Raw genomic sequence first — 50,362 nt, 5'->3', positions numbered from 1 at the left:
GGGTTCGGATCGGGGTCGGGGTTCGCGAGGTGCGGGCCGAGTGCTTCGGCGAGGCTCGCGGCCGTCCAGGTGCCCTCCGTACGCACGGTGTGCGCGACCACCGGCGCGGCCATCACCGCCACCATGCCGCCGTGGACGATGATGACCTGGCCGGTGACGTGCTCGGCCGCCGGCGAGGCGAGGTAGACGACCAGCGGCGCCACGTGGTCGGGCGACAGCGGGTCGGCGCCGTCGGCGGGGGCCGGCCCGAACACCTCGGCGGTCATGCCGGTACGGGCGCGCGGGCAGATCGCGTTGACCCGGACGCCGTAGCGGCCGCAGGCATGCGAGATGGAAAGGGTCAGGGCGGCGATGCCGCCCTTGGCCGCGGCGTAGTTGGGCTGGCCCGCGGCGCCGAGCAGGAACGCCTCGGAGGAGGTGTTGACGACCCGGGCGTAGACCGGGCCGCCGGTGTCCTTGGCCTTCTGCCGCCAGTAGGCCGTGGCGTGCCGTGAGGTGACGAAGTGCCCCCGCAGGTGAACGCGGATGACGTCGTCCCATTCCCGCTCGGACATGTTGAAGATCATCCGGTCTCGAGTGAAGCCCGCGTTGTTCACCAGGATGTCGAGGGAGCCGTAGGCGCTCAGCGCGGTCTTCACGACCCCCTCGGCGGTGGCCCCATCGGCGATGTCGCCCTCGTGCACGGTGGCCGTGCCGCCCCTCGCCCGGATCTCCTCGGCGACGGCGTGCACGGCGTCTCCCGGCAGGTCGTTCAGCGTCAGGCGCGCACCCGCGGCCGCCAGGGCGAGGGCCTCGGAGCGGCCGAGCCCGCCGCCCGCTCCGGTGACGACGGCGACCCTGCCCTGGAGATCTGTCGACTGGTCCTGCTGATCGCTCACGAACCGACCACTCCTCCCCGTGGGACCCGTGGGTCCATGGGGTCTGCGGGACACGTGGAACTGTGGGGACCCGAGGGCTGACTGAGCGCTTGCTTGGCCCTCCAGCTAGAACACGTTCTAACATGAGACCCCGGCCGCATCAAGGCAGTCGACCGCCATGTGACGCTCCCCACCCGCCGCCCGCCGCGGGACGTGCGCCCCCCTCAGCGCAGCACGAAGCGGATGGGCTCGTCGCCGTCGTAGCGCCGTGCGACGCCGCGCCGCTCGAGGGTGCGCAGGTGGGCGGCGGCCTCGCCGGCGGCCATCTGACGCGATATCGGTGACATCGCCTCCCACGCCGATCGCCACCCCATCGCCGCCGTGAGCTCCCACAGCGTCGAGGGCCGGTCGGTGAGCAGGCCCGTGACCTCGACCAGCCGCTCCTCGTGGTGTTCGGCGATCTCGCGCGCCCGTCCGGCCAGGCCGGTGAAGCGGTACTGGTGCGCGGGCAGCACCTCGCCGGCCTCGATCTCCTCGACCCGTTCGAGCGAGTCCAGGAAGTCGCCCAGCGGGTCCACATCCGGTAGGTCGTACGGGTAGAGGCCGATGTGCGGGGTGATCCTGGGCAGCACGTGGTCACCGGTGAAGATCCGGTCGCCGTCCTCCAGATGCAGGCAGATGTGCCCCGGGGAGTGTCCGGGCGTCCAGACCACGCGCAGCTTGCGCCCGGGCAGGTCGACCAGGTCGCCGTCGTCGAGCTCGCGGTCCGGTACGGCCGGCGGGTCGGTGGGCGGGCCCATCGCCTCGCGGTCGCCGATGTCGGCTCCCGCCTTGCGGGCGGACGCCAGCCGCAGCTCACGGGCCCTGCCGTCGCGGACCATGTCGTGGAACAGCCGGACGAGGGCGGCGTCGGCGTGGTGCATCGCGATCCACGCGCCCGAGGCCTCGCGGACCCGGCCGGCGAGACCGGAGTGGTCGGGGTGATGGTGGGTGACCACCACCCCGCTGATCTCGGTGACGTCGAGTCCCAGGGTGGCGAGCCCGTCCCGCAGCGCCGCCCAGGCGTCGGGATGCTCCCATCCCGCGTCGATCAGCACCGGTCCTCGCGCGCTCTCGAGCGCGTACACCAGGGTATGGCCCAGGGGGCTGCCCGGGATGGGCACGGGAACGCTCCACACCCCGTCGCCGAGGTTCTCCGGAGTGGGGGACGGTCGCACGCGGTCTCGCTTTCGATGGGTTCGCGGGGTGTCGGTGGCCAGGTCGGGTCGGGTCGGTTCGGTCAGACGCGCTGGAGGACGGTCGCGGTGGACAGGGCGCCCCCGGCGCACATCGTGACCAGGGCGGTCTCGGCGTCGCGGCGCTCCAGTTCGTGCAGCGCGCCGGTGATCAGCCGGGCCCCGGTGGCGCCGACCGGGTGGCCGAGGGCGATCGCGCCGCCGTTCACGTTGACCTTGTCCAGGTCCGGTTCGTGGACCGACGCCCACGACAGGACCACGGACGCGAACGCCTCGTTGACCTCGAACAGATCGATGTCCTCCAGGGTCATGCCGGCCGCTTCGAGAACCTTCGCCGTCGCCCGCACCGGCCCGTCGAGGTGATAGTACGGCTCCGCGCCGACCAGCGCCTGAGCCCGGATGCGGGCTCGCGGCGTCAGCCCGCGCGCCCTCGCGGCGTCCTCGGAGGTCACCAGTACGGCCGCCGCCCCGTCGGAGATCTGCGACGACGTTCCCGCGGTGTGCAGCGCCTTTTCGCCCATGACCGGCCGGAGCCGCGCAAGCCCCTCGGGCGTGGTCTCGCGCAACCCCTGGTCCCGGCGCACGCTGCGGGTCTCGCCCGTCGGTTCACCCGCGTCGTCGAGCACCGGCGCCTCGATCGGGCTGATCTCCCGGTCGAAGCGTCCGTTGGCCCAGGCCTTGGCGGCCAGGCGCTGGGATCGGACCCCGAAGGCGTCCAGGTCGTCGCGGGTGATGCCGCGCCGCGCGGCGATCCGTTCCGCTGCCTCGAACTGGTTCGGCAGGTCGATGGACCAGTCGTCCGGCCTCGGCCGGGCGGGCAGCACGTTGCTGCCGAGCGGCGCCCGGCTCATCACCTCGACGCCGCAGCCGATCGCGGCGTCCACGACGTCGCACTGCACGAGCGCCGCGGCCAGGTGCACGGCCTGCTGGCTCGACCCGCACTGCGCGTCGAGCGTGGTGACCCCGGCCTCGTACGGCAGCCCGGCGTACAACCAGGCGTGCCGCCCCACGTGGCCGCCCTGCTCACCCGCCTGCGTGACGCACCCGGCGAAGACCTGGCCGATCTCACGAGCGTCGATCGCCGACCGCTCCACCACCGAGCGCATCGCGTGGGCGAGCATCGCCTGGGGCTTCAGACCGGCCAGCCACCCGCCCCGCCTGCCGATGGGCGTCCGGACGGCCTCGACGATCACTGGGGTCCCCATGCGGCCTCCTCTGGAACAACTTCTAGAACGCCATTCCGGTTGTAACTGTAATCTGTTCTAGTTTCGGCGGGGAAGGCGGGTGCTCGCCGTGCCGGTCGGCCCGAGCGGCCGCGTGGTCGTCCGGGACGCGGCGGGCCGGGCGGGCCGAGGATGGGCTAAGTGCCTCAAACGCGGTTGAGTATGTTCACTCTGTGTCGGGCGGGCACATTCGGTGAGGCTTTCGGCATCGCTTCATCACGACGAGCACAGGAGAGGCGCCTGCGATGAGAGCCCGCATCAGAGGGGTCGCGGCCCATCTGCCCGCACGGATGGTCACCAGCGCCGAGGTGGAGCGGCGGGTGGCCGACGAGAGTGACGGGTTCGTCCCCTACGGAGGCATCGTCGAGCGGATGACCGGGATCCGGGTGCGCCACGTCGCCCGCGACGATGAGCAGGCGTCCGACCTGGCCGTCGCCGCGGCCGGCAAGTTGCTCGCCAACGAGGGCGTCGCCGCCGAGCAGCTCGACCTGCTCGTCTTCGGCTCGGCGTCACAGGACCTCGTCGAGCCGGCGACCGCGCATATCGTCGCGGCCAAGCTGGGCGCGCGCTGCCCGGTCTTCGACGTCAAGAACGCGTGCAACAGCTTCCTCAACGCGCTTCAGACGGCCGACGCGCTGATCCGCACCGGGCAGTACGGGAGGGTGCTGGTGTGCACCGGTGAGGTGCCGTCGCGCGCGATCCGCTGGCGGGTGCGCGACCGGGCGCAGTTCGTCGACGCGTTCGCCGGTTACACGCTGTCGGACGCGGGCGCCGCGATGCTGCTCGAGCGCGGCCACGCCGGGGGAGTGTTCTACCGCGACTTCGCCGCCGAGTCGCGGGCGTGGGACATCGGCACCCTGCCGGGCGGCGGCACGATGCACCCCCGCGACCCCGACTACGGCTACTTCGCCGGGGACGGGCGCAGGCTCAAGGACGCGTTCCTGCTGAAGGGCCCGGGCGTCTTCCTCGACGCGCTCACCGCGACCGGCCTGACGTGGGACGACTTCGCGATGGTGGGCGTCCACCAGGTGACTGTGCCGTACCTGCGGATGCTCCGCTCGGCGCTCGGCATCCCGGCGGACAGGCTGGTCGTCACCCTGCCCGATCACGGGAACATGGCCGCCGCCACCCTGCCCGTGCAGCTCGCGGCGGCCATCGAGGAGGGCCGCTGCGGCCCCGGTGACCGGATCGCACTGCTCGGCCTGGCCGGCGGTGTCAGCCTCGGCGTCGTCTTCGCGGAGCTCTGAGCCGATGACGGGGAGCGCTGAGCCGATGACGGGGAACGCTGAGCCGATGGCACGGAACGCCGAGCCGATGACATGGAGTCCCGATCCGATGACACCCTCCTCTGGTCTGTGGGTCGTCATCCCGGCGTTCAACGAGGAGCGCTCGCTGGGCGCGACGCTGAGGCGGATGGCCGAGCAGACCGACGCCGACTTCGCGCTGGTGGTGGTGGACAACGCCAGCACCGATGACACGGCCGGGGTCGTGCGGCGGTTCGCCGCCGAGCATCCCGGCGTGAACCTGCGGCTGGTGACCGAGCCGGAGAAGGGCACCGGGACGGCGGCCGACACCGGGATCCGGCACGCGATCGCCTACGGCGCCACCTACATCGCGCGCACCGACGCCGACTGCCTGCCATCGCCGGGCTGGGTGGCCGCGGTGAAGCGGGCGTTCGGCGAGGGGCTCGAGATGGTCAGCGGACCGTTGCGCCCGCGCACGGACGAGTTCCGGCTCAAGTGGTGGGAGCGGCGGCTGCTCCCGGCGGTGGTGTCCGTGGCGGCGCTGTTCGGCCGGCTGCGTCCGGGCAACCGCGACCCCGCCCACCTCGGCCCGTACGTCATGATGCCCGGCTGCAACGTCGCGATCACCGCCGCGTTGTACGACCGGGCGGGGGGCTTCCCCCGTACCAGGATCGAGGACGTGCACGAGGACCGCGCGCTGGTGAACCGGGTGCGCACCCTGACGCGGGCGTACGGCCTGCGCAATGACGTGGTCGTCTTCGGTTCCGTGCGCAGGCTGCGGGCCTACGGGCTGGTGGGCACGCTCGGCTGGTACGCCGACCATCGCTACAAGCCCGACGTCGTGGACATCCGGTGACCCGCCGGGCCCCGTCTCCTCCCGTGATCATGCAGTTGTTCGCGCGGAAGGGGCGCGAACAACTGCATGATCACGGCGGTGGGAAGCGGAAGGGGCGCGATCACGGTGGTGGGAAGTGGGAGAGGCGGGTTCAGCTGGCCGCTCATCCGGTGGCGTATCCGCTGCTGAGGGCGGTCGCCCGGTGCGGAGCGGTCGTACGGGTGCCGGGGGTCGGGGTCGTGGTCAACGACGCGGCGGCGGCGCGTGAGGTGCTGCTCGACGGTGACTCCTTCCGCAAGGACGGGCCCGGCTCGCCGGGTGAGCTGTGGACGCCGGTCCTCGGCCCGTCGGTGCTGCTCAACATGGAGGGCGAGGGGCATCGGGAACTGCGGCGCAAGCTGGCCGGGCTCTTCACCCCCGGCTACGCGGAGCGGCTGTGCGACGACGTCCTCGCCGGGCCCCTCGACCGGCTGGCCGGCCGGCTGCGCCGAGGGGCCGCCGTGGACGTGGCCGACGAGATGCGGGTCATGGCCGGCGCGGTGATCTGCGAGGTGATCGGGCTGGAGGCCACCGGCGAAACGGCCTACCGGCAGATGTTCGCCCAAGGCGAGGAGATCGTCTCGATGGTGTCGCTGCGCAAGCGCCGGCTGTCGGCGGCACAGGCCGCGCGGGCCCGGCGGGTGCTGGACCCGATCGGCGCCATCGCCGCGAGGGCGTACGCCTCCGGCGACGAGCGCACGGTGATGGGCCGCATGCGCGCGCTCGGCCTGTCGGAGGCCGAGGCGCGCGGCGCGGCCGGTGCCTTCTTCCTCACCGGCACCGAGACCGTCGCGACGCTGGTGCCGAGGCTGATCGCGCTGCTGCACGATTCCGGCCGGCTGGAGCAGGTCGCCGCCGACCCCGGCCGGCTGCTCGACCCGAGCATCGACGAGGCGATGCGGGTGACCACGCCCACCCCGGTGATGCTGCGCAGCGTGCACCGGAGCTCCCGGGTCGGCGGGGTCGCCGTCGAGCCGGGTGACCGGGTGCTGATCGCGACGTACAACTGCTGTCGCGCCTTCGGCCCGTTCGACCCGGAGCGGCCGCCGCTCGATCCGCGCCGGCTCTGGTTCGGGGCGGGGCCGCACTTCTGCCTCGGCTACCCGCTGGCGATGGCCGAGATCCGGGCCGTGGCCCGGACCCTGCTCGCCGCCACGCCACTGGAGATCGTGCGCAGGCGGCCGGCGCGCGGCGTGCTGATCCCCGCGTACCGCTCCGTTGAGTTGCGGCGTGTCGGTGGTGCAGAGCCCCCTGTGACCCCCGACACGCCGCGAGTCAACAAGGGGGGAGGGTGGGTGTGACGCTTGTCCGGCTGGTTCTCCGACAGGCGGCTCGTACGCCTGACTCCGTGGCGCTCGTCGGGGGCGACGGCGCCGAGCTGACGTACGGGGAGCTGCGCCGTCAGGTGCTCGCCGTACGACATGGGCTGGTCGAGGCGGGGCTGGAGCCGGGCGAGGGTGTCCTGTTCTCGGTGCGCCCCTCGCCGCGGGCCCTCGCGCTCGCCCTCGGCGTGGTCGCCGCCGGGGGAGTCGTCGTCTTCGCCGACCCGGGCGCGGGCCCGGAGATGTTCGCGGCCCGGCTTGACCTGGCCCGGCCTGCGTGGTCGGCCGCCGAGGCGGTGCTCTACGCGGGCAGCCGGCTCGCGCCCGTGCGGTCGTACGCGCGCCGCCGGGGCCTGCTGCTGCCCGACCTCGGCCGGCTGACGGTTCCGGGCGGCCGGGCGATGCGGCACGTCTACACCGGCCGGTGGCTGCCGGGGGTGCCCCCGGGGGCGCTGTCACTGGCCCGGCTGACGCGTGGCGCGGCTCCGGAGCCCGGCACCGACGATGACGCCCGGCCGGACGCGCCCGCGGCCGTGATCTTCACCTCGGGCACCACGGCGAGCCCTCGCGCGGTCGTGCACACCCAGGCGTCGCTGGCCGCGGCCCTGGAGCTCTTCCGGGCCCGGCTGCCGCTGGGCCCGGGCGACGTCGTGCACACCGACCAGCTCATGCTCGGGCTGCCGACGCTGATCTCCGGTGCGCGCTGGTCGATGCCGCCGCTCGGCTGCTCCCCTGCCGGTTTCGCCCGCGGGCTGCGCGACCGCGGGGCCACGCACACGTTCTGCGTCCCGGTACAGCTCGACGAGGTGCTCGACGCGCTGCGCGCGGAGGGCACGGCGTTGCCGGAACACCTGCGCCACGTGCTGCTCGGAGCCGCGCCCGCGCCCGCCGGGGTGCTGCGGCGCGCGGTGCGCGCCGCCCCGCACGCCGAGGTGCTGTCGGTCTACGCCATGACCGAGATCCTGCCGGTCGCGATCGCCTCGGCCGGCGAGAAGCTCGCCCACACCGAGTCGGGCGGCGAGGGGGACCTGCTCGGCGCGCCACTGCCGGGCATCGGGGCCAGGCCCGCCGAGGACGGGGAGCTGCTGCTCTCGGGCCCCAACCTGTGCCGTGGCCACCTCGGCCACCCGCCCCTCACCGAGCTTCCCACGGGGGATCTCGTCCGGCTCGACGGGGCCGGTCGCCTGGTGCTGACCGGGCGCAAGAAGGACATGCTGATCCGGGGGAAGTTCAACCTCTACCCGGGGTTGTACGAACCCGCGATCACGGCCCTCGACGGGGTCGCCGAGGCCGCCATCGTCGGGCTGCCCGATCCGCGCACGGGTGACGAGGAGGTCGTCCTCGTGGTCGTCGGCACACGGCACGGCGCGGACGCCGACGACCGGCTGGCCGGCCGGCTCCGGCGCGAGCTCCCCGATGTGATCGACTCCGCCGCGCTGCCGGACCGGATCGCGGTGCTCCCCGAACTACCGCGCTCGGGTCGCGGACGCAAGGTCGACCGGGACCGGCTGCGCGAGCTCGTGCACCCCGGAGCGGCACCGTGCTGACCGTCGCGGTGACGGGCGCGTCCGGGTTCGTCGGCGGCGCGGTGTGCCGGGAGCTCGCCCGGCGTGGTTGCGCCGTCCACGCGTACGGGCGCCGTGCCCAGATCGCGCCGCCGCACGTCGGCGGTGCGGCCTACCGGTCGTGGGATCTCACCCGGGCCCCCCTCACGGAGGCGCCGCGCGTGGATGCGGTCGTGCACTGCGCAGGCACCGTCAGCGACTGGGGCCCGGCGGCGGAGTTCTTCGTCACAAACCTGGGCGGCACCAGGAACGCGCTCGCCACCTTCCCGGGTGCCCGGTTCGTGCACGTCAGCACGGCCAGCGTGTACGACCCGTACCGCCCGACGGTGATGGCCACCGAGGACGAGGCGCCGGTCCGGCGCTACGCCAACGCCTACGGCGCCTCGAAGGCCGCAGCCGAGCGCGCCGTCCTCGCCGTCGCGGACCGCCCGGTCGTCATCCTGCGGCCGCACGCGGTGTACGGGCCGGGCGACACGACGCTGCTCCCACGGCTGCTGTCGGCGGTGCGCGGCCGGCGGCTGATCCTGGCCGGCGACGGCCGGCAGCGGGTCAGCCTGACCTCGATCGGCAACCTGGTGCGGGCCTGCGTGCGCGCCACGGACGCCCGGGCGGATGAGGGCGTGTTCAACGTGACCGACGCGGAGCCGGTCGCGCTCGACGACGCCCTGCGCGCGATCCTCGCCGAACGCCGGGTCGACGCGCGCCCGGCGTACGTCCCGGCGCGCGCGGCCTGGCCGCTGGCCTCGGCCGTGGAGGGCGTGCACCTCCTCGCGAGGCGCACGGAGCCGCCGAGGCTCACCCGCTACGCCGTCGGTCACCTGGCGGTGGAGCGTACGCTCGACATCACGGCCGCCCGGTCACGACTCGGGTACACGCCGGTGTCGACCTCCTTCCGGGGGGCCGCCACATGGTGAGCGCCTGATACCGTCCGAAACCAGGTACGAACGCAGTGCGTCCGATAAGTCATACGAAGCTCTCGTACATCGGCGGTAGGCGAGCCATCGGCGCACGCGGTAGAAGTGCAGGGGACGACGCCGGGGAGCGCACGACATCGTGGAGGGCGGATGGCCGAGGCCCAGCCTCTGTTGCCCGGAGATCCAGCGCGGCTGGGCGACTATGAGCTGATCGGACGGCTCGGTGAGGGCGGTCAGGGCGTCGTCTTCCTCGGGCGCGGCCCGGACGGCCAGGAGGTCGCCGTCAAGCTGCTCCTGGCCCAGCTCACCGGCGACGCCGGGGCGCGGTCCAGGTTCGTGCGGGAACTCGCGGTGGCCGAACGCGTCGCGGGATTCTGCACCGCCCAGGTGCTCGACGCCGACGTGGCCGGCGACCAGCCGTACATCGTTAGTGAGTACGTGCCGGGCGCGTCGCTGAAGGACGTTGTGCAGCGGGACGGGCCGCGTACGGGCTCGGCCCTCGTCCGGCTGGCGATCGGCACCGCCACCGCGCTCGCGGCGATCCACCAGGCCGGCATCGTGCACCGGGACTTCAAGCCGCCGAACGTGCTCATGGGCCCGGACGGGCCGCGAGTGATCGACTTCGGGGTCGCGCGGGCGCTCGACACCTCCGCCGTAACGATGACCAGCCAGGTCGTGGGCACCCCCGCGTACATGGCACCCGAGCAGCTCGCCGGCGGCCCGGTGGCGGCCGCCACGGACATGTTCGCGTGGGCCTCGACAATGGTGTTCGCAGCGACCGGCGACGCTCCGTTCGGGTCCGACACGATTCCGGCCGTGATGCACCGGATCATCAATCTGAACCCGGATCTGAGCGTTCTACCCGAGCCGCTGAGGGAACTCGTCGCGGCCTGCCTGAACAAGGACCCGGCCCGGCGGCCCACCGCCCACGCCGTACTGCTCCGCCTGCTGGGCGGCGTCGATCAGCCGAGCCCCGCCGCCGCGAGCGGCATCGAGCCGGCCCTCAGCCGCGGCGCCAACGTCGCCACCACTACGACGGATCCGCGGATGGGACCGCCACCCGTCCCGCCGCCGTACCGGCCGCAGTCGGGCACGACGGTGCCCACCCGCCCGGGGGGAGACTTGCCCGCGGGCCTTCCCCGCCCGCCCCGCCCGTCCTCCTCGTCCCGGCGTTCGGTCCTGCTGAAGGTCGGGGCACCGGTCGCCGCCGTGGTCACCATCGTCGCCGCGGTCGCCGGTTACGCGGTGCTGCGCGATGACGAGAGCCCGGCGGCGGCCGGTGCCGCGCAGGTGCGGATCGGCTTCGCCGGCGCGCTGACCGGGGAATACGCCGACACCGTGCGACCCATGCTGAACGGCGCGCAGCTCGCGGTGAACGAGTACAACCAGACCGGGCCGAAGGTGACCGCCGTACTGGTCACGGCCGACACGGGCGGAACGGCGGAGCGCACGCCCGAAGCCGCGCGCAAGCTCGTCGCCGACGGGGTCGTCGGGGTGGTCGGCCCGCCGTTCAGCGGTGAGGCCGAGGTGGCCGCGCCCGTCTTCGAACAGTCGAAGGTGCCCAGCATCTCGACCGCGGCGACCGGCCGGGCCCTGTCCACCAAGGGGCTGAGCTTCTGGCACCGCCTCGTGCCCAGTGAAGAGCAGGTGGCGCGGTCGGCCGCGGAGTTCGTGCACCGCACCGCGAAGCCGAAGCGGGTGTTCGTGGCCGACGACGAGCAGAGGTACACCCAGGACATCGCGGACGACGTCGCGGGCTCGCTGCGCGAACGCGGCGTCAGGGTCACCCAGGGGCGGCTGCCGGAGCGGGACACCGACCTCTCCGCTCTGGTCGGCAGGATCCGTGCGTCCGACGCGGACGTGGTCTTCTACGGTGGCGGGTACGCACCGGCGGCACGGCTCGTGAAGCAGGCGCGCGCGGCCGGGGTGAAGGCACGGTTCGCCCTGTCCGACGCGGCGCTCGCGGCGGACTTCGTGTCCGCGGCCGGTCGCGGCAACGCGGAGGGCACCGTGTTCGCCTGCTCCTGCTTCGACGCCTCGCAGAGCACGGAGCAGGCGACCCAGTCCTTCCGCGACCGCTACCGCGCCCGGTTCGGCAGTCTCCCCGGGTACTTCACCGCCGAGGGCTACGACGCGGCGACCGCCTTCCTGCAGGCCGTCAAGGCGGGCGGCGCGGGTGGGCAGGGCACGGCGGGCGAAGGGACCGGTGCGGCGATCAACCGGTATCTCGGCACGGTGAGATTCGCGGGCGTGTCCCGGCCGGTCGGGTTCACCGCCACCGGCGACCCCGCGACCGGCGCCGTCTACGCGTACTTGGTGAAGGGCGGCCGGATCGAGCTGCGCGGCGACGCGGCGACGGCGACCCTCTCGGGGCCTTCGTAGCCGCCGCGCGCCGGCTCAGAGGCCCTCGGGCGGCTCCTCCTCGAGGAGGTCGTCGAACTCGCCGTCCTTGACCCCGCCGATGAAGGCGTCCCACTCGGCCTCGGTGAAGTAGAGCACCGGGCCGTCGGGGTTCTTGGAGTCCCGCATGACGATCACGCGCTCGCTGAGTTCCTTGTGCTGGATGGGCGCGTCCTTGGCGTCGATGAACTCGATGATGACGCCCTCGTCGCTCTGTGCTTCGCTCACGACTTCAGGCTATAGCGCCCGCCGGGCGTCAGACGGTGGAGTTCCGCGAACGCGTCACGGTGTGTCGGCGAAGGAGGGGTGACGACCCACCCGAGGAGGGCACGACATTGAGCCAACGGAGTCGCAAATGGCGGCTGTGATACGTGCGCTGAGCGATCCGGGCGGCGGCGAGACCGACGCCGACATCATCCGGCTGTCCGAGCGCGAGCCGGAGCGCTTCGCCGCCATCTTCGACCGTCACTACGCCGAGATCCACGGTTACGTGGCGCGGCGGCTCGGGCCGAGCCTGGCCGACGACGTGGCGGCCGAGACTTTTCTGGTCGCCTTCGACCGGCGCGGCGGGTACGACGCCGCCCGTTCGTCGGCACGGCCCTGGTTGTACGGGATCGCCTCGAACCTCGTGGCCCGTTACCGCCGGGCCGAGGGCCGCCAGTACAAGGCGCTCGCCCGCGTCGGCCTGGACGACACCGTCGACGGGCACGCGGACCGGGTGGTCGTACGGCTCGACGCCGAGGCCACCCGAGGACGGCTCGCGGCGGCGCTGGCCGCGATAGCCCCCGGTGACCGTGACGTGCTGCTCCTCATCGCTTGGGCGGGGCTGAGCGGCGACGAGGCGGCCGAGGCGCTCGCCATCCCGGCCGGCACGGCTCGATCACGGCTGCACCGGGCACGGCGGAAACTGCGCGCCGCGCTCGGCGGCGCCGACCCAACAACCGTCGGAGAGGACGCGTGATGGACGATCTGAAGACCCTGCGTGAGGGGTGGGGCACGCCTGACGCGCCGGCGGACACCGCCCGCGCGGAGGCCCGCGCGGCCCTGTTGGCCCGTGCCGGGGGTGCGGGCCGCGCACCGCGGCGGGCGCGCCGGCGCCTACGGATTCCGATTCCGCTTCCGCGCACGGGCGTACGGCTGGTGGCGATCGGAGCGCTCGCCGTGGCGATCGCGGCCGGGGTGACCGTCGCGCAGAACCTCGGCGGGACCGACGCGCAGGGCCGGCGGAAGCCGTTCGTGCCGGGCATTCCCGCGGGACCGGTGGCCAACGCCGCAGAAGCCCTCGACCGGGCGGCCGCCGCGGCCGACGCGCGGCCGTTCACCGCCCCACGACCCGATCAGTGGACCTATATCGAGAACAGGAACACGTCACCCGCACAGGGGCCGGGCGGGGTGGCGACCGGTGGCCCGCTCAAGACGCGGGTCGAGCGGCTCTGGCGGCGGGCCGACGGCAAGCAGTCGGCATGGATGGAGAACGGCAAGGTGCAGGTGCAGACCGAACCCGGTCCGCTGACACCGCCGATGGACTACCCGACCCTGTCCACGCTGCCCACCGAACCGGAGGCGTTGTTGCGGTGGGCCGACGACACGATGGGCGGGCTCGGCGGGGACACCGACGAGGGACGGTGGTCCATGGCGTTCAACCTGTTCAACACGATTCTCCGCAACAGCGTGCTTCCCGCGAGTGTGGAGGCCGCGATCTATCGCACGATGAAGACGATCCCCGGCGTCACGCTCGTGACCGGCGGGGTGGACGCCGGCGGCCGCCCCGCGCTGGCGGTCGGCCGGGTACAGGAGGGCTGGCTGCGGATCGAGGTGCTGCTGGACCGGAAGACCTATCGCTACCTCGGTGAGCGGTCTGTCGCGATCAAGAGCCACACGAACAAGGGCCTGGACCGCACCATGCACGTGAAGCGGGGCACGGTGCAGATCTATGTGGTGCGGGTGGGGGCCGGCATCGTCGACAGGCCGGGTCAACGCCCCTCCTGACAGGAGTCTGGTCCCGCCCATTTGCCATGCGAACCTGTCCGCGCCGCCTACTTAGGGGCCGCGGACAGGTTCGCATGGCAGAGTGGCTCGGCGGGCAGGGGCCGTGAGATCGGGGCGGGGTCAGAAGTCGGCGAGCAGGCGGTCGGCAGTCACTTCGAGGCGGGCCTGGACCTCGTCGCCGGTGGCGTGGCCGCGCAGCATCTCGATCATCTCCATGATCCACACGCTGGACAGGGCGCCGACGAGGGTACGGCGGCGATCGTCCTCGGGTACCTCGACGTCGCCGCCGGTCGAGGCGCGCAGCAGGAGCCCGCTCATCCGGTCCCCGAAGTTGGTCTTGACGTTGGACAACAGCAGTGAGCGGATGAGCGCGTCGGCCAGTTCCGGCTCGCGCATGAGACCGCGGGTGGCCCGCATGAGCACCTCGATGGCGCGGCCCGAAGGCGTACCGGCGCCGGGCGGGCGCCGGTCGAGGCTGCCCTCCAGTGCGTCGAGCTCCTCGCTGACCACGGCGACGACGAGGTCCATCTTTGACGGGAAATAGCGGTACAGCGTGCCGAGCGCCACCCCAGCGCGATCGGCGACGGTGCGCATCTGCATCTTCTCGACCCCGCCGCGCGAGGCCAGTCCCGCGGCGGCCTGAACGATGCGCTTGCGTCGCTCGTGCTGGCCGCGGGAGCGTACACCCTGCCGGCCGGCCACTGTCGGCTCTACGGTCACGTCTGGATCCCTCGTGCGGGGGCGCGGCGTCCCCTGCCGTGCCATGTCGTGGTCGGGGGCGGCGGGCCTCCGGGTCCGTGGGTCGGACACAACGCTGTGGTCGCCCTGCCCAAAGCCTACAACCATGACGAGAACGCGTTATCCCATGGCCTCGTCGGGACGGCACGCGTCGGCCGATCCGCCGATGGCAGAGCCGTTCATGCTGGGTGACGCATGGTCATCCGGCCGCGACAGGAACGCTGGACAGTGACTAGAATCTGTTCTAGTTTTCGCCTGAGTCGGTGCCGGCACTTCGGGAGGGTGGGGACGCGATGACCGTGGCGGCACAACTGCTGGCGCGTGCCGCCGACGATTGTCCGGGGCTCGAGTGCGCTGACGCGGCGGGCGCCGGACCTGGCATGTGGACATGGCGCGAGGTGGTCCGGGAGTGCGCGGTGCGGGCCGGGTGGATGAGCAGCGCGGCCGCGGCCGGCCGGGTTGGTCATGAACCGCACGAGCCGTCGCGTACGCGGCCGCTGCACGTGGGGGTGCTGCTCGACAATGTGCCCGAGCTGGTGTTCCTCCTCGGAGGCGCCGCGCTGTCGGGTTCGGTGATCGTCGCTCTCAACACCACCCGCAGTGCCGCCGAACTGGCGGGGGACGCCGCCCGGGCCGACTGCGACCTCCTCGTCGCCGAGGCCCGCCACCTCGCCCTCGCCGAGGGCGTGCGCGACCACCGCCGTGAGGCGGCCGCAGGGGACGGCACCGCGGAAGCGTCCGGCGTCACCGTGCTCGACGCCGACGGCGCCGCCTACCGAGAGCGCCTCGCCGCCCACGCGGACGCGCCGTTGCCCGACGTGCGCGCGATCGCCGATGACTCGCTGCTGATGCTGATCTTCACCTCGGGCACCTCCGGGCGGCCCCGCGCGGTCCGTGTCACCCACCGCAAGGTCACGGTGCCCGGCGAGAATCTGGCCGGGCGGCTGCTGGGTCGGCACGACGCCGTGTACTGCCCGATGCCGCTGTTCCACTCCGGTGCCGTCATGGCCGCGTACGCCCCCGCGCTGGCCGCCGGGGCGCGTCTCGTGCTGCGCCGCCGCTTCTCCGCCTCCAGCCTGCTGTCGGACGTACGCCAGTACGGATGCACATACGTGCACTACGTCGGCAAGGCGCTCTCCTACGTCCTCGGCACGCCGGAGAGCGCCGACGACTCCGACAACCCGCTGCGGGTGGCCTTTGGCAACGAGGCCGCGCCGCTGGAGCAGAAGGCGTTCGCCGAGCGGTTCGGCTGCGTCGTCGTCGACGCGTACGGCTCCACCGAGACGGCCATCTCGGTGTCGCCGGACCCGTCCGGCCCGCCCGGTGCCCTCGGCCGGCTGCCCGAGGGGGTCAAGGTGCTCGATCCGAGTACCGGCGCCGAGTGCCCGCCCGCACGTCTGGACGAGGCGGGCCGCCTGCTCAACGCCGACGAGGCCGTCGGCGAGCTCGTCAACACCCGTGGTCTGGGGCTGTTCGACGGCTACTACAACGAGGACGCCCCCGACCGGCTGCGCGACGGGATGTTCTGGAGCGGCGACCTCGCCTACGCCGACGCGAACGGCCACGTGTTCTTCGTCGGCCGGTCCCTCGACCGGCTGCGCGTGGACGGGGAGAACTTCGGCAGCGTCCAGGTGGAGCGCGCGCTCGCCACCGCACCCGGCGTACGGCGGCTCGCGGTGTACGGCGTCCCCGACGTCGCCTCGGGCGACCAGGTGATGGCGGCGGTGGTCGGCGACTTCGACCCCGAGGACTTCACGAAGTACCTGCGCGACCGTACGGACCTGAGCCCGAAATGGGTGCCGCGCTACGTACGGGTCACCGCCGAGCTCCCGACCACCGCCTCGAGCAAGGTGCTCAAGCGCCGGCTCGCCGAGATCGGCTGGCGCACGAGCGACCCCGTCTGGTGGCGGCCGGGCCGTGAGCCGGTCTACCGCCGGATGACGGCGGGCGACGCGGCCCGGTTGTGTGAGGAATTCGACCGCCGCGGCCGTCTGCACCTGCTCGCGGACCGAGGCGATGCCCAGGAAGAGGCGGACAGGTGAACTCTGCGGTGCCGGGCGAGGCCTCCGAGCCGAGCCTCCGGATGAGCTTCGACCTCGACGAGGACCAGCGGGAACTGCGGGGGCTCGCCGCCGGGCTGTTCGCCCGCGAGGCGGCCGGCGACCGGCTCGAGGCACACGAGAGGAGCGGCGAGCCCTTCGATCGGGCGCTCTGGGCGTCGCTCGCCCGGTCCGGCCTGCTCGGGGTGAGCCTGCCCGAAGAGGTGGGCGGAGCCGGGCTCGGCGCGGTCGAGCTGGCCGTCGTGCTCCGCGAGATCGGCGCGCACGTCGCCCCCATACCGGCGTTCGCCGCCCTCGCGCTCGGCGCCATGCCGATTGCGCGGCACGGCACCCCCGGCCAGCGGGAACTGCTCGAACCACTGGTGGCGGGCGACACCGTGCTCACCGGCGCGGTCCGCGAGCCCGGCGCGAGCGGGACGGCGACGACGGCGCGGCGGGACGGTGATTCCCACGTCCTCGACGGGGTGAAGACCTTCGTGCCGTACGCGGAGGTCGCGTCGCACATTCTCGTGCCCGCCAGGACGGGCACGGCCGTCGAGGTGTTCCTGGTCGAGCCGGGGGCCGTCGCGTTGAGCCCGCACCCCTCCGCCACCGGCGAGCCGATGTCGCGGATCCGCCTCGACGGCGTCCGGGTCGGCGCGGACGCGCTGCTCGGGGGCCCCGACGCCGATCCGGGTTCGGCCTACCGCACGCTCTGCCGGTTCGCCCGCGCGGGAGCCACCGCCACCGTGTCGGGGGTGATCGAGGGCGCGCTCGGGCTCACCACGGAGTACGTCAAGACCCGCGAACAGTTCGAGCGGAAACTGGCGCAGTTCCAGGCCGTGACCATGCAGATCGGGGACGTCTACATCGCCAAGCGCTCGCTCGACGTGGCGATGTGGGCCGGCGTCTGGCGGCTCGACGAGTCGCCGGACGAGGCCGACGAGGTTCTGACGGTCGCGTCCTACAACGCCTGCGACCCGGTGCTCAAGGCGCTGTACACGTGCCAGCACCTGCACGGCGGCATCGGCCTGGACGTCACGTACCCGCTGCACCGGTTCTTCGCCTGGGGCAAGCACTACGCGCATCTGCTCGGCGGCGCCGAGGCCCAGCTCGACAGCCTGGGCGCCCTCATCGCCACCCGGGAGGGACTGGGGACGAAGGGCCCAGCGAATGATCGGCTCGAAGAGGACCGCGAGGGCCGCGGCGGCGGCTGGACTGAGGAGCGAGGGAGTGAGGAACGAACGACCGAGCGACGAGGGAAGCCGTCGCCTCAAGAGCGGACCGAGCCGCCGAGCGGAGCGAGGCAGGGAGACACATGTTCATTGACCTGACCGATGAGCAGAAGAAGCTCCGTGCCGAGCTGCGGGAGTACTTCAGGGACTGCCTGCCGGAGGAGCAGCGCGAAGAGATAGCGCGCGATCCCTTCGGGGCGCCGTACATGGACCACTGCAAGCGCCTCGGCCGGGACGGCATGCTCGGCGTCGCGCTGCCCGTGGAGTACGGCGGCCGCGGTTATGGCCCGATGGAGCAGCAGATCTTCGCCAACGAGATCGCACGTGCGGAGGTGCCGTACCCGATCATCACGCTCAACTCCGTGGCACCGACGATCCTGCAGTACGGCACCGACGAGCAGAAGACGTTCTTCCTGCCGAGGATCCTGCGCGGCGAGTGCCACTTCGCGATCGGTTACAGCGAGCCGGGCGCCGGCACCGACCTGGCCTCGCTGCGGACGACGGCGGTCCGCGACGGCGATCACTACGTCGTCAACGGGCAGAAGATCTTCACCTCGGGCGCGCACTACGCCGACTACGTGTGGCTGGCCGCGCGCACTGATCCGGCGGCCAAGAAACACAAGGGCATCTCGATGCTCATCGTCGACTGCCGCGCCCCCGGCTTCTCGTGGACGCCGATCGTGACCATGGACGGCCGGCACCACACGAACTCGACGTACTACCAGGACGTCCGGGTACCCGCGGACATGCTCATCGGCGAGGAGAACAGGGGCTGGGACCTCATCGTCAACCAGCTGAACCACGAGCGCGTGACGCTAGGCCCGGCGGGCAACATCGGGCACACCTACGACCGGTTCGAACGCTGGGCGCGCAACGCCCGCGGCGGCGACGGGCGGCCGCTGATCGAAGAGCCCGCCGTGCGCCGGGCGGTCGCCCGGGTGCACGCCTACCTGCGCGTCAACGAACTCCTCAACTGGCAGGTCGCCGCGAACATGGACCTCGGCTGGCTGGGTGCGGCGGACGCGTCCGCCACCAAGATCTACGGTTCGGAGCGGATGCAGGAGGTCGGCCGGATCGTCGGTGAGACGCTCGCCCGCTTCGGCGATCCCGGCGACCCCGAGACGGCCGCGTTCGTCGAGCGGCTCGACCACGGCGTTAAGGGCGCGATCGTGCTGACGTTCGGCGGCGGGGTCAACGAGATCCAGCGCGAGCTGATCGCGATGATCGGCCTCGGCCTGCCCCGGGCCCCGCGTTGAGCCCGCCCAGCCCCATGACGGCCACTGTCGGGAAGGAGGCCGGGTCGGTGCACGACCGGCTGCCGGCGCTCGCCGAGGCGCTCGCCGCCGAGGGCGAGGTGGCCGCCCCGCCCTGCCCCGACCCGGTCGACCCCGCGATGATCCGCAACTGGACCCAGGCGATCGGCGACGGCAATCCGCTGTACGCGGGGGTCGCGCCGCCGGCGATGATCCAGGTCTGGTCGATGCAGGGCCTCGGCGCGCGGAAGGCGGGGTCGGTCGTCGACGGGCTCCTGGGCCTGCTCGATGAGGCCGGCTGCACTGGCGTGGTCGCGACCAACTGCGAGCAGACCTACGACCGGTATCTGCGCCATGGCGAGCACTTGCGCTCGACCCTGCGGTTCGGCTCGATCACCGGCCCCAAGCGCACCGCGCTGGGCGAGGGCTACTTCGTGACGTGGCACCAGACCTGGTACGACGAGCGGGATGAGCGGGTCGCAGGCATGCTCTTCCGCGTCCTCAAGTTCCGCCCGCCCGAGCGCGCCGCCGCGCCGAACCCGGCCGCCGAGGTCGGTCCGCCCGCGCCGATGATCGGGCCGGACACCCGGTTCTTCTGGGACGGGGTGCGCGAGGGTGAGCTGCGCGTCCAGAAGTGCGGCGCGTGTGGGCGGCTGCGGCATCCGCCGGGCCCGATGTGCCCGCACTGCCATGCGCTCGACCGGGACCACGTGGTCGCGAGCGGGCGCGGTGAGCTGCACAGCTATGTTGTGCACCACCATCCGCCGGTGCCCGGCCGGACGGGGCCGTACGTCGTCGGGCTGGTCGAGCTGGAAGAGGGCGTGCGGATGGTCGGCAACGTGATCGGCTGTCCGCCCGGGGACGTACGGATCGGGATGCCCGTGCGGCTCGTCTTCGAACGCCTGGACGACGGGCTCACGCTGCCGCAGTGGATCCCCGCGGACCGCGAACCACCGGACGAGGACGACGAAGTGGAGGGGGCGGCGCCCGACGCCTCCGACGAGCACGGCGGCGCGGGCCCGGACGACCTGCCCTCGATCGAGATCCCGTTGACGCCGACGTTCGTGATCGCGACGGCACTCGCCACCCGCGACTTCACGCCGGTGCACCATGACGTCGCGCTGGCCAGGGCCCAAGGCGCCAAGGACATCTTCCTGAACATCCTCACGACGATGGGTCTGGTGCAGCGCTTCGTCTCCGAGGCACTGCCCGACGCCGAGCCGGCGGGCATCGCGGTACGACTCGGCGTGCCCGCCTACGCGGGCGACACCCTCACGCTCACCGGCCGGCTCACCGACGACGGGGCGGTCGAGGTACGCGGCGCCGTCGCCCGGGGCGAGCACGTCGTCGCGACCGTACGGCTCAGGGACCGGTGATGACCATGACGCCGCCTGGCGGGGCGACGGCCGCCGCCGGACGCCCGCGACCCGGAGGACGGTGACCATGACGGCGACGACGACGGCCACGACGACGGGGGCGACGACGACGGGGGCGCTCGGCGGCCGAGCGGCGATCGCGGGGATCGGCGCGACCGAGTTCTCCAAGGAGTCCGGCCGGTCCGAGCTGCGACTCGCCGTCGAGGCCTGCCACGGTGCGATCCGCGACGCGGGTCTGCGGCCGGCCGAGGTCGACGGCCTGGTGACCTTCACCCAGGACGCCAACTCCGAGATCGCGGTCGCGCGTGAGCTCGGTATCGAGGACCTGAGCTTCTTCTCCCGCGTCGACTACGGAGGCGGCGCGGCCTGCGGCACGGTGGCCCACGCCGCGATGGCCGTCGCCACGGGTCAGGCCCGGGCGGTGGTGTGCTACCGGGCGTTCAACGAGCGATCCGGTCACCGGTTCGGCCAGGCCACCGGCGGGCAGCGGGGCGCGACCTCGACCGGCCTCGAGTTCTCCTGGCATGTGCCGTTCGGGTTCGCCACCCCGGCCGCGTGGGTCGCGATGCACGCGCAGCGTTATCTGCACGCGTACGGGGCGACGAGCGAGGACTTCGGCCGGGTGACGGTGGCGATGCGCAGGCACGCCGCCACCAATCCCCGGGCATGGTTCCACGGGCGGCCGATCACGCTGGAAGAGCACCAGGCCTCACGGTGGATCGTCGACCCGCTGCGCCTGCTCGACTGCTGCCAGGAGTCCGACGGCGGCGTCGCCGTACTGGTCACGAGCACCGAACGCGCTCGCGATCTGGCCCATCCGCCCGCCGTGATCAGCGCCGCCGCCCAGGGGACGGGCCCCGGCCAGATGATGATGTTCAACTACTACAGCGGCGACCTGACCACCCTGCCCGCGATGGGCCGGGTCGGGGACCGGCTGTGGCGCGCGTCCGGGCTGACCCCGAAGGACGTCCAGACCGCGATCCTGTACGACCACTTCACACCGTTCGTGCTCATCCAGCTCGAAGAGCTCGGTTTCTGCGCGCGAGGTGAGGCGAAGGAGTTCATCAGGGATGGCGGCATCGAACTCGGCGCACGGCTTCCGGTCAACCCGCACGGGGGTCAGCTGGGTGAGGCCTACATCCACGGAATGAACGGGATCGCCGAAGGCGCGCGCCAGATCCGGCGAACCGCCGTCAACCAGGTCGCCGACGTCGAGAACGTGCTCGTGACGGCGGGCACCGGAGTGCCCACCAGCGGTCTGGTCCTCACCCGCGGCTGAGCCGCCGTGGACGGCACCGGCGCCCGCGGGACGCCGTGGTCCCCGGGCGCGCGGATGTGATCAAGGCCGGTGCCGGTGGAGGCGGACGCGCATGGTCGACCGCCCGGCCGCGACGATCGCCGAGTGGAAGCTCCCGGGCGCCTCGGCGACCCAGAACGCCCCGGCGACGCGGGTGGCCGTCACCCGCATGGAGCCGCGCCTGGCGCGGAAGTCCACGATCACGTCTGCGGCGCCGGACGGCAGGTGCCCCCAGGCGAGCGCCCACCGGCGCGTCATGTGGCGACCGCGCAGAGCGCCGCGCACCAGCGGCTCGTCGAAGCCTCCGGCGACGGCGACGTCGACGAGGCCGTGGAACGTGTGGACCTCGAGGGCGGGTCGCAGAAGAGGGCCCCGGCCGATGTGCAGTTCCCAGCCGCTCTCCGGCAGGGAAAGGTTCTGATGGGAGTCATCGGGGGGCAGAGGCGTAGCGAACGCGGAGGTCATGACGGCATCCCATCGAGCATAGGTGGTGGGGGCGGATGCCCCGATCGAAGATCCGCCCCCGCCACCTATTTGCGATCTTGCAATATCCGCCGGGCAGCGGCCGACGGCCGGTGTCCGACGGTCATACGGCGACGCCGCCGTCGACTGGGGACTGCCCGCGGCCGACGAGCAGCGCGGCGAGGGCGGCGACGAGCGCCACGGTCGCGGCGACCGCGAGCGAGGTCTGGAAGCCGTCCATGAAGGCGAGGTGGCTTCCGGTCGTGATGGCCTGGGCGGCCTGCTCCGGTGTGCCCGGCGGTACGGGTGCCACGCCCTGCGACACGTACTCGGTCGTGCCGCTCAGCTGCTGGGCGGTGGCCGCGGGCACACCCGCCTCGGTCAGCCGGCCGACGAGCACGTCACCCACCCGCGTGGACAGGATGGTGCCGAGGACCGCCGTGCCGAGAACGCCGCCGATCTGCGAGGCGGTCTGCTGCAGGCCGCCGGCGACTCCGGCGAGGTGCTCGGGCGCGTTTCCGACGATGGCCTCGGTACCGGCCACGAGCACGAAGCCGAACGCCAGGCCGATGAGCAGGAACCACGGCCACAGGTCCGAGAACGGGGCCTCGACCCCGATCCTCGACAGGCCGAACAGCGCCACCGAGGTGAGCACCATTCCGAGGACGAGCGGGACCCGCGGCCCGAACCGCGCGGTGAGCGCACCGGCGATCGGGGAGGCCACGATGAACACACCGGTCATCGGCAGCATCCGGACGCCCGCGTCGACCGGGCTCATGCCGTGCACCTGCTGCAGGTACAGGGTGATGAAGAAGATCGTGCCGAACATCGCGAAGAAGCCGAGCACGATCAGCCCGGTCGCCGCCGACAGTGAGACGGACTTGAACAGGCCGAGCGGCAGCAGGGGGTTCTTCACCCGCAGCTCGTTGACGACGAACGCGGTGCCCAGGACGACGGCGGCGGCGAAGGACCACAGCGGCAGCGCGTCGTCGAAGCCGTAAGAGCCCGCCTTGATCAGCCCCCAGACCAGCGCGAACAGCGAGCTCGACAGCAGGGCGACGCCGGGCACGTCGAACGAGCCGGCCGCCTCCTCGTCACGCGACTCGCGGATGACCCACCAGCCGACGGCGAGGGCGATCAGGCCGAGGGGGGCGTTGAGGAAGAAGACCGACTCCCAGTTGACGTGCTGCACGAGGACGCCGCCGACGATTGGGCCGCCCGCGATCGAGATGCCGACCGTGGCGCCCCAGATGCCGATGGCGGCGTTGAGCCGTTCGGCGGGGAAGGTGTTGCGCAGGATCGCCAGGCTGGCGGGCTGCAGGAGTGCTCCCGCGAACCCCTGCACCACCCGCCAGAAGATCACCATGCCGAGCCCGCTGGACAGTCCGATGAGCAGCGAGGCGATGGCGAAGCCGATCACCCCGACGAGGAAGGTCCGCTTCCGGCCGAACCGGTCGGCGATCTTGCCGGCCGGGATGAGGGTCACGGCCAGGGCCAGGAGGTAGGCGTTGGTGACCCACTGCAGACCGGCGAGATCGGCGTTCAGATCGCGGGCGATGGCCGGATTGGCGATGGACACGACGGTGGCGTCCAGACCGACCATCATCACGCCCAGTGCCACCGCGATCAGCGTCAGCCAGGGGTGGCCGTGCCCGCTTCGCGGTGGTGGGGCCTTCGGCCGTGGTTTGTCCAGGACCGCGACGGTCGAGGGCTCGGACATGTTCGCCTCCATGCGGGACTGTCGTAGATTCAAGAGGCCAAACTGTCATGGCCTGACAGTTGTCGTCAAACGACTTGCGTCTTTCTGAGACATGATGCACATCACGACAAAAGTCATTGCAGGACCGTTGTCAGGTGGTGACTTCGCGGCTACACTTCGGCCATGACTCCGACGGCGGCTGTTCACGAGACGCCCCGGGCCGACCATCAGGGCCGCCGGGAGCGTAAGAAGCGGCGTACCCGCGAGGCCTTGGTCGAGGCCGCGTTCGAGCTGTTCCAGGAGAAGGGCTTCGACGCGACGACCGTCGAAGAGATCGCTGACGCCGTCGACGTCTCGTCGCGCACGTTCTTCCGCTACTTCGCCTCGAAAGAGGAAGTCGTCCTGACCTTCCAGGAGGAGCAGTTCGCGGCGGTGCTCGAGGAACTCCTCGCTCGGCCGGCCGGCGAGCCGGTCATGACCGCGCTGCGCAAGACATGCGTGAGCGTGCTGCGGGCCTGTGAGGACGGAGCGTTCGGCTTCGACCCCGAGCGGTTCGTGTGCATCCAGGAGATGATGGAGAGCAGCCCGGCCGTGCTCGGGCGCAGCCTCGAACACGGCCAGAAGAAGCAGGCGGACCTGACCCGGCTGATCGCTCAGCGCATGGGCGTCGACCCGAGCACCGACCTGCGCCCCCACGTGGCGGCGGGTGCCGCGACGTGCGCCTTCCGCAGCGCTTTCGACGCGTGGGCGATGGGCGTCACGGGTGACAAGCGCTTCTCGGACGTGCTCGCCGAGATCTTCCGCCTTCTCGAAGAGGGCATCAACTACCCGTCCAAGGGCTGACCGGCACATTCCCCGCCGACCTGCCGGAGCGGCTCGGCCGGCCTCGGCCTCCGACCCCGGACGCGCCGGGCACCGGCGGATCCGGGGTCGCGCGCGTCAGTCGACGGCCGGGCGTTCGGGCTCGTCGGGCACGGGCGTCGTGGGGTCCGCCGAGGGGGTCGGCGTCGGTTGCGGCGTCTCGGACGGCGTCTCGGACGGCGTCTCCGGCGGATCGCTGGGCGGATCGGTCGGCGTCGGTGTCGGCGTCGCGGTCACCGGAGGTGTCCAGACCGGCGGCGGCACGGTGGCCGGTTTCGGCGTGGCGCCTCGCCCGGTGGACCGGGCGTCGCCGTTCGGCGATGCCGGCTTGGGCGCGCCTCCCGCGCCATCGGGCCAGGACGGCTGCGGCACCGGGGTGATGCCGGGGACGTGCGAGAAGGGCGCCGCCACCGTGTTCCCCGGGTCGGCCCCGGGGTAGTCCGGCGTCGAGGCCAGCGACGCGGAGTATCCGTTCGTGCTCGGGGCCATCGCCGTCTGGTCGCTCGGTGAATCGCCGCCGGACGAGGGCCACGCGGCGAACAGTCCGGCCGCGGCGGCCGCGGCCGCCGCGAGCCCGGCGGTCTGGGCGATCCTCCTGGTCCGCCGGCCGGCGGAGTAGCCCGTCGTGGCCGTGGTGCGTGTGCCGATCACGACCAGCGGCATCTGCGGCGAGACCGCCGGCAGCGGAGCGGTGCCGGGCGGCGTGTCGGGCAGCGGCCGGGACGGCGTGACCGGTGGGCCGGCGAAGGGGAGCACCTCGGCGCGGAGCAGCGCGGGCGGCTGAGCCGGAGCCCGGCGCGCCAGCAGCTCCGGCAGCCGGCCCTTCTCGAACGCCGCGATGACGTCGTCGTGGCGGGCCGACATCGGCTCGTGCATGAGCGCGTCGAGGACCGCGCGTTCCAGCTGGGCGCCGGCCGTCTGAATCAGCTGCCGCACGGTGTCGGTGGCGACGCCGAGCAGCCGGGCGATGTCGGGGGCGTCGAGCCGGTCGCCCGCAGAGAGGACCAGGACCTCGCGGTGCACAGTGCGCAGGCGGCCGGCGGCCCGGCGCAGCGGGTCGGGGTCGTGCGCCCGGCCGAACGCCGGGTCGAGCCCGCCGCGGCGCAGGCAGGCGGTGCGGGCCAGCGCGTACAGCCAGAGCAGCTCGCCGCCGCGCGGCTCGCCGAGGCGGCCGACGGCCGCGAACGTGTCCTTCAGCGCTTCTGAGGCGTCGTCGCCGACCAGCGACCAGCAGTAGGCGTACAGGCGGGGCGCGTGCGCGTCGTAAAGGGCCTGTTCCCGCAGGTTCCGTTCCGGATCTGTGGCGGTGGGCCGCGCCGTCTCCTGGCCGTCGTACACCGTGACCTCCAAGATCGCCTGACGCGCAGTCACATTCCAGGGTGAAAGGGACACTAGTGCAAGCTGGGACATATCGGTAATCCAGTCACCCTCTGATGCGCATACGCCACGTTATGTCACTGAAGGTGTCGGGGCAGCCAACACCCGAAATCCATTTGGGTGGTATGTGATTATTGATCCGGTTCAGCTGGGAATGGTCTGGGGCCCATGTCGAAGGGAGGGTCCCGGTGACCCGGCTGACCATTGATGATGTCTACGCGCACGTGAGCGGGGTCTGTTTCAAGACCGGCCCGCCCGGCACCGTCGGAGCCGAGACCGAGTGGCTCGTCGCCGACTCCGCCGATCCGGGCGCCCACGTTCCCCTTGCCCGGTTGCGCACGCTTGTGGACGCGGCCGGGCCGCTGCCCGCCGGAAGCCGCGTGACCTATGAGCCCGGCGGTCAGCTGGAGCTCAGCACCGCGCCGTTTCCCGGGCCCGGTGCCCTGCACTCGGCGCTGGCCGCCGATCTCTCTTTGATCCGGGCACATCTGGCCGATCACGGGGTCGTTCTCGTCGGGCATGGCATCGACCCGCTGCGGGGCCCGCTCCTGCAGAACTCCGACGCGCGCTACCGGTGCATGAGCGACTACTTCGGAGCGGCCGGCCTCGCCCCCATGTGCACCACGGCGTCGGTGCAGGTGTGTCTCGACATCGGGGCGGACCGCGACGACGCGCTGCGCCGCTGGCGCCTCGCGCACTCTCTCGGGCCGGTGCTGGTGGCGTCGTTCGCCAACTCGGCGCTGCGGGCCGGGCGCCGCACCGGGCTGCGGTCCACGCGGCAGGCGCTCTGGAGCGGCCTCGACGCGGGACGTACGGCGGTGCCGGCCGGAGCGGATCCGGTCGAGGCGTGGAGCCGCTACGCCCTGGACGCGCGGGTCATGCTCATCCGTGGCGCGGACGGTGACTGGATCAGCGACCCCGGCATGAGCTTTCGCGAGTGGGTCACCGAGGGCGGCCCCACCGGCGGGCCCACCGAGCAGGATCTGAGCTACCACCTGTCGACGCTGTTCCCGCCGGTGCGCCCGCGCGGCTGGCTGGAGCTGCGGATGATCGACGCCGTGCCCGACCCGTACTGGCCGGTGCCGATGGCCGTCGCGACGGCACTGTTCGACGACCCGCGGGCTACCGAGGTCGCCGAGGAGGCGACGCGGCCCATCGCAGGGTGCTGGCGCGAGGCGGTCGGGGATGCCCTGACCGACCCGGCGCTGGCCGCCGCGGCCCGGCGCTGTTTCACCGCCGCCATCGAGGCGCTTCCCCGCCTCGGCGCGGCCGCCCTCGTGCCGATCGTGGTCGAGTACGCCGAGCGCTATGTCGAGCGCGGGCGCTGCCCCGCCGACGACCTCGATCTCGCTGACGCGTTCACCGTCTCCCCGTCGTCGACCTCCCCGTCGTCAACGTCCCGGTCGTCGACGTCCCCGCGTTCAACGCAACCGCAGAGGAGGACCTTCGGTGCCGCCGACCACCCGGCAACCCGATGAGGACACGCTCAAGGAGCTGATCGCCGCCGAACTCCTCGCCGTCCGCGACCGCAGCTTCGGCCTGACGGTCCGGTCGCTGGACGACGCCGAACTGACAGCCCAGGTGTCCCCGCTGATGTCCCCGTTCGTCTGGGACCTCGCGCACGTGGGCAACTACGAGGAGCTGTGGCTCCTGCGTGCCGTGACGGGAGTCGAGCCGATGCGGCCGGAGATCGACAGCCTGTACGACGCGTTCGAACACCCCCGGGCCGAGCGCCCGACCCTGCCGCTGCTGGCGCCCCGCGAGGCCCGCGACTACATCGCGACCGTCCGCGACAAGGTGCTGGACTCGCTGGCGACCGTACGGTTCCGGCCGGACGATCCGCTGACCGCCGGCGGATTCGTCTACGGCATGGTCGTACAGCACGAGCACCAGCACGACGAGACCATGCTCGCCACCCACCAGCTCCGCAAGGCCGCTCCCGTGCTTCTCGACCCACCCGAGGCCGCGGAACCAGAGTGTGAGTCGTGGCCCGGTGCGGGCGGCGGGGAGGTGCTGATCAAGGCGGGGCCGTTCGAGATGGGCACCTCGGACGACCCGTGGGCGCTCGACAACGAGCGCCCGGGGCACATCGTGGACCTGCCCGCCTACTTCATCGACGCCACGCCGGTGTCGTGCGCCGACCATCTGGCCTTCATGGCGGCGGGCGGCTACGACGACGAGCGCTGGTGGCACCCCGACGGCTGGGACTGGCGTCGCCGCACCGGCCGCCGCGCCCCCGGCTTCTGGTTCCGCGAGGGCGGCCAGTGGCTGCGGCGCCGCTTCGGCCGGATCGAGCCGGTTCCGCTCGACGAGCCGGTGCAGCACGTGTGCTGGTACGAGGCGGACGCGTACGCCCGATGGGCGGGCAAGCGGCTGCCGACGGAGGCCGAGTGGGAGAAGGCGGCCCGCTGGGACCCGGCCACCGGCCGGTCCCGCCGGCACCCGTGGGGAGACGAGCCGCCGGACGCCTCCCGCGCCAACCTCGCCCAGCGCCTTCTGCGCCCCTCGCCGGTCGGCTCGCACCCCGAGGGCGCGTCGCCGCAGGGCGTACGGCAACTGCTCGGCGACGTGTGGGAGTGGACCTCCTCGGACTTCCGCGGCTACCCGGGGTTCCGGTCGTTCCCGTACCGGGAGTACTCCGAGGTCTTCTTCACCGGCGCCACCGGGCCGCACGACGGCGGCTACAAGGTGCTGCGCGGCGGCTCATGGGCCACGCACCCGAGCGTCGGCAGGAGCACCTTCCGCAACTGGGACCATCCGATCCGCCGGCAGATCTTCGCGGGCTTCCGCTGCGCCCGCTCGGTGGGCGGCGACCTTCCGCCCGGCGCCGGCGCCGGTCACCGGATCACCCGGCCGGAGGCCGGCTGATGTGCCGCCACCTCGGCTACCTCGGGCCGCCCCGGACGTTGCACGAGTTGATGTGCGCGCCGCCGCACTCCCTCGAGCACCAGTCGTACGCCCCTCTGCACAACCTCCACAACACGATGAACGCCGACGGTTTCGGGGTCGGCTGGTTCGCCGCGCCCCCGCGCGGCGAAGGCCGGCCACCCGACGGCGACCGGGTGCGACGGTTCCGCCGCGCTCAGCCGATCTGGACCGACGTCTCCTTCCACGAGGTGGCGGAGGTGATCGAGTCGTCGTGCGTCGTCGCGGCCATCCGGTCGGCGACGGTCGGCTTCCCTGTCGACGAGTCCTGCGCTCAGCCGTTCCGCGCCGACGGCAGGCTGTTCAGCCACAACGGGGTCATCGAGGGCTTCGCCGGGGTGGAGACCAAGCTGCGCGAGCTCGCGGGTGATCTCGCCGGAATGCCGGACGCCCGCGCCCCCGTCGACTCGGCGCTGCTGTTCGCGCTGACCGTACGGCGCTGGCGGGCGGGGCGGCCGCTCGGCGAGGGACTGGCGGACGCCGTCGTCGCCGTCTCCGGGCTGGCCCCCGGCCGCTACAACGTGCTGGCCGCCGACGGCTCCACGCTCGCCGCCACGACCTGGGGCGACTCGCTATTCGTCCGTTCCACCGACCAGGAGGTTGTGATCGCGTCCGAACCCTACGACGACGACCCGGAATGGGAAAGGCTGCCGGATCGGTCGCTGATAGTGGCCGATGCCTCCGGCGTACGGATCCGGCCACTGTGAGGCCCGATCCGGACTCTCGCGAAGCCGCGGCTCGACCGCGGCTGCTTCCGCAGCTCACCACACGCTCAAAGGAGAAATGTCCGATGGATCGTTTTCTGACCGCCGACGACCTTGAGAAGGCCCTGCGGCAGGACGTGATGGATGGGCTGACCGGTGAGCCGAAGACACTTCCCGCCAAGTGGTTCTACGACGAGCGGGGGAGTGCCCTGTTCGAGGACATCACCCGGCTGCCGGAGTACTACCCGACCCGGGCCGAGCGCGCCATCCTCGCCGAACGCGCCCCCGAGATCGCCATCGCGACGCGCGTGGACACCCTTCTCGAGCTGGGCGCGGGTTCGGGGGAGAAGACCCGGATCCTGCTCGACGCGCTCGGGGGCACGCTCAGCGACTACGTGCCCGTCGACGTGAGCGGTGACTTCCTCATCGCGGCGGCGGATCAGATCGCGCACGACTACCCGGCGCTCACCGTACGGGCGGTGGTGGCCGACTACGAACAGCACCTGGACCTGCTGCCGACCGGGGGCAAGAGGCTCATCGCCTTCCTCGGCGGCACGATCGGCAACATGCTCCCCGCGCAGCGGATCCACTTCCTGCAGGGGCTGCGCGAGACGATGGCGCCCGGCGACACGCTGCTGTTCGGCGCGGACCTGATCAAGGAGGAGGACCGGCTGGTCCGGGCCTACGACGACTCGTTCGGGGTCACGGCAGAGTTCAACCGCAACGTTCTCCGCGTGATCAACAGCAGGCTCGGCGGCGACTTCGTCGCGGAGGCCTACGAACACGTCGCCGTCTGGGACGCGCAGAACGAGTGGGTCGAGATGCGCCTGCGCTCGGCCGCCGACCAGACCGTACGGATCGAGGCGCTCGACCTCACGGTCCGGTTCGCCGAGGGAGAGGAGATGCGCACCGAGATCTCTTCGAAGTTCCGCGAGGAGCGGCTACGGGCCGAGCTGGGAGCGGCCGCGCTCACCCTCGACCGGTGCTGGACCGACGCGGCGGGAGACTTCGCCCTCGTCCTGGCCGGCCCCGCGGCCTGACGCGCCCGCAGGTCAGGGGCGGCGCACGGGATGAGCGAGGTCGAGCCTCTCGAGGTCGGCGGCGAGGCGTGTGGCGATGTAACGGTGGCCCGCAGGCGTCGGGTGGACCCGGTCGCGCAAGATGTAGTGGGGCGCGTTGCCGGTGCCGTCGCGGAGGTCGCCGGTGATCCACTGCTCGCGGAGCGGATCGATGAAGGGGATGCCGACCTCGTGGGCCACGCCCTCGAGCGCGTCGCGGATGCGCAGCACGGAGGGTTCGGGTGTGCCGGTGCCCCACATCGGGCCCAGCAGCACCAGGTGGGTGCCCGGCCAGCGCGCCTTGACCCGGAAGAGCAGATCCCGGGCGGCGGTGCCGACCTGCGCCGGGGGTCTGTTCCGGTCGTTGTGCCCCCCGGACACGATCAGCATGTCCGGGGGCGGTCGCCATGAGAGCTGCCGCTCGAACAGGGCCGCGAACGGCTCCCGCTTGCTCCCGGGGGTCGCGAACCCGGTGCCGCCCCGGCCCCCGACGATGACCTGCCAGCGGAGCAGCCGCGCGGTGTCGGCGGCGTAGGTGCGGGCGGGCGGGCTCTCCCGCCCGCCCGCCGTGTAGCTGTCGCCGAGGAACATGACGACCGACGTACGGGCCGGCGTCGACGGCCGGGGCGTGGGCCGGTCGTCCGAGGCGGCGTTGGAGATGCTGCAGGCGGCGAGGGTCATCGTGGCCGGCAAGGAGAGCAGCGCAGCACGAAGCCTGACCCCGAATGTCATCAACGGACCACCGATTCCCCAGGTACGGGCCGAATCCTACCGACTAATCCGATCACGGTTTTCGTACGCGTGGCGTTTACCCGCACGTCATGGCACCGTGGCCGGATGGACACACCGGAACGCCAGGGTTCCCCGGTGCGGATGGAACGTATGAGGGAACTGGACCTGCTGCGGTTCGCCGCGGCGCTAGCCGTCCTGCTGTTTCACTTCACCGGGTTCGGGGGTGGAGGCGCGTGGCCGGACCCGTCGCGTGACATCTTCCCCCTCCTCGGCGAGGTGACCCGGTACGGCTACCTGGGCGTCGACCTGTTCTTCGTGATCTCGGGGTTCGTCATCCTGATGAGCGTCTGGGGCCGGACGGCGGGGGAGTTCGGCGTCTCACGGATCGTCCGCCTGATGCCGGCGTACTGGGCCGCGGTCCTGCTGGGTCTGGTGATCTACCTGGCGACGGGGCTCGGGAAGGGAAAACCGGGTCTGGTCCTGCCCAACCTCACCATGCTGCAGGGCGGTCTCGGCACCGGCAACGTCGACGCGGTCTTCTGGACCCTCTGGGTCGAACTGCACTTCTACGTGCTCATCGCGCTGCTGGCGGCCGTGGGGCTCACCTACCGCCGCTGCATCATGTTCATGACCGCCTGGCTGTTCCTCGGCCTCTACGCCGACGAGGGCGAGAGCAAGCTGCTGCAGGTCCTCGTCATCCCGACGTGGAACGCCTACTTCGTCGCGGGCATGGCCCTCTTCCTCATCTACCGCTTCGGGTCCACCCTGCTGCTGTGGGGTTTCGTCGGAGTGAGCTGGCTGATGGCGCTGCACTGGGGCGCCTGGCGAGCCGGCAACGTCTTCACCGGGGTGACCGACGGCGCCGTTGCCGCCGTCATCACCGGCATCTTCGCCATCATGGCCCTGGTCGCCATCCGGAAGCTGAGCTGGCTGAGCTGGCGCGGCCTCACCGTGCTCGGCGCCCTCACCTACCCGCTCTACCTGACGCACTCCCAGATCGCGCTGCCGGTCCTGGACTGGATCTACCCGGGGATGAACCGCTGGGCGGCGCTCGCCGTGGTCATGGCCGCTTCGCTGCTCCTCGCGTACGTGATCCATCGCCTGGTGGAGCGGCCCGCCGCCGCCTGGCTGCGGGACCGGCTGCGCGCCGCCCTGGCCCGCGCACGTGAGATCGACTTCCCCAAGCCCGTCCCGGCTCCGCGACCGGCGGCCGAGCCGGTGGAGCCCTCTGGCGAGCTCGTCGGCGGCCCGGGGCCGCGAGTCCCCTCCTGACCGGGCGGGCGATGAGGGAGTAGGCGCTCCCGCCGCCCACGGGCCGTTGTGATCTCCGGCTCCGTGGGGCGCGCGGAACCGGTGGCGACGTACGGTAGAAATGTGACGTCGCAGATCGCGGCTTATCGGCCGGTCCTCGTGACGCGAACGCCACCGGCGGACGTGATACACGGCTATGCGCCGCCGGCGCGGCCCGTCGGCACGGTGGTCATCGCCTACTGTGGTGCCCTCATGATCGTCCGGGGGGAGTACGCGTCCATCCCCCCGCTGGACACCTGCGCGGAGTGCATCGCGGTCTGGAAACGCCAGCGCTGCTGACCGCCCCGGTCTCCGCACCGGACGCACCGGCGGCTCACCGAGTGTCGGCGTACGCACCACGGGCGGGCACCCGAGTCGTGCTTTCGCCGACACCGAACGCGGTTCTAGCCGCCGGCGGCCGGTCCGGGTGACGGCTGGCGCGTGAGCGAGAGCAGGTGGCGCGCGGGGCCGGCGGGGCGCTGACCGGTGGGCCAGACCGCCCGGAGCGGGCGCCGCAGGTCCAGGCCGGCGACGGGCACGGCAACGAGCCGGCCGGTCGTCACCTCGTCGGCGACGGCGAGTTCGCTCACGACCACCGGGCCGGCGCCCGACGCGGCCGCCGCCTTCAGCGCGGTGGTCGACGCCAGTTCGAGTAGCGGTTTGGCCGTCCCCCCGTACTCGGACAGGGCCTGATCGAGCACCTCGCGGGTACCCGACCCCTGCTCCCGCAGGATGAGCGGGGTCGCGGCCAGTTCGCGCGCGGTCACTTCGCCGCGCCGCCGGGCCCACGGGTGGCGGGGGGCCACCGCCACGAGCAGGCGGTCGGTCGCGATGACCGCGCAGCCGAGCCCCGTGGGCGCCGTCGCCCCCTCGACGAAGCCGAGGTCGGCCTGCCCGGCGAGGACCTGTTCGGCGACGGTCGCTGAGTTGGCGACCCGCAGGGTCACCGCCGTCCCGGGGCGGGCCTCGTGCAGGGCGAGCAGCCAGCCCGGCATGAGGTACTCGGCCACGGTGAGGCTGGCCACGACGCGCAGCCGCCCGTCGCGGTGCTCGCGCAGCGCTCCGAGCCCGGCGTCCAGGGCCCGCGCCGCCTCGATCACCTGCAGCGCCCACTCGGCGACCAGGGCCCCGGCCTCGGTCGGCCGGGATCCGCTCGGTGAGCGGTCCAGCAGCGCCATGCCGATCTGCCGTTCCATCGACCTGATCCGGGTGCTGGCGGCGGGCTGCGAGACGCCGAGCTCGGCGGCCGCCCGGCCGACGCTGCCCAGCCGTACGACGGCCAGCAGCAGCTCCAGGGCGCCCAGTTCGGGAACGCGGTGCGAAAGGCGCATTCACGCAGTGTAAGGGGCGGCCCATAAGGGGGACTTATGCTCCCATAGGGCGGTGACCTCTACCGACCCGGCCGAGCGGCACCCACATTAGAGGGATGATCACGACCAGCCCCCCCGCCATCGGAACTCCGCTCGCCGCGCCGGAACGCCGTGCCGAGTTGTTCCGGCACCTCGGCCCGAACTGGTACGCCGCGGTGATGGGCACGGCGATCGTGTCCGGCGGGGCCGTCGCGCTGCCGGTCTCGGTCCCCGGCCAGCGCGGTTTCGCGATCGTCGTGTGGGGGCTGTCGGCGGCGCTGCTGCTCACGATCATGACGGCCCGCGCCGTTCACCTGCTGAGGCATCGGGCGGTGGCCCGGGCCCAGTTGCTGGACCGGCCGGGCATGGCGGTGTTCTACGGCTGCCCGCCGATGGCGCTGCTCGCCGTCGGCTACGCCACCCTCGCCGTGGGGCGGGACGTCATCGGCCTGAGGGCGGCCGTGGCGGTGGACATGGCGCTGTGGGGCATCGGGACGATCTATGCCTTGGCCGTCGTGTGCGCTCTGCCGTACCTGTTCATCGTCCGGTACGAGGTGAGACCGGGCACGGCCGACCCCACCTGGCTGCTGCCGGTCGTGGCGCCCATGGTCGCCGCGGCGCTCGGCCCGGCCCTGGTGCCGCACCTCCCGGCCGGTGAGGCGCGGGCGAGCATGCTGTACGCCTGTTACGCCATGTTCGGGATCAGCCTGCTCGGCACGCTGGTGTTCCTCCCGGGCATCTGGACCCGGCTCGTCCACGACAAGCTCCGGCCGATCACCCTGACCCCCACGCTGTTCCTCGTACTGGGCCCGCTTGGCCAGTCCACCACCGCGGTGAGCCAGCTCGCCGACGCGGCCGGCGCGGCGGCACCGCGCTACGCCGCCGCGATGCGTGCGTTCGCAGTGCTCTACGGCGTCCCCGTCATGGGGTTCGCGATGCTGTGGCTGGCGATCGCCGCGACGGCCAACGTACGGGCGCTGCGCCGGGGGATGCCGTTCGCGATGACGTGGTGGGCCTACACGTTCCCGGTGGGGACCTGCGTCACCGGAGCGGCCGCGCTGGCCGGGCGGACCGGCCTCGGCGCTCTGACCGTCCTCGCCGTGGGCCTGTACCTGTTCCTGGTCACCGCCTGGGCGACCGCGACCGCGAACACTGTGCGCGGGGCACTGACGGGCCGGCTGTTCCTGCCGGCCCCCCAGACCTGAGCGGCCGTGCCTATGCCACGTCGTCGAGGGGCCTCAGCTCGTCGGCATAGCTCACCGAGGTACGCCGCATCACGCCGTCATCGGTGATCACGTACTGGCCGAGCCGCCACAGCGGCGGGGAGTAGGCGTGGATGGAGACGCTGTCGCTCGCGGCGCCGATCAGACGGTGGATGTGGTCGGGGCCGAAGCAGAAGGAGACGTCCTGGCCGACGACGGTCTCGAGGTGCTCGCCACCGATCCGCGGATTGCACTCCCTGAGGGCGCCCGATACGACCCGTACGGCGCCCGAGGACAGATCGTGATCGTGCCAGCCGGTGTCGTTGTCCTGGTTCCAGCAGAGCAGCCACACGTCGACGTACTCGTCTCGGTAGAGGGATGCGTAGTGCCGCTCCTCGCCCGAGTGAACGACGTGGTCCCGCCAGAGCTCCGGCCGCTCGGCGAGCGTGTCCACGAGCTCTCTCAGTTCATGCTTGCTCAGAGAGCGGGCGGGCAGTGCGTCCCAGGACATGGATGGTTACTCCCTTCCGGTCAACAGACGGCGTGGATTGGCGACGCGGAGGGCGTGTTCTCCGGCCTCGCCGAGGTTGAAGTCGGCGCGTTCGGGTGGCCCGGCATAGGGCCGGTCGGAGCCGTAGACGATGACGTCGACGCCGATGGCGCGGACGACGGCGTCGACGCCGCGGGTGCCGTAGGACGACGTCTCGACGAACGCCAGCGGATCGACCTCGCCCCGGCCGCCGCCACGTGCCGCGAGGCGTTCCCCGTGCAGCGGGGCGAGGCCCGCGAGGAGCGCGAAGCAGACCCGCAGCCGAGGGTGGCGCTCGCGGCCGAAGGCCCGGAAGGCGAACCACGCGGCGTGCATCTGCTGCACGTACGGGACGAGCGCGGGCCACCAGGCCGGCGCGCCGGCGGCGTCCTCGGGCACCGGCCCGGGATGGACGAGCAACGGCAGGTCGCGCTCCTCGAGCAGGTCGAGCAGCGGGGCGCAGCGGCGCAGGCCGGCCGCGTCGGCGAGCGCGGTCGCCGGCAACTGGAGGCCGGCGAACCCCTGGCCGAGCCGCTCGGCGGTCGCGCCGGCGTCGATCTCGTCGACGCAGGCGGCAGCCCATGCCCCGAACGGCTCGGGCAGCGCGGCGGCGCCGTCGTGGTAGGCGTCGAGCAGTGGATTCGCCTCGCGCGGCGGCAGCCATTCGACGCCGAGAGGCGTGGACAGTGAGACCAGCGCGCGGTCGAGGCCGTCGGCGCGGGCCATCGCGACTCGCCCGTCGAGGTCGTGGTGGGCCGGGTCGACGTCGTACGGAGGCTCGTGCTCGAGGTGCAGCGTCCAGCCGGACAGGAACGGAGGCACGGAGCGCGCCCGGAGCGCCGCCACGAAGGACGGCGTCCACAGGTGCTGGTGGACATCGGTACCGGTCATCGCTCTGTTCCTCCTCTCCGCAGTGGCTCGGACACAGGTTTACCACTTGGCTAGTCGGCTTTATGGGAAATCGCCGCTTAACCGAATCAGTGGACCGATTCACTGGACCGTTTCAGTGAACCGGTTCAGGGGTGTCGCCGTCAAGTCACCGGCCCACTCCTTACCGGCGGATGTCAGAGCGGGCCCGTATGGTGGTCGGGTGCCTCGCAAGAGCAACCGCACGACCATCAGAGAGGTGGCCAAGGCCACCGGGCTGTCGCCGGCGGCGGTCTCCTACGCGCTGCGCGGGATCCAGACCTCCGAAGAGACCCAGGAGCGGGTACGCCGGGCGGCCGACGAGCTGGGCTACGAGGCCCATCCCATCGCCCGGGCGCTGGCCAGCGGCCGCAGCGACATGGTGGGGCTGCTCTGCGGCTCGCTCGAGGACTTCTGGCAGCAGACCCTCGCCACCGGCATCGGCCGGGCGCTGCTGGCCAGGAACCGCTACGCGCTGATCCTCGACGCGGGCGGCGACCCCCAGCGCGAGCTCGAACTCGCCCGGCGGCTGCGCGACCAGCGGGTCGACGGGATCATCGTCCAGCCGCTGGACCCTTCGGCGCCGCTGTGGGCCGAGCTCGGCCAGACGCTGCCGGTGGTCTCCATCGGAGACGCGCTGCACGGGGGAAAGGCCAGGGGCGAGGTCGTCTTCGACAACCGGCGCGGGGTCACGCTCGCGCTGGAGCATCTGCACGGGCTCGGGCACCGCCGCATCGCCGTGCTGACCTCGACCCGGGCGAGCACTCCGGACCGGCCCGCCGACGTCCACGTCAACTCCGAGGCCGAGCGGCTGAAGGCCGACATCACGGTCGTGACGGCTCCGCAGGCGCTCGACGCGGCCACCCGGGTGGCGCTCGAAGTCCTGTCGGCCGAGCCGCGCCCCACGGCGGTGTTCTGCTTCTCCGACTCCATCGCCTACGGCGTCTACGCCGCCACCCGCGAACTCGGGCTGGCGGTGCCCGGCGACGTCTCGGTCTGCGGCTACGACAGCCACCCGATGTCGGCCCTGCTCACGCCGCCGCTGACCACCGTCGACTGGAACATCGACGGCATCGTCGACTCCGCCGTACGGGTGGTCGTCGGCGCCATCGAGGGCAAGCAGAGGCGGCGCCGCATCGTGCGCGAACCGAACCTGCGCTACCGGTCCTCCACCGGCCCGTGCGCCCCGCGGCACTGACGCGGCACCGATGACGTGCGCGGGTGGCCGCCCTCACCACAGGCCGGGCACGCCCGCCTCACCCGGCGCGACGCCCGCCGAGAAGTCCTCCAGATCCAGCAGGTCGGCCGCGACGGCGATGTCACCGTCCAGCGGGCGGTCCTCGACCCGCGGGTCGAGCACCGAGGCGGCCAGGTCGTAGGCACCCTTGAGCGGGCCGCCGGTGGGCGCGCGCCCCTGCATGCGCAACGCCCGCATGGCGGCGACCAGTTCGCAGCCGAGCGCGATGCGGTAGGCCGTGATCGCGTCCGTGGTCGCCCGCGCCGACTGGGGCGAGAACCCTGCGTGCTCCTCGACACCGCGCGACAGCACCGCGTTGCCGAGGGCCGCGGGGCTCGCGTAACGCCGCACGTCCGCGATCGCCGACTGGGCGACGTACTCCAGGATCATGATTCCCGAGCTGGCCTCGGTGGCGGCCAGGAACGGGTGCAGGCCGGTGAACGACGGCTCGACGAGTGTGCCGAGCCGCGACGCCGACAGCGCGGCGGTCTGGAACAGCGACGCCCGGGCCGCGTCGAGCGCCAGCCCGACGTAGGCGGTGTGGAAGTTGCCGTTGTGCCAGACGGCGCGGTCGACCACGTCGATCAGCGGGTTCTCCGCGGCGGCGTTGATCTCCCGGGTGATGACGCCCTCGGCGTAGGCCGCGGAGTCCACGGCCGGGCCGTGCACCTGGGGGAACGCGCGATAGCCGTACGGGTCCTGGATCCGGCCCGGAGACGAACCCTCGTAGGCCAGCAGCAGCCGCATCGACGCCGCCACCTGCTGCTGGCCGGGGTGCGGGCACGCCTCGTGGACCACCGGGGCGTACGGCTCAGCGGACCCGTAGGCGGCGACCAGGGACAGCGCCGCTATGACGATCGACGCGCGCAGCAGCCGCCGCAGGTCGGTCACGGCCAGCGCCGCCTCGCCGAGGGTGGCCGCGTTGGAGCTGATGAACGCGAGTGCATCGGCGGATCGCAGAGGAAAGCCGGGGCCCTGGTCGCCGCCGATCCACGACCGCTCGCCCAGCAGGCACAGCGCGGTCGAGGCGAGCGCTGTGAGGTCGCCGGTGCCGATCGCGCCGTAGATCGGGATGGGCGGCGTCAGACCCAGATTGATCACATCCGCGAGCGCGGGCAGCACGCCGGGATCGACCCCCGCGCCTCCGGCCGCGAGCTGGTTCAGCCGTACGGTCAGCATCGCGCGGGCGACCTCGGGGCGGAGCAGCGGCCCGGCGCCCGCGGCATGGCTGCGCAGCAGGCGCAGTCCATGGACGTCGGCGTCGTCCCACTCCACGTCGACGAGCCGGTTGGCGCCGACGCCGGTGGTCCGGCCGTACACGGGCTGGGTGCCCGTGAGCTCGCGCGCCACCTTCCAGGACTCGAGAGCACGGGCGATGCCGGTGTCGGACATCACCACCTGGACGTCGTCGCGGGCGACGCGGGTCACTTCAAGGCAGGTCAGTGCCGTGCCGTCGATAACGATTCGGGTGCTCGTCACATGAGCCTCGTTACATTTCGTACTATTTCTGGCGAGATAGGGGACAACCGCATACCACGGTGCGAGGCTCATCGGCCGTCGTGACGTGCGCACTCATCGTTGGGTACGGTCGTTCGCGGTATCGCTTTACTTCATCTTGGCACTGGATCACATCACGGCGTCCACCGGCGCCGGCGAGGAGGTGGGTCGTCTGATCACCTTTGACGGCGTCACGAAGCGTTACGCGGATGGCACCGTGGCCGTCGACGACCTCGACCTGGAGATCCCGACGGGTCGGATCACGGTGCTCGTCGGGCCGTCCGGGTGCGGAAAGACGACCACGCTGCGGATGATCAACCGGATGGTGGACCCCACGGACGGCGTCGTGGCGATCGACGGCACCGACGTGCGGTCGAAGAACCCGCCGGAGCTCCGCCGGGGGATCGGCTACGTGATCCAGCAGGCCGGGCTGTTCCCGCACCGCACGATCCTCAACAACATCGCGACCGTGCCGTACCTGCTCGGCTGGGACAAGAAGAAGGCGCGGGCGCGGGCGCGCGAGCTCATGGACAGCGTGGGCCTCGACCCCGCCATGGCCTCCCGCTACCCGTACCAGCTGTCCGGCGGCCAGCAGCAGCGGGTCGGGGTGGCGCGGGCGCTCGCCGCCGACCCGCCGATCATGCTGATGGACGAACCGTTCAGCGCCGTCGACCCGATCGTCCGCAAGAGCCTGCAGGACGAGTTCCTGCGCCTGCAGGCCGAACTGCAGAAGACGATCGTGTTCGTCACCCACGACATCGACGAGGCCATCAAGCTGGGACACAAGATCGCGGTGTTCCAGGTCGGCGGCAAGCTCGCGCAGTACTCCACCCCCGACGAGCTGCTGGCCGGCCCGAAGGACGGCTTCGTCGCCGACTTCCTCGGGGGCGAGCGCGGCCTCAAGCGGCTGCGGTTCTTCCGTGAGCTCGACGCCGAAGAGGCCGCGGCCAGGTCCGGCGACGCCGGTGGCCCCGGTCCGGACGGCGGTCCCGGAGCGGACGAGAAGGCCGGCGAGGGCGATACGACCGGCGGATCCGACGACAGCCCGGTCGGGGGCCGGTGAGCGCATGGCCTCCATGGCATTGGTCGACGGTGAGCCGCTGATCCGGTGGAACTGGGTCGCCGACCATCTTCAGGACTTCGTGGACCTGACCGGTGAACATCTGTTCCTGTCGCTCGCGCCGGTCGTGCTGGGCCTGCTGATCTCGATTCCGCTCGGGGTGGCGTCGATCCGGTGGTCCTGGCTGTACCCGCCGGTCTTCGCCGGCGCCAACCTGCTGTACGCGATCCCGTCGCTCGCGCTGTTCATGCTGATGCTCGACCTCACCGGGCTCAACTCGCGCTGGACCGCGATCGTGCCGCTCACCGGCTACACGCTCGCGGTGCTCGTGCCGAACGTGGTGGACGGGCTGCGGCAGGTGCCCGCCTCGGTGCGGCAGGCGGCCACGGCCATGGGCTTCGGCACGTGGCGGCGGCTGATCCAGGTGGAACTGCCCATCGCGGTGCCCGTCATCATGGCGGGGTTGCGGGTGGCGACGGTGTCGAGCATCAGCCTGGTGAGCGTCGCCGTGCTCGTCGGCCAGGGCGGGCTCGGTCAGCTGTTCACCGACGGCGCGCAGCGTGAGTTCCCGACGCCGATCATCGCGGGCATCGTGCTCACGATCATCCTGGCCTTCGCGGCCGACCTGGCGCTGGTGACGGCGCAACGGCTGCTCACCCCGTGGGCGCGGAGCCGGAAGGGGACGGCATGAACATCCTGGGACTGTTCTGGGAGTGGTTCAGCGACTCGGCCAACTGGCAGGGCACCGACGGCATCCCCACCCGGCTCCTCGAACACGTGTGGTACTCCGGTCTGTCGCTGCTGATCGCAGCGGCGATCGGGCTGCCGCTCGGCCTGCTGACCGGGCACACCGGGCGGGGCGGCTTCGTCGCCGCCAGCCTGGCCAACTTCGCGCGTGCGCTGCCGACTCTGGGCATCGTGATCCTCGTCGTGCTCATCTACGGCGTGGGCCTCGGCCCGGTGCTCACCGCGCTCATCGCGCTGGCCGTACCGCCGGTGCTGGTGAACACCTACGAGGGCATCCGCAACGTCGACGCCGATATCAAGGACGCCGCGCGCGGCATGGGCATGACCGGCCCCGAGGTGCTGTTCAAGGTCGAGATCCCGGCGGCCATGCCGCTCATCCTGCTCGGCCTGCGCACCGCGGCGATCCAGATCGTCGCGACGGCGACCGTGGCGGCGTACGTGAGCCTGGGCGGCCTCGGGCGCTACATCTTCGACGGCTTCCAGCGGCAGGACTACAAGGCCGTCGTCGGCGGCTCGGTCCTCGTCGTGCTGCTGGCCGTCATCGTTGCGGGGATCTTCCTCGCGCTCCGCCGGCTGCTGGTGCCCGCGGGAGTTCGCCAGAGCGGGAGAGTGGCCTAGCGAGGAGTTCGGGCGGACCTCGCCCAGACCGATGTGTCCCAAAGCTGTACTGATTTCCCCCGAGAGGAAATTTCACAATGAAGGCAATGATCCGACTGGCCGCCGTGGCGACCTCCGCGCTGGTGGCGTTGACGGCCTGCGGCGGCGGTGACTCGGGCTCCGACGACCCGCTGGCCGGTCCCACCCAGAGCGGCGCGGGTGGGGGCGGCAGCGTCGTCGTCGGCTCGGCGAACTTCCCCGAGAACGTCCTGCTCGGTGAGATCTACGCGCAGGCCCTCGAGGCCAAGGGCGTCACGGTGCAGAAGAAGCTCAACATCGGCGCCCGCGAAGTGATCTACAAGTCGATCCAGAGCGGCGAGCTGAGCATCCTCCCCGAGTACAACGGCGCGCTGCTCGCGTACATCGACAAGGAGAGCAAGGCCACCACGACCGACCAGGTCGACGCCGAGCTCAAGCAGAAGCTGCCGTCCGGTCTCGAACTGCTCACCCCGGCGGCGGCGGAGGACAAGGACTCCGTCACCGTCTCCAAGGCCACCGCCGACAAGCACAAGCTGACCACCATCGAGGACCTCAAGCCCGTCGCCAAGGACCTCGTCATCGGCGGGCCGCCGGAGTTCAAGACCCGGCACCAGGGCGTGCTCGGTCTCAAGAGCGTCTACGGCGTGGAGTTCAAGTCGTTCAAGTCCCTCGACGTGGCCGGTCCGGTGAGCGTCAGCGCCCTCAAGAAGGGTGACGTCGACGCCGCCGACCTCTTCACGACCGACCCGGCGATCAGCAAGAACGGCTTCGTCACGCTGCAGGACCCCAAGAACCTGTTCAGCGCGCAGAACGTCGTCCCGTTGGTCAACACGTCCAAGGTCAATGACACGATCAAGACCACGCTCAACGCGGTCTCGGCGAAGCTCACTACGCAGGACCTGCTGGACATGAACAACAAGATGTCCACCGACAAGGAGGACGCCGACGCGGTCGCCAAGGAGTGGCTGCAGAAGGCCGGCCTCGGCGGCTGACCCCCGCGCACCGCGAACAACCGCATGACCACGGCAGGGACTTCTCCACCGTGATCATGCGGTTGTTCGCTTTCCGGTGGTGGTCGTCAGGACCGGTCACCGGCCGAGGGAGTGCCAGAACTCGTAGTGGTGATCCTTGGCGAAGTCGGCCGGCCCGATCCCGCCGTGCCCCGGGGCCAGCGACTGGACGTACCGGTCCGACGCCTGGAAGCGCGGCCAGCGCGGGGCGGCCGCGTCGTTCGGGTCCCCACGGTGGGCGAACCGCGCCCAGTAGCGGAGCATCTGGTCGGACAGCCCTCGCTGGTCGGCGCTGAGCGGGTCGGCGTATCCGACGGCGAAGAGGTACGGGAGTTCGGCGAGGTGGTAGGCCCCCGCGGGGAAGGTGGTCCTCGGGATCCCGGCGAAGAAGGGCGCCTGCCGGTCGGCGAACTCATAGGCGTAGGTCGGCACCTGCCGGGCGAACAGCCTGTCCGCGTCCAGCGCGGGACGCGCGTACGAGTGGTCGGTCATGGCAGCGGCCAGCGCCTCACTCGGAGAGCCGAAGCCGGCGAGGGGATATTTCTCGCGCACCGCGGCGGCTTTGTCGCCGAAGGTGGCCTCGAGCTGCTCGGCGTACTGCTTCGCGGTGAGCGGGCACGGCTTGGGGCGGGGAGTCCCGCCCGGGCAGTTCATACCGGCCCGCTCCATGCCCCACAGCTGCCCGCGGTACTCGTCGTGGGTGGTGCCGTTCATCACCGGTACCTTGGCGAACCGGCCGGTGGCCAGCGCCCGTGCCGGGTCCACGGGCAGTACGGGCCCGCCCGCGACCGGGCCGGGGTCGTAGCCGGATCCGGGGTAACCGACGGCCTTCAGCACCTTGGCGACCGGCCTGGCCCGTAGACATGCCGCGGTACGAACGGTCCCGCCGCAGTTCAGCTCGGCCGCCAGCGACCTGCCCTGCGCCTCCGCCGTGCGCCGGTCCTGGACGGGCGCGGTGCACGAGTTGCTCTGCGTGATGACCCGGTGGAAGAGGCCGGCGCTGGACGGCGCGGCGAGGTGGGCGCAGACACTGGTGGCACCGGCCGACTGGCCGAACAGGGTGACATTGCCGGGATCGCCCCCGAACGCGGCCGCGTTCCGGCCTACCCAGCGCAACGCGGCCTGCTGATCCTCCAGGCCGAAGTTGCCCGATGCACCCGGGGTCGGCCCGTCCAAAGCCGGATGCGCCAGGAAACCGAGCGCGCCGAGCCGGTAGTTCATCGTCACGACGATGACGTCACCGCGGGCGGCCAGCGACGCGCCGCCATAGGTATCGCCCTGGCCGAACAGGAAGTGGCCGCCGTGCAGCCAGACCATCACCGGCAGCCTCTTGCCCTGGATGTCACGTGGCGTGGTGACGTTGAGATACAGGCAGTCCTCGGACTCGCTGGGTGCGTCCATCGGCAGGCCGGCGAGCTGGGCGCACCCCGCACCCGGCCGGGTCGCGTCGCGCGGGGCGGTCCAGCTCGCCGCCGGCCGAGGCGAACGCCACCGCAGCTCGCCCACCGGCGGTGCCGCGTACGGGATCCGCTGGAACGACCGGTGATCGGCCTTGACGGTGCCGCGTACCGGACCATCGCCGGTCCGCACGATCGCCGGGTCCCGCGCCGCGCCACCGGCGGCCGGCCCGGTGCCGGTGTCGGCACGCGCGCTCAGCACACCGGTCGCCACGAGGGCGGTCACGACCGCGACCGACCCGGCCGCCATCCAACGCGTGCGAAGGGCACGCCGGGGCGGCCCGTCTATCGGTTTCATGATGAGACCCTTCTGTCCGCCGCAAGTGTGCGTACAGAGTAAGCGCGAGTGCACTATCACCGCAATCGCCAGGGACAACAGATGAGATGCGAGAGGTATGCACTAGTGCACTGCCGACTGGGCTCGCCTGCTCTGGTCGACGTCGGCGGGCACGTCCGACGCCATGGCGTCACCCGCTATCGTCGGAGCGGCCAGTGCACTAGTGCGCCGATCGGCTGTCGAGAGGAAAGACCATGAGCGGATCCCCACCCTCGATCGAGATCGTGGCCGAGATCCGGCGTCGCATCGCCCAGGGCGAGCTCGCCCCGGGCGACCGGGTGCCTTCGACCCGGCAGATCACCCGGGAATGGGGAGTCGCGATGGCGACCGCGACGAAGGTCCTGACCGCCCTGCGCGCCGAGGGGCTGGTGCGACCGGTGCCCGGCGTCGGCACCGTGGTGGCGGCGCCCGAGCCCGAGTCGGCGCCGATCAGGCGTGCCGCCGCGCAGCACCGCGAGAACCGCGTCCAGCAGGGGGCCCTCACCCGGGAGCGGATCGTGCGGACCGCAATGGAGATCGCCGACGCCGAGGGACTCGGGGCCCTGTCCATGCGCCGGGTCGCGGCCGAGCTCGGGGTCGCCGCCATGTCCCTCTACCGTCACGTCGCCGGCAAGAACGAACTCGTCCTGCTGATCACCGATGCCGCGTTCGGCGAGGTCGAGCTGCCCGATCCCATGCCGCGAGGCTGGCGGGCCCGGCTCGAACTCGCCGCCCGACGGCAGTGGGAGCTCTATCACCGGCATCCGTGGGCGGCGCGGGCGATCTCGCTGACCCGGCCGGTGCCGGCGCCGAACGCGATGGCCCACACCGAGTGGACCATGCGGGCGATCGACGGGCTCGGCCTCGATCCGGTGACCATGCTGCATGTGGCGGTCACGATCGCGGGGTTCGTACGGGGGACCGCGGCAGGTCTGGCGGCCGAGGTCGACGCGCGGGCCGACACCGGCGTCACCGACGAGCAATGGCTGGAATCCGCTGACTCGCCGGTGGCGGCGGTCGCGGGCTCGAACGCCTTTCCGTTGCTCGCCGCGGTGCCCCCGCAGTCCATGGACCTCGACACGCTCTTCGAGTTCGGCCTGCGGCGGATTCTGGACGGAGTGGCCGCGCTGATCGACGGCCGGGCGCCGTGACGCGGGCGAGCTGGGGGGGTCGGCCCGCCGGGTCGGGGTCGGCCCGCCGTGCGCGGTGTCAGCCGGCCGTGCCCGGGGTCAGGCCGGGCCGGGCCGCGTGACGTGACCACCGCCGAGGCGCCTGGTCAGCTCGGCCGCCGACGCGCGGACCTGATCCGCCAGCCGGGGCCAGGTCTCCTCGGGCCGGGTATCCCGGCGGAACGTCACGGTGATCGCCGCGGCCGGATGCCCGACATGGTCGAACGAGCAGGCGGCGATGCTGGCGAACCCCTCGGTGACATGGCCGTCCTCGGCCGACCAGCCGCTCCGCGCCTCGTCGGCGAGCACCCGTCGCAGCTCCCGCAGCGACCGCGGCCCATGCCCGGTGCGGTCCACCAGCGGGCCCGGGAACAGCGCGCGGATCTGGGCGGGGGGCAGGTGGGCGAGCATCGCCCGGCCGCTCGCGGTCAGCTGGGCCGGCAGCCGGACGCCCACGTCGGTCACGAGCGTCGCGTGCTCTCGCGGCTGCTCCTTCAGCAGGTAGAGGGTCTCGGCACCGTGCAGCACGCCGAGCTGGACGATCTCGCCGGTCCGGTCGACGAGCCGGTGCAGGAGCGGCCGGGCCAGCCGTTCCAGCGGCCCCTGGCGCAGATAGGCCGACCCGATCTCGAAGGCCGCCACGCCCAGGCCCCACCTGCGCGCCTCGGGCAGATAGGTGACGAATCCCTCCTCGGCCATGGCGCTGAGCAGGTGGTAGGTGCTCGACCGCGGCAGCCCGAGCGAGCGCGCGATGCCGGCGGCGGTCAGCGGTTCGGCCGCCGAGGCGACCAGGCGGAGCACGGCGAGGGTGCGCTTCGCGGCTGGAACCTGGCTCACGGCCGCCCGCCCCCGGCTCTCGCGCGGCGCCCGGCGGCTCTCTGCTGCATACCGCCATTGTCGCGCCTGGGAGAGCGCATTGTCTCGTATTCGAGACACAACTTGGGTTTCCGCGGGTCCACGAGGTGCCGTGCTCCGCTCCAATGAGGGGTATGGAGAGCGCCGTGACCGACACATCCGCCGCGACCGTCCCCGTGGGGCCGAAGGCGCTGACATTCGACGAGGTCGTCGCCGTGGCCAGGGAGGGCGCGTCCGTGCGCCTCACCGACGAGGCGCTCGAGGCCGTCGCCGCGTCCCGTGCACACGTCGAGGAGCTGGCCACCCGCTCGACGCCCGCCTACGGGATCTCCACCGGCTTCGGCGCCCTCGCGACCCGGCACATCCACGAGGAGCTGCGGGCCCGGCTGCAGGTCTCGCTCGTACGCTCGCACGCCGCCGGCAACGGCCCCGAGGTCGAGCGCGAGGTGGTCCGGGCGCTGATGCTGCTGCGGCTCCGCACGCTGGCGTCCGGCCGCACCGGCGTCCGGCCCGACACGGCGCGCACGCTGGCCGCGCTGCTGAACGCGGGCATCACGCCGGTGGTCCACGAGTACGGCAGCCTGGGCTGCTCGGGCGATCTCGCGCCGCTCGCCCACGTCGCGCTCGCATTGATCGGCGAAGGGGACGTACGCGACGCGGACGGCACGCTCGTGCCCGCGGCGGAGGCCATGGCGTCGGCGGGCATCGAGCCCCTGACGCTCGCCGCCAAGGAAGGGCTGGCCCTGATCAACGGCACCGACGGCATGCTCGGCATGCTCGTCCTCGCCATGCACGACCTGCACCGGCTGCTCACGACCGCCGACGTGGCCGCCGCGATGAGCGTCGAGGCACAGCTCGGCACGGACCGGGTCTTCGCCGCCGACCTGCAGGAGCTGCGCCCGCACCCCGGGCAGGCGTCGTCCGCCGCGAACCTGCGGGTCCTGCTCGCCGACTCGCCGATCATGGCCTCGCACCGTGGCGCCGACTGCACCCGGGTCCAGGACGCGTACTCGCTGCGGTGCGCGCCGCAGGTCAACGGCGCGGCGCGGGACACGCTGTCCCATGCCGAGCTCGTGGCCTCGCGCGAACTCGCCAGCGCCATCGACAACCCGGTCGTGCTGCCGGACGGCCGGGTCGAGTCCAACGGCAACTTCCACGGTGCCCCGGTCGCCTACGTGCTCGACTTCCTCGCCATCCCGATCGCCGACGTGGCGTCGATGGCCGAGCGGCGCACCGACCGGATGCTCGACGTCGCCCGGTCTCACGGGCTGCCGGCCTTCCTCGCCGACGACCCCGGCGTCGACTCCGGGCACATGATCGCGCAGTACACCCAGGCCGCGATCGTCTCCGAGCTCAAGCGGCTCGCCGTGCCCGCCAGCGTCGACTCGATCCCCAGCTCGGCCATGCAGGAGGATCACGTCTCCATGGGCTGGAACGCGGCACGCAAGCTGCGCCGCTCCGTCGACGGCCTCACCCGGGTGGTCGCGATCGAGATCCTCACCTCGGCCCGCGCACTGGACATGCGCTCCCCGCTCCGTCCCGGCCCCGCGACCGGCGCGGTGGTGTCCGCGTTGCGCACGCGGGTGCCGGGGCCGGGCCCCGACCGCTTCCTCGCGCCCGAGATCGAGGCGGCCGTCGAACTCGTACGCGACGGCTCGCTCGTCGCCGCCGCCGAATCCGTCACCGGCCCCCTGAGCTAGGAGAGATCATGACCGCTGGTCCCCGTCCCGTACGCTCGCCGCGCGGCACGACGCCGAGCGCCAAGGGCTGGCCCCAAGAGGCCGCGTTGCGGATGCTCATGAACAACCTCGACCCCGAGGTCGCCGAGCACCCCGACGAGCTGATCGTGTACGGCGGATCGGGTCGCGCCGCGCGCGACTGGGCGTCGTTCGACGGCATCGTCGCGTCCCTGCGAGACCTCGAAGGCGACGAGACGCTGCTCGTACAGTCGGGCAAGCCGGTCGGGATCTTCCGTACCCACGAATGGGCGCCGCGGGTGCTCATCGCCAACTCCAACCTGGTGCCGCAGTGGGCGACCTGGGAGGAGTTCCGCCGGCTCGAGTCGCTCGGCCTGACGATGTTCGGCCAGATGACCGCCGGCTCGTGGATCTACATCGGCACGCAGGGCATCCTGCAGGGGACCTACGAGACGTTCTCCGCCGTGGCGGCCAAGCGCTTCGGCGGATCGCTGGCCGGGACGATCACGCTGACGGCCGGTCTCGGCGGCATGGGCGGGGCCCAGCCGCTGGCGGTCACCATGAACGGCGGGGTGGCCATCTGTGTCGAGTGCGACCCGTCCCGCATCGACCGGCGCGTCGACCACCGCTACTGCGACGTCCGGGCGGAGAGCCTCGACGAGGCGCTGCGGCTGGCCGTCGAGGCTCGTGACGCGCGCCGTCCGCTGTCGATCGGGCTGCTCGGCAACGCCGCCGACGTCTTCCCCGAACTGCTCCGCCGCGGCGCCCCGATCGACGTCGTGACCGACCAGACCTCGGCGCACGACCCGCTCACGTATCTGCCGCGCGGCGTCGCCTTCGAGGACATGGCGGCCGAGCGGGACAAGGACCGCGACGGGTTCATCCGGCGGGCCAGGGAGTCCATGGCCGTGCACGTCGAGGCCATGGTGGGCTTCCAGGACGCCGGGGCCGAGGTCTTCGACTACGGCAACTCGATCCGCGGCGAGGCCGAGCTCGCGGGCTACGGCCGCGCGTTCGACTTTCCCGGGTTCGTGCCCGCCTACATCCGGCCGCTGTTCGCCGAGGGCAAGGGCCCGTTCCGGTGGGCCGCGCTGTCCGGCGATCCGGCCGACATCGCCCGTACCGACCGGGCCGTCCTGGAGCTCTTCCCGGACAACGAGCCGCTGGCCCGCTGGATCCGGATGGCGGGGGAGAAGGTGCGCTTCCAGGGCCTGCCGTCGCGGATCTGCTGGCTCGGCTACGGCGAGCGCGACAAGGCCGGCGCCGTGTTCAACGACCTCGTGGCTCGGGGGGAGATCAGCGCGCCGCTCGTCATCGGCCGCGACCACCTCGACAGCGGATCCGTCGCCTCGCCCTACCGCGAGACCGAGGGCATGGCCGACGGCTCGGACGCCATCGCCGACTGGCCGCTGCTCAACGCGCTCGTCAACACGGCGTCGGGCGCGTCGTGGGTGTCGATCCACCACGGCGGCGGCGTCGGCATCGGCCGGTCGATCCACGCGGGCCAGGTGTGCGTGGCGGACGGCACGCCGCTCGCCGGGCAGAAACTGGAGCGGGTGCTCACCAACGACCCCGGCATGGGCATCATCCGGCACGTGGACGCCGGCTACGAGGACGCCGCCCGCGCCGCCGACCGCGGCGGAGTCCGCATCCCCATGCGAGACCGGCCCGCTCAGCCGTCGTGATCATGCAGTTGTTCGCGTGATGGCGGGGCGAACAATTGCATGATCACGGCTGGAGAGGGGGGTTCGATGAGTTTCGAGCAGATGTGGGCCTCACTGCTGCCGATCGGCCGTGACGCGGCGACCGGTGGCTATCACCGGTACGCCTGGCGGCCGGCGGAGCTGGAGTGCCGCGCGTGGTTCGTCGACCAGGCGCGGCAGCGGGGCCTCGAGGTCGAGCAGGACCGCAACGGCAACCTGTTCGCCTGGTGGCGGCCGGAACGCGGACGACCGCGTGATCACGATGGTGTACGGCGTGCGCCGGTCCTTGAGGGGGACGCGGGGGTGCGCGAACAAGTGCATGA

43 protein-coding genes and 2 pseudogenes are annotated in these 50,362 nt (G+C 72.2%); 30 read left to right on the top strand and 15 right to left on the bottom strand.

Annotation, left to right across the window (positions count from 1 at the left end; translation table 11 throughout):
- The 3 genes from HKK74_RS35665 to HKK74_RS35655 all read right to left on the bottom strand — a co-directional run.
- A partial coding sequence (locus tag HKK74_RS35665) for an SDR family NAD(P)-dependent oxidoreductase (RefSeq protein ID WP_187247832.1) occupies positions 1 to 878 on the bottom strand: 878 nt, incomplete at its 3' end.
- A 203-nt stretch (positions 879 to 1,081) separates the two neighbouring features.
- Entirely contained in the window at positions 1,082 to 2,074 is a 993-nt protein-coding gene (locus HKK74_RS35660; RefSeq protein WP_187247831.1) for an MBL fold metallo-hydrolase, read from the bottom strand.
- A gap of 62 nt (positions 2,075 to 2,136) precedes the next feature.
- Positions 2,137 to 3,297, bottom strand: coding sequence for a steroid 3-ketoacyl-CoA thiolase (locus HKK74_RS35655; protein WP_187247830.1), 1,161 nt, complete (start codon positions 3,295 to 3,297; stop codon positions 2,137 to 2,139).
- A gap of 263 nt (positions 3,298 to 3,560) precedes the next feature.
- Between HKK74_RS35655 and HKK74_RS35650 the strand changes: the two genes are divergently transcribed.
- From HKK74_RS35650 to HKK74_RS35625, 6 genes are all read left to right on the top strand, one after another.
- On the top strand, positions 3,561 to 4,562 hold the full coding sequence (locus HKK74_RS35650; protein ID WP_187247829.1) for a 3-oxoacyl-ACP synthase III family protein: 1,002 nt from the start codon (positions 3,561 to 3,563) through the stop codon (positions 4,560 to 4,562).
- Positions 4,563 to 4,587: 25 nt separating this feature from the next.
- Positions 4,588 to 5,415, top strand: a complete 828-nt coding sequence (locus HKK74_RS35645) for a glycosyltransferase family 2 protein (RefSeq protein ID WP_246492309.1) — start codon at positions 4,588 to 4,590, stop codon at positions 5,413 to 5,415.
- A gap of 149 nt (positions 5,416 to 5,564) precedes the next feature.
- Positions 5,565 to 6,734, top strand: coding sequence for a cytochrome P450 (locus tag HKK74_RS35640; protein ID WP_312882121.1), 1,170 nt, complete (start codon positions 5,565 to 5,567; stop codon positions 6,732 to 6,734).
- On the top strand, positions 6,725 to 8,302 hold the full coding sequence (locus HKK74_RS35635; protein WP_312882120.1) for a class I adenylate-forming enzyme family protein: 1,578 nt from the start codon (positions 6,725 to 6,727) through the stop codon (positions 8,300 to 8,302). The genes HKK74_RS35640 and HKK74_RS35635 overlap by 10 nt, the downstream gene beginning before the upstream one ends.
- The gene (locus HKK74_RS35630; RefSeq protein ID WP_312882117.1) at positions 8,296 to 9,234 is read left to right on the top strand and encodes an NAD-dependent epimerase/dehydratase family protein; all 939 of its coding nucleotides are present in this window, start codon (positions 8,296 to 8,298) and stop codon (positions 9,232 to 9,234) included. The genes HKK74_RS35635 and HKK74_RS35630 overlap by 7 nt, the downstream gene beginning before the upstream one ends.
- A 150-nt stretch (positions 9,235 to 9,384) precedes the next feature.
- The gene (locus HKK74_RS35625) at positions 9,385 to 11,616 is read left to right on the top strand and encodes a bifunctional serine/threonine-protein kinase/ABC transporter substrate-binding protein (RefSeq protein ID WP_187247826.1); all 2,232 of its coding nucleotides are present in this window, start codon (positions 9,385 to 9,387) and stop codon (positions 11,614 to 11,616) included.
- A 15-nt stretch (positions 11,617 to 11,631) separates the two neighbouring features.
- On the opposite strand, the gene HKK74_RS39435 is transcribed toward HKK74_RS35625, so the two are convergent.
- Entirely contained in the window at positions 11,632 to 11,820 is a 189-nt protein-coding gene (locus tag HKK74_RS39435; protein ID WP_312882123.1) for a DUF397 domain-containing protein, read from the bottom strand.
- Between the two features lie 169 nt (positions 11,821 to 11,989).
- On the opposite strand from HKK74_RS39435, the gene HKK74_RS35615 reads away from it, so the two are divergent.
- Positions 11,990 to 12,595 carry an RNA polymerase sigma factor gene (locus HKK74_RS35615; protein WP_187247824.1) on the top strand — a complete coding sequence of 202 codons (606 nt, stop codon included), beginning with the start codon at positions 11,990 to 11,992 and terminating at the stop codon, positions 12,593 to 12,595.
- Positions 12,595 to 13,623, top strand: coding sequence for a CU044_5270 family protein (locus tag HKK74_RS35610; protein ID WP_187247823.1), 1,029 nt, complete (start codon positions 12,595 to 12,597; stop codon positions 13,621 to 13,623). Before HKK74_RS35615 ends, HKK74_RS35610 begins: the two co-directional genes overlap by 1 nt.
- Before the next feature lie 120 nt (positions 13,624 to 13,743).
- On the opposite strand, the gene HKK74_RS35605 is transcribed toward HKK74_RS35610, so the two are convergent.
- Positions 13,744 to 14,343, bottom strand: a complete 600-nt coding sequence (locus HKK74_RS35605; protein ID WP_312882114.1) for a TetR family transcriptional regulator — start codon at positions 14,341 to 14,343, stop codon at positions 13,744 to 13,746.
- A gap of 311 nt (positions 14,344 to 14,654) precedes the next feature.
- Here HKK74_RS35605 and HKK74_RS35600 point away from each other — a divergent pair, with 311 nt between their 5' ends.
- The 5 genes from HKK74_RS35600 (at position 14,655) to HKK74_RS35580 (ending at position 21,543) form a co-directional block, all read left to right on the top strand.
- On the top strand, positions 14,655 to 16,403 hold the full coding sequence (locus HKK74_RS35600; protein ID WP_187247822.1) for an AMP-binding protein: 1,749 nt from the start codon (positions 14,655 to 14,657) through the stop codon (positions 16,401 to 16,403).
- On the top strand, positions 16,400 to 17,734 hold the full coding sequence (locus HKK74_RS35595) for an acyl-CoA dehydrogenase family protein (protein WP_312882113.1): 1,335 nt from the start codon (positions 16,400 to 16,402) through the stop codon (positions 17,732 to 17,734). Before HKK74_RS35600 ends, HKK74_RS35595 begins: the two co-directional genes overlap by 4 nt.
- Complete coding sequence (locus HKK74_RS35590) at positions 17,719 to 18,891, top strand: acyl-CoA dehydrogenase family protein (RefSeq protein WP_187247821.1); 1,173 nt, start codon at positions 17,719 to 17,721, stop codon at positions 18,889 to 18,891. Before HKK74_RS35595 ends, HKK74_RS35590 begins: the two co-directional genes overlap by 16 nt.
- Before the next feature lie 14 nt (positions 18,892 to 18,905).
- A complete protein-coding gene (locus HKK74_RS35585; RefSeq protein WP_187247820.1) occupies positions 18,906 to 20,264 on the top strand; it encodes an OB-fold domain-containing protein in 1,359 nt (452 codons plus the stop codon).
- 67 nt (positions 20,265 to 20,331) lie between these two features.
- Complete coding sequence (locus HKK74_RS35580) at positions 20,332 to 21,543, top strand: lipid-transfer protein (RefSeq protein ID WP_187247819.1); 1,212 nt, start codon at positions 20,332 to 20,334, stop codon at positions 21,541 to 21,543.
- Positions 21,544 to 21,603: 60 nt separating this feature from the next.
- On the opposite strand, the gene HKK74_RS35575 is transcribed toward HKK74_RS35580, so the two are convergent.
- Positions 21,604 to 22,026: a hypothetical protein gene (locus HKK74_RS35575; protein ID WP_187247818.1), complete on the bottom strand. Its 423-nt coding sequence runs from the start codon at positions 22,024 to 22,026 to the stop codon at positions 21,604 to 21,606.
- A 121-nt stretch (positions 22,027 to 22,147) separates the two neighbouring features.
- Positions 22,148 to 23,743 carry an MFS transporter gene (locus HKK74_RS35570; RefSeq protein ID WP_187247817.1) on the bottom strand — a complete coding sequence of 532 codons (1,596 nt, stop codon included), beginning with the start codon at positions 23,741 to 23,743 and terminating at the stop codon, positions 22,148 to 22,150.
- 162 nt (positions 23,744 to 23,905) lie between these two features.
- Between HKK74_RS35570 and HKK74_RS35565 the strand changes: the two genes are divergently transcribed.
- Entirely contained in the window at positions 23,906 to 24,565 is a 660-nt protein-coding gene (locus HKK74_RS35565) for a TetR family transcriptional regulator (protein WP_187247816.1), read from the top strand.
- 96 nt (positions 24,566 to 24,661) lie between these two features.
- Here the strand turns inward: HKK74_RS35565 and HKK74_RS35560 are convergent, their stop codons facing one another.
- Positions 24,662 to 25,954, bottom strand: coding sequence for an RNA polymerase sigma factor (locus tag HKK74_RS35560; protein WP_187247815.1), 1,293 nt, complete (start codon positions 25,952 to 25,954; stop codon positions 24,662 to 24,664).
- A gap of 194 nt (positions 25,955 to 26,148) precedes the next feature.
- Between HKK74_RS35560 and egtA the strand changes: the two genes are divergently transcribed.
- The 4 genes from egtA (at position 26,149) to egtD (ending at position 30,629) form a co-directional block, all read left to right on the top strand.
- Positions 26,149 to 27,438: an ergothioneine biosynthesis glutamate--cysteine ligase EgtA gene (gene egtA / locus HKK74_RS35555; protein WP_187247814.1), complete on the top strand. Its 1,290-nt coding sequence runs from the start codon at positions 26,149 to 26,151 to the stop codon at positions 27,436 to 27,438.
- The gene (gene egtB / locus HKK74_RS35550) at positions 27,410 to 28,828 is read left to right on the top strand and encodes an ergothioneine biosynthesis protein EgtB (protein ID WP_187247839.1); all 1,419 of its coding nucleotides are present in this window, start codon (positions 27,410 to 27,412) and stop codon (positions 28,826 to 28,828) included. Before egtA ends, egtB begins: the two co-directional genes overlap by 29 nt.
- Positions 28,828 to 29,592 carry an ergothioneine biosynthesis protein EgtC gene (gene egtC, locus HKK74_RS35545; RefSeq protein ID WP_187247813.1) on the top strand — a complete coding sequence of 255 codons (765 nt, stop codon included), beginning with the start codon at positions 28,828 to 28,830 and terminating at the stop codon, positions 29,590 to 29,592. Before egtB ends, egtC begins: the two co-directional genes overlap by 1 nt.
- Before the next feature lie 83 nt (positions 29,593 to 29,675).
- The gene (egtD, locus tag HKK74_RS35540; protein ID WP_187247812.1) at positions 29,676 to 30,629 is read left to right on the top strand and encodes an L-histidine N(alpha)-methyltransferase; all 954 of its coding nucleotides are present in this window, start codon (positions 29,676 to 29,678) and stop codon (positions 30,627 to 30,629) included.
- Between the two features lie 12 nt (positions 30,630 to 30,641).
- On the opposite strand, the gene HKK74_RS35535 is transcribed toward egtD, so the two are convergent.
- Positions 30,642 to 31,379, bottom strand: coding sequence for an SGNH/GDSL hydrolase family protein (locus HKK74_RS35535; RefSeq protein WP_187247811.1), 738 nt, complete (start codon positions 31,377 to 31,379; stop codon positions 30,642 to 30,644).
- A gap of 105 nt (positions 31,380 to 31,484) precedes the next feature.
- Here HKK74_RS35535 and HKK74_RS35530 point away from each other — a divergent pair, with 105 nt between their 5' ends.
- Positions 31,485 to 32,651 (top strand): acyltransferase family protein, encoded by a 1,167-nt coding sequence (locus HKK74_RS35530; protein ID WP_187247810.1) that lies wholly within the window; start codon positions 31,485 to 31,487, stop codon positions 32,649 to 32,651.
- Positions 32,652 to 32,753: 102 nt separating this feature from the next.
- On the top strand, positions 32,754 to 32,969 hold the full coding sequence (locus HKK74_RS35525) for a hypothetical protein (protein ID WP_187247809.1): 216 nt from the start codon (positions 32,754 to 32,756) through the stop codon (positions 32,967 to 32,969).
- 104 nt (positions 32,970 to 33,073) lie between these two features.
- Here the strand turns inward: HKK74_RS35525 and HKK74_RS35520 are convergent, their stop codons facing one another.
- A complete protein-coding gene (locus tag HKK74_RS35520; protein WP_187247808.1) occupies positions 33,074 to 34,000 on the bottom strand; it encodes a LysR family transcriptional regulator in 927 nt (308 codons plus the stop codon).
- A gap of 95 nt (positions 34,001 to 34,095) precedes the next feature.
- On the opposite strand from HKK74_RS35520, the gene HKK74_RS35515 reads away from it, so the two are divergent.
- On the top strand, positions 34,096 to 35,223 hold the full coding sequence (locus HKK74_RS35515) for a TDT family transporter (protein WP_187247807.1): 1,128 nt from the start codon (positions 34,096 to 34,098) through the stop codon (positions 35,221 to 35,223).
- A gap of 10 nt (positions 35,224 to 35,233) precedes the next feature.
- Here HKK74_RS35515 and HKK74_RS35510 read toward each other — a convergent pair whose 3' ends face one another.
- Positions 35,234 to 35,731 carry a cysteine dioxygenase gene (locus HKK74_RS35510; protein ID WP_187247806.1) on the bottom strand — a complete coding sequence of 166 codons (498 nt, stop codon included), beginning with the start codon at positions 35,729 to 35,731 and terminating at the stop codon, positions 35,234 to 35,236.
- A 6-nt stretch (positions 35,732 to 35,737) separates the two neighbouring features.
- Positions 35,738 to 36,640, bottom strand: a complete 903-nt coding sequence (locus HKK74_RS35505) for an amidohydrolase family protein (RefSeq protein WP_187247805.1) — start codon at positions 36,638 to 36,640, stop codon at positions 35,738 to 35,740.
- A 199-nt stretch (positions 36,641 to 36,839) separates the two neighbouring features.
- Between HKK74_RS35505 and HKK74_RS35500 the strand changes: the two genes are divergently transcribed.
- On the top strand, positions 36,840 to 37,853 hold the full coding sequence (locus HKK74_RS35500; protein WP_187247804.1) for a LacI family DNA-binding transcriptional regulator: 1,014 nt from the start codon (positions 36,840 to 36,842) through the stop codon (positions 37,851 to 37,853).
- Between the two features lie 33 nt (positions 37,854 to 37,886).
- Here the strand turns inward: HKK74_RS35500 and HKK74_RS35495 are convergent, their stop codons facing one another.
- Entirely contained in the window at positions 37,887 to 39,371 is a 1,485-nt protein-coding gene (locus HKK74_RS35495; RefSeq protein WP_187247803.1) for an aromatic amino acid ammonia-lyase, read from the bottom strand.
- Between the two features lie 190 nt (positions 39,372 to 39,561).
- Here HKK74_RS35495 and HKK74_RS35490 point away from each other — a divergent pair.
- The 4 genes and pseudogenes from HKK74_RS35490 to HKK74_RS35475 form a co-directional block, all read left to right on the top strand.
- Positions 39,562 to 40,308: pseudogene (locus HKK74_RS35490) on the top strand (ABC transporter ATP-binding protein); the annotation flags it as partial.
- Between the two features lie 157 nt (positions 40,309 to 40,465).
- Positions 40,466 to 41,140: an ABC transporter permease gene (locus HKK74_RS35485; RefSeq protein ID WP_187247802.1), complete on the top strand. Its 675-nt coding sequence runs from the start codon at positions 40,466 to 40,468 to the stop codon at positions 41,138 to 41,140.
- On the top strand, positions 41,137 to 41,814 hold the full coding sequence (locus tag HKK74_RS35480; RefSeq protein WP_187247801.1) for an ABC transporter permease: 678 nt from the start codon (positions 41,137 to 41,139) through the stop codon (positions 41,812 to 41,814). Before HKK74_RS35485 ends, HKK74_RS35480 begins: the two co-directional genes overlap by 4 nt.
- A 77-nt stretch (positions 41,815 to 41,891) precedes the next feature.
- Positions 41,892 to 42,824 (top strand): ABC transporter substrate-binding protein, encoded by a 933-nt coding sequence (locus HKK74_RS35475; protein ID WP_187247800.1) that lies wholly within the window; start codon positions 41,892 to 41,894, stop codon positions 42,822 to 42,824.
- A gap of 96 nt (positions 42,825 to 42,920) precedes the next feature.
- Here HKK74_RS35475 and HKK74_RS35470 read toward each other — a convergent pair whose 3' ends face one another.
- Positions 42,921 to 44,597, bottom strand: a complete 1,677-nt coding sequence (locus tag HKK74_RS35470; protein WP_222723141.1) for a carboxylesterase/lipase family protein — start codon at positions 44,595 to 44,597, stop codon at positions 42,921 to 42,923.
- A 233-nt stretch (positions 44,598 to 44,830) separates the two neighbouring features.
- Here HKK74_RS35470 and HKK74_RS35465 point away from each other — a divergent pair, with 233 nt between their 5' ends.
- The gene (locus tag HKK74_RS35465) at positions 44,831 to 45,766 is read left to right on the top strand and encodes a TetR/AcrR family transcriptional regulator C-terminal domain-containing protein (protein ID WP_187247799.1); all 936 of its coding nucleotides are present in this window, start codon (positions 44,831 to 44,833) and stop codon (positions 45,764 to 45,766) included.
- 78 nt (positions 45,767 to 45,844) lie between these two features.
- Here HKK74_RS35465 and HKK74_RS35460 read toward each other — a convergent pair whose 3' ends face one another.
- Positions 45,845 to 46,621: an IclR family transcriptional regulator gene (locus tag HKK74_RS35460; RefSeq protein ID WP_312882110.1), complete on the bottom strand. Its 777-nt coding sequence runs from the start codon at positions 46,619 to 46,621 to the stop codon at positions 45,845 to 45,847.
- A gap of 152 nt (positions 46,622 to 46,773) precedes the next feature.
- Here HKK74_RS35460 and hutH point away from each other — a divergent pair, with 152 nt between their 5' ends.
- The 3 genes and pseudogenes from hutH to HKK74_RS35445 form a co-directional block, all read left to right on the top strand.
- Complete coding sequence (gene hutH / locus HKK74_RS35455) at positions 46,774 to 48,339, top strand: histidine ammonia-lyase (protein ID WP_187247797.1); 1,566 nt, start codon at positions 46,774 to 46,776, stop codon at positions 48,337 to 48,339.
- Between the two features lie 8 nt (positions 48,340 to 48,347).
- Entirely contained in the window at positions 48,348 to 50,021 is a 1,674-nt protein-coding gene (gene hutU / locus HKK74_RS35450) for a urocanate hydratase (RefSeq protein WP_187247796.1), read from the top strand.
- Between the two features lie 66 nt (positions 50,022 to 50,087).
- Positions 50,088 to 50,362: pseudogene (locus HKK74_RS35445) on the top strand (hypothetical protein); the annotation flags it as partial.

It is taken from the genome of Actinomadura alba, from assembly GCF_014323705.1.
Classification (GTDB): domain Bacteria; phylum Actinomycetota; class Actinomycetes; order Streptosporangiales; family Streptosporangiaceae; genus Actinomadura_C; species Actinomadura_C alba.
The sequence above is the reverse complement of the archived record's forward strand: the minus strand, read 5'-3'. Positions and strand labels throughout refer to the sequence as shown.

Bases quoted from the DNA above. Each gene is read 5' to 3' on its own strand.
- HKK74_RS35625 (WP_187247826.1), top strand. From the start codon at position 9,385: ATGGCCGAGGCCCAGCCTCTGTTGCCCGGAGATCCAGCGCGGCTGGGC.
- HKK74_RS35580 (WP_187247819.1), top strand. From the start codon at position 20,332: ATGACGGCGACGACGACGGCCACGACGACGGGGGCGACGACGACGGGG.
- HKK74_RS35505 (WP_187247805.1), bottom strand. From the start codon at position 36,640: ATGACCGGTACCGATGTCCACCAGCACCTGTGGACGCCGTCCTTCGTG.
- HKK74_RS35610 (WP_187247823.1), top strand. From the start codon at position 12,595: ATGGACGATCTGAAGACCCTGCGTGAGGGGTGGGGCACGCCTGACGCG.
- HKK74_RS35645 (WP_246492309.1), top strand. From the start codon at position 4,588: ATGACGGGGAACGCTGAGCCGATGGCACGGAACGCCGAGCCGATGACA.
- HKK74_RS35475 (WP_187247800.1), top strand. From the start codon at position 41,892: ATGAAGGCAATGATCCGACTGGCCGCCGTGGCGACCTCCGCGCTGGTG.
- HKK74_RS35535 (WP_187247811.1), bottom strand. From the start codon at position 31,379: ATGACATTCGGGGTCAGGCTTCGTGCTGCGCTGCTCTCCTTGCCGGCC.
- HKK74_RS35565 (WP_187247816.1), top strand. From the start codon at position 23,906: ATGACTCCGACGGCGGCTGTTCACGAGACGCCCCGGGCCGACCATCAG.
- HKK74_RS35570 (WP_187247817.1), bottom strand. From the start codon at position 23,743: ATGTCCGAGCCCTCGACCGTCGCGGTCCTGGACAAACCACGGCCGAAG.
- HKK74_RS35655 (WP_187247830.1), bottom strand. From the start codon at position 3,297: ATGGGGACCCCAGTGATCGTCGAGGCCGTCCGGACGCCCATCGGCAGG.
- HKK74_RS35530 (WP_187247810.1), top strand. From the start codon at position 31,485: ATGGACACACCGGAACGCCAGGGTTCCCCGGTGCGGATGGAACGTATG.
- egtC (WP_187247813.1), top strand. From the start codon at position 28,828: ATGTGCCGCCACCTCGGCTACCTCGGGCCGCCCCGGACGTTGCACGAG.
- HKK74_RS35585 (WP_187247820.1), top strand. From the start codon at position 18,906: ATGACGGCCACTGTCGGGAAGGAGGCCGGGTCGGTGCACGACCGGCTG.
- HKK74_RS35615 (WP_187247824.1), top strand. From the start codon at position 11,990: ATGGCGGCTGTGATACGTGCGCTGAGCGATCCGGGCGGCGGCGAGACC.
- HKK74_RS35650 (WP_187247829.1), top strand. From the start codon at position 3,561: ATGAGAGCCCGCATCAGAGGGGTCGCGGCCCATCTGCCCGCACGGATG.
- HKK74_RS35480 (WP_187247801.1), top strand. From the start codon at position 41,137: ATGAACATCCTGGGACTGTTCTGGGAGTGGTTCAGCGACTCGGCCAAC.
- HKK74_RS35515 (WP_187247807.1), top strand. From the start codon at position 34,096: ATGATCACGACCAGCCCCCCCGCCATCGGAACTCCGCTCGCCGCGCCG.
- hutU (WP_187247796.1), top strand. From the start codon at position 48,348: ATGACCGCTGGTCCCCGTCCCGTACGCTCGCCGCGCGGCACGACGCCG.
- egtD (WP_187247812.1), top strand. From the start codon at position 29,676: ATGGATCGTTTTCTGACCGCCGACGACCTTGAGAAGGCCCTGCGGCAG.
- HKK74_RS35600 (WP_187247822.1), top strand. From the start codon at position 14,655: ATGACCGTGGCGGCACAACTGCTGGCGCGTGCCGCCGACGATTGTCCG.
- HKK74_RS35485 (WP_187247802.1), top strand. From the start codon at position 40,466: ATGGCATTGGTCGACGGTGAGCCGCTGATCCGGTGGAACTGGGTCGCC.
- hutH (WP_187247797.1), top strand. From the start codon at position 46,774: ATGGAGAGCGCCGTGACCGACACATCCGCCGCGACCGTCCCCGTGGGG.
- HKK74_RS35510 (WP_187247806.1), bottom strand. From the start codon at position 35,731: ATGTCCTGGGACGCACTGCCCGCCCGCTCTCTGAGCAAGCATGAACTG.
- HKK74_RS35520 (WP_187247808.1), bottom strand. From the start codon at position 34,000: ATGCGCCTTTCGCACCGCGTTCCCGAACTGGGCGCCCTGGAGCTGCTG.
- HKK74_RS35575 (WP_187247818.1), bottom strand. From the start codon at position 22,026: ATGACCTCCGCGTTCGCTACGCCTCTGCCCCCCGATGACTCCCATCAG.
- HKK74_RS35590 (WP_187247821.1), top strand. From the start codon at position 17,719: ATGTTCATTGACCTGACCGATGAGCAGAAGAAGCTCCGTGCCGAGCTG.
- HKK74_RS35465 (WP_187247799.1), top strand. From the start codon at position 44,831: ATGAGCGGATCCCCACCCTCGATCGAGATCGTGGCCGAGATCCGGCGT.
- HKK74_RS35470 (WP_222723141.1), bottom strand. From the start codon at position 44,597: ATGAAACCGATAGACGGGCCGCCCCGGCGTGCCCTTCGCACGCGTTGG.